This window comes from Limnobacter sp. 130, from assembly GCF_902506325.1.
Lineage (GTDB): Bacteria > Pseudomonadota > Gammaproteobacteria > Burkholderiales > Burkholderiaceae_B > Limnobacter.
The window spans coordinates 685659-743329 of sequence record NZ_LR732328.1 but is presented as its reverse complement, the minus strand read 5'-3'; the positions used below and the strand labels follow the sequence as shown (position 1 = coordinate 743329).

At 53.5% G+C, this 57671-nt stretch carries 50 protein-coding genes and 1 tRNA gene (2 of these 51 cut by a window edge); 26 read left to right on the top strand and 25 right to left on the bottom strand.

The window, feature by feature from the left end; genetic code table 11:
* The 3 genes from FRIGORI9N_RS03580 to FRIGORI9N_RS03570 form a co-directional block, all read left to right on the top strand.
* Nucleotides 1–127, top strand: the end of a protein-coding gene (locus FRIGORI9N_RS03580) for a hydroxymethylglutaryl-CoA reductase (RefSeq protein ID WP_159568509.1). 1043 nt of this gene lie to the left of the window's left edge; 127 of the gene's 1170 nt are visible here — the last part of the coding sequence; its start codon lies beyond the left edge, outside the window; it ends in the stop codon at nt 125–127.
* A 93-nt stretch (nt 128–220) separates the two neighbouring features.
* Complete coding sequence (locus FRIGORI9N_RS03575) at nt 221–1351, top strand: ferredoxin reductase (RefSeq protein ID WP_159568508.1); 1131 nt, start codon at nt 221–223, stop codon at nt 1349–1351.
* 13 nt (nt 1352–1364) lie between these two features.
* Nucleotides 1365–2519 carry an acyl-CoA desaturase gene (locus FRIGORI9N_RS03570; RefSeq protein WP_159568507.1) on the top strand — a complete coding sequence of 385 codons (1155 nt, stop codon included), beginning with the start codon at nt 1365–1367 and terminating at the stop codon, nt 2517–2519.
* Nucleotides 2520–2523: 4 nt separating this feature from the next.
* On the opposite strand, the gene FRIGORI9N_RS03565 is transcribed toward FRIGORI9N_RS03570, so the two are convergent.
* Entirely contained in the window at nt 2524–3126 is a 603-nt protein-coding gene (locus tag FRIGORI9N_RS03565) for a LysE family translocator (RefSeq protein ID WP_159568506.1), read from the bottom strand.
* Between the two features lie 156 nt (nt 3127–3282).
* Here FRIGORI9N_RS03565 and FRIGORI9N_RS03560 point away from each other — a divergent pair, with 156 nt between their 5' ends.
* Together FRIGORI9N_RS03560 and FRIGORI9N_RS03555 are read left to right on the top strand one after the other, a co-directional pair.
* Nucleotides 3283–4440, top strand: coding sequence for a YbfB/YjiJ family MFS transporter (locus FRIGORI9N_RS03560; RefSeq protein WP_159568505.1), 1158 nt, complete (start codon nt 3283–3285; stop codon nt 4438–4440).
* A gap of 3 nt (nt 4441–4443) precedes the next feature.
* Complete coding sequence (locus tag FRIGORI9N_RS03555; RefSeq protein WP_159568504.1) at nt 4444–5886, top strand: PLP-dependent aminotransferase family protein; 1443 nt, start codon at nt 4444–4446, stop codon at nt 5884–5886.
* Here FRIGORI9N_RS03555 and FRIGORI9N_RS03550 read toward each other — a convergent pair.
* A complete protein-coding gene (locus FRIGORI9N_RS03550; protein WP_159568503.1) occupies nt 5872–7431 on the bottom strand; it encodes a carbon-nitrogen hydrolase family protein in 1560 nt (519 codons plus the stop codon). The two genes, FRIGORI9N_RS03555 and FRIGORI9N_RS03550, sit on opposite strands and share 15 nt — an antisense overlap.
* 259 nt (nt 7432–7690) lie before the next feature.
* Between FRIGORI9N_RS03550 and FRIGORI9N_RS03545 the strand changes: the two genes are divergently transcribed.
* The 3 genes from FRIGORI9N_RS03545 (at nt 7691) to FRIGORI9N_RS03535 (ending at nt 11733) form a co-directional block, all read left to right on the top strand.
* Entirely contained in the window at nt 7691–9169 is a 1479-nt protein-coding gene (locus tag FRIGORI9N_RS03545) for a SulP family inorganic anion transporter (protein WP_201301401.1), read from the top strand.
* 11 nt (nt 9170–9180) lie between these two features.
* Nucleotides 9181–10041 (top strand): universal stress protein, encoded by an 861-nt coding sequence (locus FRIGORI9N_RS03540; protein WP_159568502.1) that lies wholly within the window; start codon nt 9181–9183, stop codon nt 10039–10041.
* A gap of 99 nt (nt 10042–10140) precedes the next feature.
* Nucleotides 10141–11733, top strand: coding sequence for a gamma-glutamyltransferase family protein (locus tag FRIGORI9N_RS03535; protein ID WP_159568501.1), 1593 nt, complete (start codon nt 10141–10143; stop codon nt 11731–11733).
* Between the two features lie 16 nt (nt 11734–11749).
* Here FRIGORI9N_RS03535 and FRIGORI9N_RS03530 read toward each other — a convergent pair whose 3' ends face one another.
* The 5 genes from FRIGORI9N_RS03530 to FRIGORI9N_RS03510 all read right to left on the bottom strand — a co-directional run bounded on the left by FRIGORI9N_RS03530 (nt 11750) and on the right by FRIGORI9N_RS03510 (nt 16204).
* Complete coding sequence (locus tag FRIGORI9N_RS03530) at nt 11750–12661, bottom strand: hypothetical protein (protein ID WP_159568500.1); 912 nt, start codon at nt 12659–12661, stop codon at nt 11750–11752.
* Between the two features lie 3 nt (nt 12662–12664).
* Nucleotides 12665–13402 carry a phosphonate ABC transporter ATP-binding protein gene (locus tag FRIGORI9N_RS03525; protein ID WP_159568499.1) on the bottom strand — a complete coding sequence of 246 codons (738 nt, stop codon included), beginning with the start codon at nt 13400–13402 and terminating at the stop codon, nt 12665–12667.
* Nucleotides 13399–14280 carry a phosphonate ABC transporter, permease protein PhnE gene (phnE, locus tag FRIGORI9N_RS03520; RefSeq protein WP_159568498.1) on the bottom strand — a complete coding sequence of 294 codons (882 nt, stop codon included), beginning with the start codon at nt 14278–14280 and terminating at the stop codon, nt 13399–13401. Before phnE ends, FRIGORI9N_RS03525 begins: the two co-directional genes overlap by 4 nt.
* A gap of 18 nt (nt 14281–14298) precedes the next feature.
* A complete protein-coding gene (locus tag FRIGORI9N_RS03515) occupies nt 14299–15165 on the bottom strand; it encodes a phosphate/phosphite/phosphonate ABC transporter substrate-binding protein (protein ID WP_159568497.1) in 867 nt (288 codons plus the stop codon).
* 136 nt (nt 15166–15301) lie between these two features.
* A complete protein-coding gene (locus tag FRIGORI9N_RS03510; protein ID WP_159568496.1) occupies nt 15302–16204 on the bottom strand; it encodes a VTT domain-containing protein in 903 nt (300 codons plus the stop codon).
* Between the two features lie 183 nt (nt 16205–16387).
* Between FRIGORI9N_RS03510 and FRIGORI9N_RS03505 the strand changes: the two genes are divergently transcribed.
* Nucleotides 16388–16672, top strand: a complete 285-nt coding sequence (locus tag FRIGORI9N_RS03505; RefSeq protein ID WP_159568495.1) for a coiled coil domain-containing protein — start codon at nt 16388–16390, stop codon at nt 16670–16672.
* A gap of 13 nt (nt 16673–16685) precedes the next feature.
* Here FRIGORI9N_RS03505 and FRIGORI9N_RS03500 read toward each other — a convergent pair whose 3' ends face one another.
* The gene (locus FRIGORI9N_RS03500) at nt 16686–18305 is read right to left on the bottom strand and encodes a neutral/alkaline non-lysosomal ceramidase N-terminal domain-containing protein (protein WP_159568494.1); all 1620 of its coding nucleotides are present in this window, start codon (nt 18303–18305) and stop codon (nt 16686–16688) included.
* A gap of 13 nt (nt 18306–18318) precedes the next feature.
* Entirely contained in the window at nt 18319–20778 is a 2460-nt protein-coding gene (locus tag FRIGORI9N_RS03495; RefSeq protein ID WP_159568493.1) for a hypothetical protein, read from the bottom strand.
* Between the two features lie 126 nt (nt 20779–20904).
* On the opposite strand from FRIGORI9N_RS03495, the gene FRIGORI9N_RS03490 reads away from it, so the two are divergent.
* On the top strand, nt 20905–21504 hold the full coding sequence (locus tag FRIGORI9N_RS03490) for a TetR/AcrR family transcriptional regulator (RefSeq protein WP_159568492.1): 600 nt from the start codon (nt 20905–20907) through the stop codon (nt 21502–21504).
* A gap of 4 nt (nt 21505–21508) precedes the next feature.
* On the opposite strand, the gene FRIGORI9N_RS03485 is transcribed toward FRIGORI9N_RS03490, so the two are convergent.
* Nucleotides 21509–22861 (bottom strand): DUF4382 domain-containing protein, encoded by a 1353-nt coding sequence (locus FRIGORI9N_RS03485; protein WP_159568491.1) that lies wholly within the window; start codon nt 22859–22861, stop codon nt 21509–21511.
* Nucleotides 22862–23256: 395 nt separating this feature from the next.
* Between FRIGORI9N_RS03485 and ahpC the strand changes: the two genes are divergently transcribed.
* A complete protein-coding gene (gene ahpC, locus FRIGORI9N_RS03480; protein ID WP_159568490.1) occupies nt 23257–23820 on the top strand; it encodes an alkyl hydroperoxide reductase subunit C in 564 nt (187 codons plus the stop codon).
* Between the two features lie 97 nt (nt 23821–23917).
* Nucleotides 23918–25489 (top strand): alkyl hydroperoxide reductase subunit F, encoded by a 1572-nt coding sequence (gene ahpF / locus FRIGORI9N_RS03475; RefSeq protein WP_159568489.1) that lies wholly within the window; start codon nt 23918–23920, stop codon nt 25487–25489.
* A gap of 47 nt (nt 25490–25536) precedes the next feature.
* Here the strand turns inward: ahpF and FRIGORI9N_RS03470 are convergent, their stop codons facing one another.
* The 3 genes from FRIGORI9N_RS03470 to FRIGORI9N_RS03460 are packed head-to-tail and all read right to left on the bottom strand — an operon-like array spanning nt 25537 to nt 27883.
* On the bottom strand, nt 25537–25860 hold the full coding sequence (locus FRIGORI9N_RS03470) for a DUF3325 family protein (RefSeq protein ID WP_159568488.1): 324 nt from the start codon (nt 25858–25860) through the stop codon (nt 25537–25539).
* Nucleotides 25853–27571: a PepSY domain-containing protein gene (locus tag FRIGORI9N_RS03465; protein ID WP_201301400.1), complete on the bottom strand. Its 1719-nt coding sequence runs from the start codon at nt 27569–27571 to the stop codon at nt 25853–25855. The genes FRIGORI9N_RS03470 and FRIGORI9N_RS03465 overlap by 8 nt, the downstream gene beginning before the upstream one ends.
* A gap of 12 nt (nt 27572–27583) precedes the next feature.
* Nucleotides 27584–27883, bottom strand: coding sequence for an iron uptake protein (locus FRIGORI9N_RS03460; protein WP_159568487.1), 300 nt, complete (start codon nt 27881–27883; stop codon nt 27584–27586).
* A gap of 167 nt (nt 27884–28050) precedes the next feature.
* On the opposite strand from FRIGORI9N_RS03460, the gene FRIGORI9N_RS03455 reads away from it, so the two are divergent.
* The 3 genes from FRIGORI9N_RS03455 (at nt 28051) to FRIGORI9N_RS03445 (ending at nt 31603) form a co-directional block, all read left to right on the top strand.
* The gene (locus FRIGORI9N_RS03455) at nt 28051–28626 is read left to right on the top strand and encodes a hypothetical protein (protein WP_159568486.1); all 576 of its coding nucleotides are present in this window, start codon (nt 28051–28053) and stop codon (nt 28624–28626) included.
* A gap of 56 nt (nt 28627–28682) precedes the next feature.
* Complete coding sequence (locus tag FRIGORI9N_RS03450; RefSeq protein WP_159568485.1) at nt 28683–30608, top strand: alkaline phosphatase D family protein; 1926 nt, start codon at nt 28683–28685, stop codon at nt 30606–30608.
* A 104-nt stretch (nt 30609–30712) separates the two neighbouring features.
* Nucleotides 30713–31603 carry a DMT family transporter gene (locus FRIGORI9N_RS03445; RefSeq protein ID WP_159568484.1) on the top strand — a complete coding sequence of 297 codons (891 nt, stop codon included), beginning with the start codon at nt 30713–30715 and terminating at the stop codon, nt 31601–31603.
* 23 nt (nt 31604–31626) lie between these two features.
* Here the strand turns inward: FRIGORI9N_RS03445 and FRIGORI9N_RS03440 are convergent, their stop codons facing one another.
* The 3 genes from FRIGORI9N_RS03440 to FRIGORI9N_RS03430 form a co-directional block, all read right to left on the bottom strand.
* Nucleotides 31627–33258, bottom strand: coding sequence for a hypothetical protein (locus FRIGORI9N_RS03440; protein ID WP_159568483.1), 1632 nt, complete (start codon nt 33256–33258; stop codon nt 31627–31629).
* A complete protein-coding gene (locus tag FRIGORI9N_RS03435) occupies nt 33248–33685 on the bottom strand; it encodes a TadE/TadG family type IV pilus assembly protein (protein WP_159568482.1) in 438 nt (145 codons plus the stop codon). The genes FRIGORI9N_RS03440 and FRIGORI9N_RS03435 overlap by 11 nt, the downstream gene beginning before the upstream one ends.
* Nucleotides 33686–34046: 361 nt before the next feature.
* Complete coding sequence (locus FRIGORI9N_RS03430) at nt 34047–34622, bottom strand: hypothetical protein (RefSeq protein WP_236550791.1); 576 nt, start codon at nt 34620–34622, stop codon at nt 34047–34049.
* Nucleotides 34623–34755: 133 nt separating this feature from the next.
* Between FRIGORI9N_RS03430 and FRIGORI9N_RS03425 the strand changes: the two genes are divergently transcribed.
* From FRIGORI9N_RS03425 to FRIGORI9N_RS03410, 4 genes are read left to right on the top strand one after another with little or no spacing between them, the layout of a single operon-like run.
* Entirely contained in the window at nt 34756–35139 is a 384-nt protein-coding gene (locus FRIGORI9N_RS03425; protein ID WP_236550790.1) for a PA2779 family protein, read from the top strand.
* The gene (locus FRIGORI9N_RS03420; RefSeq protein WP_159568481.1) at nt 35136–36089 is read left to right on the top strand and encodes a PA2778 family cysteine peptidase; all 954 of its coding nucleotides are present in this window, start codon (nt 35136–35138) and stop codon (nt 36087–36089) included. The genes FRIGORI9N_RS03425 and FRIGORI9N_RS03420 overlap by 4 nt, the downstream gene beginning before the upstream one ends.
* Nucleotides 36089–36352, top strand: coding sequence for a SemiSWEET transporter (locus FRIGORI9N_RS03415; RefSeq protein ID WP_159568480.1), 264 nt, complete (start codon nt 36089–36091; stop codon nt 36350–36352). The genes FRIGORI9N_RS03420 and FRIGORI9N_RS03415 overlap by 1 nt, the downstream gene beginning before the upstream one ends.
* Nucleotides 36349–37080 carry an SDR family oxidoreductase gene (locus tag FRIGORI9N_RS03410; protein ID WP_159568479.1) on the top strand — a complete coding sequence of 244 codons (732 nt, stop codon included), beginning with the start codon at nt 36349–36351 and terminating at the stop codon, nt 37078–37080. The genes FRIGORI9N_RS03415 and FRIGORI9N_RS03410 overlap by 4 nt, the downstream gene beginning before the upstream one ends.
* A gap of 7 nt (nt 37081–37087) precedes the next feature.
* On the opposite strand, the gene FRIGORI9N_RS03405 is transcribed toward FRIGORI9N_RS03410, so the two are convergent.
* Nucleotides 37088–38392: an NAD(P)/FAD-dependent oxidoreductase gene (locus FRIGORI9N_RS03405; protein ID WP_159568478.1), complete on the bottom strand. Its 1305-nt coding sequence runs from the start codon at nt 38390–38392 to the stop codon at nt 37088–37090.
* A gap of 185 nt (nt 38393–38577) precedes the next feature.
* On the opposite strand from FRIGORI9N_RS03405, the gene FRIGORI9N_RS03400 reads away from it, so the two are divergent.
* The 3 genes from FRIGORI9N_RS03400 to FRIGORI9N_RS03390 are packed head-to-tail and all read left to right on the top strand — an operon-like array spanning nt 38578 to nt 43516.
* Nucleotides 38578–39738: an efflux RND transporter periplasmic adaptor subunit gene (locus FRIGORI9N_RS03400; RefSeq protein WP_236550789.1), complete on the top strand. Its 1161-nt coding sequence runs from the start codon at nt 38578–38580 to the stop codon at nt 39736–39738.
* Between the two features lie 24 nt (nt 39739–39762).
* Nucleotides 39763–42933, top strand: coding sequence for an efflux RND transporter permease subunit (locus FRIGORI9N_RS03395; RefSeq protein ID WP_159568477.1), 3171 nt, complete (start codon nt 39763–39765; stop codon nt 42931–42933).
* Complete coding sequence (locus tag FRIGORI9N_RS03390; protein ID WP_159568476.1) at nt 42917–43516, top strand: TetR/AcrR family transcriptional regulator; 600 nt, start codon at nt 42917–42919, stop codon at nt 43514–43516. Before FRIGORI9N_RS03395 ends, FRIGORI9N_RS03390 begins: the two co-directional genes overlap by 17 nt.
* Before the next feature lie 34 nt (nt 43517–43550).
* Here the strand turns inward: FRIGORI9N_RS03390 and cueR are convergent, their stop codons facing one another.
* Nucleotides 43551–43970, bottom strand: coding sequence for a Cu(I)-responsive transcriptional regulator (gene cueR / locus FRIGORI9N_RS03385; RefSeq protein ID WP_159568475.1), 420 nt, complete (start codon nt 43968–43970; stop codon nt 43551–43553).
* A gap of 2 nt (nt 43971–43972) precedes the next feature.
* Nucleotides 43973–46204, bottom strand: a complete 2232-nt coding sequence (locus FRIGORI9N_RS03380; protein WP_201301399.1) for a cation-translocating P-type ATPase — start codon at nt 46202–46204, stop codon at nt 43973–43975.
* Between the two features lie 124 nt (nt 46205–46328).
* Here FRIGORI9N_RS03380 and FRIGORI9N_RS03375 point away from each other — a divergent pair, with 124 nt between their 5' ends.
* Entirely contained in the window at nt 46329–46529 is a 201-nt protein-coding gene (locus tag FRIGORI9N_RS03375) for a heavy-metal-associated domain-containing protein (RefSeq protein ID WP_159568474.1), read from the top strand.
* Here the strand turns inward: FRIGORI9N_RS03375 and FRIGORI9N_RS03370 are convergent.
* Nucleotides 46526–47161, bottom strand: coding sequence for a class I SAM-dependent methyltransferase (locus FRIGORI9N_RS03370; RefSeq protein ID WP_236550788.1), 636 nt, complete (start codon nt 47159–47161; stop codon nt 46526–46528). The two genes, FRIGORI9N_RS03375 and FRIGORI9N_RS03370, sit on opposite strands and share 4 nt — an antisense overlap.
* A gap of 36 nt (nt 47162–47197) precedes the next feature.
* Between FRIGORI9N_RS03370 and FRIGORI9N_RS03365 the strand changes: the two genes are divergently transcribed.
* The 3 genes from FRIGORI9N_RS03365 to FRIGORI9N_RS03355 all read left to right on the top strand — a co-directional run bounded on the left by FRIGORI9N_RS03365 (nt 47198) and on the right by FRIGORI9N_RS03355 (nt 51197).
* Entirely contained in the window at nt 47198–48595 is a 1398-nt protein-coding gene (locus FRIGORI9N_RS03365; RefSeq protein WP_159568473.1) for a sodium-dependent transporter, read from the top strand.
* Between the two features lie 80 nt (nt 48596–48675).
* Nucleotides 48676–50646 (top strand): alkyl/aryl-sulfatase, encoded by a 1971-nt coding sequence (locus tag FRIGORI9N_RS03360; RefSeq protein WP_159568472.1) that lies wholly within the window; start codon nt 48676–48678, stop codon nt 50644–50646.
* A gap of 107 nt (nt 50647–50753) precedes the next feature.
* The gene (locus FRIGORI9N_RS03355; protein WP_159568471.1) at nt 50754–51197 is read left to right on the top strand and encodes a VOC family protein; all 444 of its coding nucleotides are present in this window, start codon (nt 50754–50756) and stop codon (nt 51195–51197) included.
* Between the two features lie 16 nt (nt 51198–51213).
* Here the strand turns inward: FRIGORI9N_RS03355 and FRIGORI9N_RS03350 are convergent, their stop codons facing one another.
* From FRIGORI9N_RS03350 to acs, 5 genes are all read right to left on the bottom strand, one after another.
* A complete protein-coding gene (locus FRIGORI9N_RS03350; protein WP_159568470.1) occupies nt 51214–52548 on the bottom strand; it encodes an NAD(P)H-dependent oxidoreductase in 1335 nt (444 codons plus the stop codon).
* 77 nt (nt 52549–52625) lie between these two features.
* On the bottom strand, nt 52626–53234 hold the full coding sequence (locus FRIGORI9N_RS03345; protein ID WP_159568469.1) for a DsbA family protein: 609 nt from the start codon (nt 53232–53234) through the stop codon (nt 52626–52628).
* 231 nt (nt 53235–53465) lie between these two features.
* Nucleotides 53466–53556, bottom strand: a tRNA-Ser gene (locus tag FRIGORI9N_RS03340).
* Between the two features lie 69 nt (nt 53557–53625).
* A complete protein-coding gene (locus FRIGORI9N_RS03335) occupies nt 53626–55671 on the bottom strand; it encodes a VC_2705 family sodium/solute symporter (RefSeq protein WP_159568468.1) in 2046 nt (681 codons plus the stop codon).
* 112 nt (nt 55672–55783) lie between these two features.
* Nucleotides 55784–57671, bottom strand: partial view of an acetate--CoA ligase gene (gene acs, locus FRIGORI9N_RS03330; protein WP_159568467.1) — the 3' portion only. The gene runs 95 nt beyond the window's last position; only the last 1888 of its 1983 coding nucleotides appear in the window; its start codon lies beyond the right edge, outside the window; the stop codon is at nt 55784–55786.

Genomic DNA, 57671 nt, shown 5'->3' with positions numbered 1-57671 from the left:
AGGTAAAGCACGAAAACTGGCGGAGATCGTGGGTGCTACAGTGCTTGCGGGCGATTTGTCTTTGTTGTCGGCCATACTGGCCGATGAGTGGGTTTCGTCGCACGACGCTTACGGCAGAAATCGCTAGGTCAGAAAAACACCGACCGCTGGTGCAGTGCGGAATGACTTGCAATGTGTTTCAGTGCACACTCGTTTTACAATACAAAAACGAGGAGACAGAATGCAGGCTCAGGCAGGACCCACGTTATTCAAACAGATCACTGGCCTCGTGACGAAAGTCTCTGACGCCTTTGCATTCCCCCTTCGAACTTCCCATTACATTGAATTGGTCAACCCGCTGTGGAGCACACATGCTTTACAGGCCCGGGTTGAAGCGGTGTGGGACGAAACCTCCGATTCACGCACCATTACGCTGCGCCCCGGGCTGAACTGGCGAAGCCACCGCCCCGGCCAGCATTTGCGAATTGGCGTGCCCATTGGCGGCCAACACTTCACACGAACCTATTCCATCAGCTCCGCACCAGAGCGCAACGACGGCTGCTTCACGATCACCGTGAAAGCCATCGACAACGGCCGCATGTCGCACCACTTGGTGCGCAAACTGAAAGTGGGCGATTACGTGCCGATCGGCGTGCCGCAAGGCGACTTTTACCTGCCCGATGCGCAACCCGTGCTGCCATTATTCATTACTGCGGGCAGTGGCATTACGCCGATTATGAGCATGCTGCGCAGCCTGGTACTGCAAGAACGCATGCCCAACACCGTGCACATTCACTATGCGCCCCACACCTACGATGTGATTTTTGGGCGTGAACTGAAAGAAATTTCGGACAATCAGAAGCTGTATAAGCTGAACCTGGTGCACACCCGTGAACCGGGTCAAAAGCCAGAGGAAATCACTGGCAAGCGCCCGCACTTTTCGGAAGAACAACTGGAACAGCTTTGCCCGGACTGGCGCAAACGCGATGTGTACGCCTGCGGCCCGCAGACCATGCTGGATTCTATCGAGCAGCTGTACGAAGCCGAAGGGCTAAGCCGTCAGGTGCACACTGAGCGTTTTCGTGCGCAGTTGGCTGGTGTCCCAACCGAGGTAAAAACCGGGGTTGTGAAATTCCTGAACAGCAATGTGAACGCGAATTCAGACGGTGAAACCAACCTGCTTCGCCTGGCCGAAGATTCCGGCCTGAACCCGGAGCATGGTTGCCGGATGGGTATTTGCCATGGCTGCGACGTGAAACTGGCCAGTGGTTGTGTACGCGACTTGCGCACCAACGCACTGATTAACGAAACCGGGCAAGTGATTCAGATTTGCGTGTGCGCTGCCGTGGGCGACGCAGAAATCGAAGTGTAAGCAGGAGACACACATGGGCATGCCAAAACATTTGAGCGCCAGCGACATTGAAGAATTCGGTCGCGAAATGGACGCCATACGCAATGAAATTGCAGATTCACTGGGCAGCAAAGACCGCGCCTACATTCTTTCAGTGATCAAGTGGCAGCGCACACTGATGCTGACCGGGCGCATTGTTGTGTTTCTCAGCTTTTTCCTTCTGCCCATGAGCGACTGGACCTTCACGGGCTGGCCACAATTCTGGGCAGTGCTGCTGCTGGGTGCGATCATGCTGGGGGTTTCAAAAAGCATTGAGAACATGGAGCTGGGGCACAACATCATGCATGCCCAGTTTGACTGGATGCGCGACCCCAATATTCAATCCAACACCTGGGAATGGGACAACGTCTGCCCTTCTGACCAATGGAAACACAGCCACAATGTGGTGCACCACACGTGGACCAATGTACACGGCAAAGACCCCGACATTGGCTACGGCGTGCTGCGTGTAACCGATGACCAGCGCTGGCATGCCAAGTACCTGTTCAACCCGGTGATTAACTTCATTCTCATGATGATGTTCCAGTGGGGCGTGGCCTTGCACGATCTGGAAGCGGACAAGCTGCTGGCGGGCAAAAAAAGTTTCAGGGAAATTATTCCGATGCTCAAACGCATTGGCTGGAAGGTGCGCCACCAATTGCTCAAAGACTATGTGTGCTGGCCTTTGCTGGGTGCGGCCGTTACCCTGCCATTCACGATTTACTTTGGCTTTGACGTTGTGAACATTGCGCTGGCTGCAACAGGCTTCACCGTGATCGCCAACCTGATTGCCAATGGCATTCGCAATATTTGGTCGAATGTGATTATTTTCTGTGGCCACTTTCCAGCGGGTGTACACCACTTCACGAAGGAAGAAGTGGAAGGCGAAACGCGCGCGGCCTGGTATGTGCGCCAGTTGCTGGGCAGTTGCAACATCACGGGCGGCAAGCTATTCCATATTTTATCGGGCAACCTGAGCCATCAAATTGAGCACCACCTGTTCCCCGACATTCCCGCCAACCGCTATGCGGAAATGTCACCTCGGGTACAGGCCATGGCGGCGCGATACGGACTGCCCTACAACAAGGGCAGCTTCACGCGGCAGTTCGGCACCACCACATGGAACATTTGGCGTTTGTCTTTGCCTTGATCAATTACACGGCCTGCGCGGTGCTGTATGCAAAAAACAGCACCAAGCTGGCGGCCATGGCTCCATTGAACCACTTCAGGCGCGCAGGGCTGTTGATGAATGTCCGCAGGCGTGCACCCAATACAAGCCACAATCCCACACACAACAAACCCACACTGGCCATGATCAAGGCAACAGTGACCACATCCAGCAAGGGTGCGTTTGAACTGGCAGGGAACAAAGCCACAGCAGCGGTCGCCATGAACCAGGCCTTGGGATTCACCCACTGAAACAACACCGCATTTACAAAACTCAGGGGTTTCGATCCAGGCTTTAGGGCGTCAGCGGAAGGAGAAAAACTGGCAATTCGCCACGCCAAATACACCATCATCAACAGGCTAAACACCAACAGCACCGTGTGAAACCACGGCAGGCTTTCAAACACCGCATTCAAACCCAGGCCCATGGCCAGCAGCATCAAAGGGAAGCCCACGATGATGCCGAAGAAATGAGGCAGACTTTTTCGAACACCAAAATTCATGCTGCTTGTCATGATCATGAGGTTGTTGGGCCCGGGCGTAATGATGCTTAAAAACGCAAACAAGGCGATTGCTTGAAAGTGCTGCATGGCGAACTCCTCTCGTGGAGTAAAAATGGAACACTCACTGTAAGAACTTTTGCAATTTCAGTACAGATTCAGGATAATGAAATAATGTGCAGTACAGATTAAATTTAAAAAAATCTGTACTGCTTTTGAAACTAGAATTCTGTGCGGGTGGCCCCCATGAAATTAGAACGCTGGCAAGTCATTGCTGCAGGCATTTGCTCCCTTATTCTGACCGTGGGTTTGGCACGCTTTTCCTACACGCCCCTGCTTCCCATCATGCGGGAACAGGCGGGTTTAAGCGCCTTTGATGGCGGCTGGCTGGCCACGGTGAACTACATTGGCTACATCAGCGGCGCATTGTTGGCCTCCACCCTCAGCAACCTGACTTACAAATACCTGCTGTACCGCTTGGGCTTGATCGTGGCTGTGCTCAGCACCATTGCCATGGGCCTGACCACCGATGTGAACATGTGGATGTTTCTACGTTTTATTTCTGGCGTGTCCAGCACGGCAGGCATGTTGATCGCATCGGGTTTGATCATGAACTGGCTGGCCCGCCAGAACCTGAAAACCGAGTTGGGCCTGCACTTTGCCGGGGCGGGTATGGGCCTGGTGTTGTCTGGCCTGGCGGTGATGGCCATGGTCGACCACCTGGCCTGGGACCAACAGTGGTGGGTATTGGGTATGGTGGGCGTGCTGTTTTTTGTACCGGCATGGATCTGGATGCCCCAACCCGCCAAAGCCGGCAGCACTGAAACCCAAGTGGCTGACGTGCCACCGCCCAGCGCCAAGTGGATGCGGTTGATGTTGGGCGCCTACTTTTGCGCAGGGTTTGGCTATGTGATCAGCGCCACCTTCATTGTGGCCATTGCAGAAACCCTGCCCGAACTACAGGGCAAAGGTCCATGGGTTTGGGTTGTGGTGGGGCTGGCCGCAATTCCCTCCTCTTTCTTTTGGGATCGCGTTGCGCGTGTAACCGGCGTGTTCGAAGCGCTGGTACTTGCCTACATTCTGCAAATTATTTCAATTCTAATGGCTGGTTTTATCGACGGCTACTGGGCCAACATGGTCAGCGCCGTGCTGTTTGGCGGCACCTTTGCAGGCATCGTGAATTTGACCTTGAGCATTGCGGGCCGGCAATTTCCGGCCAACCCCAGCAAGGCCATGGCGCGCATGACATTGAGTTATGGCGTGTCGCAAATTGCCGCACCCGCTTTGGCCGGAATCATCGCCGAGCGCACCGGCACCTACCGGGGTTCGCTGTACCTGGCGGCGGCATTGATGGTGGCCGGTGTGTTCATGGTGTGGCAACTGAAAAAGCAAAGCGAGGTTTAAACCGTGGACACCACTTCTCGCAAATACGAAACCCTGGCCTTGAACCTGCAAGCCCTGATTGAAAACAATCACTTTGCAGCCGGGTACAAACTGCCCTCCATCCGGAAATTGTCTGAGCAATGGCACTACTCCATCGACACCGTACAAAAAGCATTGAACCTGCTTGAAGACCGCGGCTATGTTCAGCCAGTGGCAAAATCGGGTTATTACGTGCAGGCCCGCAATGCACCCACCGTTCAAAGCTGCACCCAGGCGCCCGACTCCATTGTGCTGGAACCGCCGGTTAACCTGGAAGTGGCGGATCAAATCGCCATGCTTTTGAAAAGCAGCACACGACACGATGTATCGCCACTTGGCGTGGCTTTCCCTGCACACGAGCTGTTACCCATTGCCACCCTGCGCCGAAGCTATGCCACGGTTAACCGCACTCGCCCCGACCTGCTAACCCTGGGCAGCCATGTGGAGCCCAACCAGCCGGAACTGGTGCAGCAGCTGCAACAACGGTTCGAGTTAATGGGCATGAAGTTAAAGCGCGATGAACTGGTGATCACCGATGGCTGCACAGAAGCCCTTAGCCTGGCCTTGCAAAGCGTGGCCAAGCACAACGACATTGTTGCAGTGGAATCGCCCGGTTATTACCTGCTCTTGCAAATGATCGAGTCGCTGGGTTTGCGTGCGCTGGAAATTCCGAGCAGCCCGGAGCATGGCATGTCGCTGGAAGCACTGGAAATTGCAGTGAAGCAAACCCGCATTGCGGCCTGCATTGTATGCCCCACGGCCAGCAACCCGATGGGCTCGGTGATGCCAGATTCAAACCGCAAAAAATTGCTGGAGTTGGCCGAGAAATACGACTTTCCGATTGTGGAAGACAATGTGTACGCCGACCTGTACTTCGAACGGTTTCGCCCACGCCCCTTGAAGGCTGGCAAACAAAGTGACCGTGTTTTAATGTGTGGCTCGTTCTCGAAATCGCTGAGCCCGTCGCTTCGTATTGGCTATGTAGCCGGTGGTAAATACGCCGCACAGGTGTTGTCGAAAAAACGAATACTCAGCGGTTCGACCAATCCGATTACCCAAGTGGCCGTGGCGCACTATCTTGAAAAAGGATCGTTTGAGCGGCACCTGCGAACACTGCGACAGCAGTTTGAAACACAGGTGCGCGCCATGGGTAGTTTGGTGCTGAAGTACTTCCCCAAGGGAACCCGAATTTCTGAGCCCAAAGGCGGCTTTGTGTTGTGGGTTGAACTGCCCGGCGACATTGACACCACCGCACTGTTCAACAAGGCCATTGCCCGCAAGGTAGCCTACATGCCAGGGGCGGTTTTTTCAGCCAGTGGATTGTACAAAAACTGCATTCGCCTGAACTGCGGCCACCCGGTGACAGACGACACCGCAGTGGCGATTGCAAAACTGGGGGCCTTGTTTGAGTCCTCAATTGTCGCCTAGCCAAACCACCTTGTACAAGTCGCGCCTGCGGTCCAGGTAGTTGCGCACTGAACCCTCATTCTTCAGCGTTTGAAGTTTGTCCAGATCCACATCCACAATCAGGGTCATCTCGGTGTTGGGTGTGGTTTCAGCCATGATGGCGTCGTGCGGGAATGCGAAATCAGAGGGTGAGAACACAGCGGTTTGACCATACTGAATGTCCACATTGTCCACCTTGGGCAGGTTACCAAAGCTGCCTGAAATGGCCACATAACATTCATTTTCAATGGCGCGTGCCTGCGCACAACGGCGCACACGCAAGTAACCGTTTTTGGTGTCGGTCCAGAAAGGCACCAGCAAAATTTGCATGTCTTTGTCGGCAAGCACGCGCGACAATTCAGGAAACTCGGAGTCGTAACAAATCAAAATACCGATCTTGCCGAAGTCGGTGTCGAAAACACTCAACTTGCTGCCGCCTTCCATCATCCACTCGCGCTTTTCATGCGGTGTGGGGTGAATTTTGTATTGGGCGTCCACCGTGCCATCGCGGCGGCACAAATAGGCCACGTTGTACAGCGCACCGTCTTCCATCACCGGCATGGACCCCGCCACCACATTGATGTTGTAGCTCACCGCCATGCGGCTCATTTCGTCGCGAATTTGATCCGTGTAGGTGGCCAGGTGGCGGATGGCCTCCAGTGAATTGCCGTTGCCAGCCAAGCCCATCAATGGTGCATTGAAAAATTCGGGAAACAAGGCCACATCGCAACGGTAATCAGACAAAGCATTGATAAAGTACTCGGCCTGCTTCACCACATCTTCAACATTGTGGAATTCGCGCATTTGCCACTGCACGCAACCAATTCTTGCAGTTGTTTTGGGAGCACCAAACAACATGGGCTTTTCTGGTTCGAAATACAAATTGAACCACTCAAGCAGCGTGGCATAACCCTGCGACTCTTTGTCCTCGGGCAGGTAGCCTTTCAACACCTGCTTCACTTCAAAATCGTTACTCAACTGAAAAGTCAAAATCGGGTCGTAAATGTCTTTGCGCTTCACCGCCGCAATGTACTGCTGGGGCGACATGTCTTTCATGTGTTCTTTGTAGCCGGGAATTCGACCACCCGCCATGATCGCGCGCAGGTTCAGGTTTTGGCACAGCTCTTTGCGCGCTTCATACAAACGGCGCCCCAGGCGCATGTTGCGGTAATCCGGATCCGCAAACACATCAATGCCGTACAACACATCGCCCTTGGGGTCGTGGGTGGTGGCGTAAATGTTGCCCGTAATTTCCATGTAGGTGTGCTTGTCACCAAACTTGTCGTAATCAACCACCACGGCAAAGGCGGCGGCAATCACTTTGCCATCGTCCTCAATACAGATTTGCCCTTCGGGAAATGTTTTCAGAATTGAACGAAACTTGGCCTCGGGCAATGCGCCACCGGCACTGTGATACACCGCCTCCATGATTCGCTTGATATCTGGGTAATCCGAGACCTGCAAATTGCGCAAGGTTAACTTGTGTTCGGTGTGTTCATACTCGGTATTTTCGGTTTCTGTCGACATGGTGACTGCTCCATTTGTTTACTTCGTGAACGGCTCTATTAGAACATATCTAAAAAGTTGATGAATTTTTAGTCAATTAACATGCCTGGGTCTGGTTTGACACACCCATTGGCTTACGGGTATCCTTCGCGCCTGCATTGTTAACAAATCCCGCGCCTACCCTTGTAAAAATTCAAGTTCATATTCGTAGTTTCTATTGGTCTGGCCTCCCCGAGTTGCCGGGCACCCACTGCTTTTCCAAAATATTGATTGATTAAAAATGATGAAGAACTTCCGTGCGGACTGGTTATCCAACGTCCGAAATGATCTTTTGGCTGGCCTTGTTGTTGCGCTGGCGCTTATTCCCGAGGCAATTGCCTTTTCCATCATTGCAGGCGTTGACCCCAAAGTGGGTCTGTACGCATCTTTCTGTATTGCCACTGTGATCGCCTTCACAGGCGGGCGCCCCGGCATGATTTCCGCCGCAACAGGCGCCATGGCCCTTGTTATGGTCACCTTGGTGAAAGATTACGGTCTGCAATACCTGCTGGTGGCTACCCTGCTTACAGGTGTGCTGCAAATTCTTGCGGGTGTGTTGCAACTGGGCAAGTTGATGCGATTTGTGTCGCGCTCTGTGATTACCGGCTTCGTCAACGCACTGGCCATTCTTATTTTCATGGCACAACTGCCCGAACTGATCAACGTGACTTGGCATGTGTACGCCATGGTGGCTGCGGGCCTGGGCATTATTTATTTGCTCCCCTACCTCACCAAAGCCGTGCCTTCTCCACTCGTGGCCATCGTGGTGCTGACCGCATTCAGCATTGCCGTGGGGCTGGACATTCGCACGGTGGGTGACATGGGTGAACTGCCTGACTCCTTGCCCGTGTTCCTTTTGCCCGACGTGCCCTGGACCCTTGAAACACTGAAAATCGTATTTCCGTTTTCACTGACCCTGGCTGTGGTGGGTTTGCTTGAATCCATGATGACCGCGCAAATTGTCGACGACCTCACCGACACGCCCAGCGACAAGAACCGCGAGTGCGTGGGCCAGGGTGTGTCCAATATTGCAGCAGGCTTTTTGGGCGGCATGGCCGGTTGCGCCATGATTGGCCAGTCGGTCATCAATGTGAAGTCGGGTGGGCGTGGGCGTTTGTCCACCTTGTGCGCCGGCGTATTCTTGCTGATCATGGTGGTATTCATCGGCGACTATGTGGCGCTGATACCAATGGCCGCCCTGGTGGCGGTCATGATCATGGTGTCGATTGGTACTTTCAATTGGGCCTCCATCCGGAACCTGCGCGAACACCCGAAAAGCTCCAGTGTCGTGATGCTGGCCACCGTCGCAGTGACCGTGGGCACCCACGACCTGGCGCAAGGCGTATTGGTGGGGGTATTGCTGTCGGGCTTTTTCTTTGCCAACAAGGTGGGCCGAATTCTGCGTGTGCAGTCCAGCACCCAGGATGAAGGACGCAACCGCACCTATATGATTGCCGGGCAGGTATTTTTCGCCTCAGCCGAAACTTTCATCAATTCATTCGACTACAAGGAAGTGATTGATGAGGTGACGATTGATGTCAGCCGCGCGCATTTCTGGGACATCACAGCGGTCAGTGCACTCGACAAAGTGGTGATCAAGTTCAAGCGTGAAGGCACCGAAGTGGAGGTCATCGGCATGAACGAAGCCAGCCGCACACTGGTGGACAAATTCGCCATTCACGACAAAGACGATGCGCTTGAGCGCATGGGCGCCCACTAAGGAGAAGAAACATGGAAGAACGTAAAATTGTTGCCTGTGTGGACCGCTCCAGATATGCAACTGCCGTGGCGGATTGCGCAAGTTGGGTTTCCAGGCAGATCAATGCGCCTGTCGAGTTTCTGCATGCCATCGACCGCCACCTGGAACAAGGTTCCGGCGAAGACCACAGCGGGGCGATCGGATTTGACGCACAGGAAACTTTGCTGAACAAACTTTTGAGCAGCGACAGTGAAAAAACCAAAAAGGCCCGAGACCAAGGCCGCCTGTTTCTCAATGAACTGCGAAAACGCGCACTTGATCACGGTGTAGTGCAGGCCGATTCCCGGCTTCGGCACGGCACGCTGGTGAACTGCCTGCTTGAGCTTCAGAACGAAACACGCATTGCAATCATTGGCAGGCGTGGTGAAACATCAGAGGCATCGAACCGCGACATTGGCCGCACTTTCGAAGCAGCGGTGCGTGCGTTGAACAAGCCGGTGCTTGGGGTTCACGACGAATTCAAAGTACCAGCACGCTTTCTGTTTGCATTCGATGGCAGCGCCGTGAGCAAACGCGGTGTTGAAACCGTGCTTCAAAGCCAACTGTTTAAAGGCATGAAAGGCACCTTGCTGATGTGTGGCGAGAAGAACAACAGCGGGATCAAACTGCTTGAGGAGGCCGCACAAACCTTGAGTGAGTCTGGCGTGCCGACCGAGTTCAGCCACGTGCAGGGCGATGTGGTAAGCCAAATGATTCAGGGTTTGGAAATTCACCAGGCCGATATGTTGGTGATGGGTGCTTACACGCACTCGCCTTTGCGTAAATTGTTCTTCGGCAGCAAAACTGAAGACATGCTGAGGGCCACAAAAGTGCCTGCATTGTTGTTACGCTAGACAAAAGCCCGCCTGGTTTGCGTCTGGAACAATTCTTGTAACACCATTCGCATGTTCTACGGCGTATTGGCCTGAGTAAAAGCAGGGAGTAAACACACAATGATCCACACCAAACACGCACTTGGCGGCGTATTCGTAGCACCACACCACTTGGCCGCGCAGGCCGGTCGGGATGTACTGAAAGAAGGTGGCAATGCAGCCGAGGCAATGATTGCCGCCGCTGCTGCCATTGCCGTGGTGTACCCACACATGAATTCAATTGGTGGCGATGGCTTCTGGTTGCTCAGCGAACCGGGCAAAGCACCAATGGGAATTGATGCCTGTGGCAAAGCCGCCGCAAAAGCCACACGCGCTTTTTACACCGAACAGGGCTTTGATGCCATTCCCAATCGTGGGCCGTTGGCTGCTCTCACTGCCGCTGGCACTGTGGGCGGATGGATCAAGGCACACGAAGTGGCCACACAGTGGGGTGGCAAATTGCCATTGAGCCGCTTGATGAGCGATGCGGTAACCCATGCACACCAGGGCGTTGCTGTCAGCAGCAGCCAGGCACGTTTAACCCGCGTGAAGTTTGATGAACTTTCAACGGCACCCGGCTTCGCTGAACATTTTTTGACCAATGGCCAAGTACCTGCAGAAGGCAGTGTGCTGAAACAAAAAACATTGGGCGACACTTTGGCACGCATGGGCCAGGTGGGGCTGGATGACTTTTATCGCGGTGAACTGGCCCAGGCCATGGCCGAAGATTTGGCCCGCGTAGGCAGCCCGATCAGCCTTGCAGATTTGAACAATCACCATGCGCAGTTTGTAACCCCACTGCAAACCGAGCTGAACAACAGCACCATTTACAACATGACGCCGCCCACGCAGGGCATGGCCTCGCTAATGATTCTGGGCATGTTCGACACGCTGGGTGTGCAGCAGGCCGACGGTTTTGATTATTTGCACGGCATGGTGGAAAGCACCAAGCAGGCCTTTCTTGTACGCGACCGCTATTGCACCGACCCGGCTTACATGACCGTGAACCCCAGCGATTTTCTGACCCGCGAGGCCTTGGCTGAACGCGCGAAGAAAATTGACATGCGACAAGCCCTGCCCTGGCCGCAAGACCCCTGGCAAGGCGACACCATCTGGATGGGTTGCATTGACAGCGAAGGCCGCACCGCCAGCTTTATTCAAAGTGTGTTCTGGGAATTTGGTTCAGGCGTGGTGTGCCCCTCTACCGGTGTGATGTGGCAAAACCGGGGCATCAGTTTTTCATTGAAAGAAAACGCACTGCACTGCCTTGAACCGGGCCGCAAACCTTTCCACACGCTGAACCCGGCCATGGCACGTTTTAAAGACGGCCGCAGCATGGTGTACGGCACCATGGGCGGTGAAGGTCAGCCGCAAACACAGGCCGCTGTGTTCAGCCGCTACGCCCTGTTCAATCAGGCATTGCAAACTGCTGTAACCGCCCCGCGCTGGTTGCTGGGCCGCACCTGGGGTGAACAAAGCACCACCTTGAAACTGGAAAACCGGTTTGATGAAAACCTGGTTCAGCAATTGCGAGATGCAGGCCATGTGCTGGAAGTATTGCCCGAGGCGTTTAGCGACACCATGGGCCATGCGGGTGCGGTGGTGCGCCACCCCAACGGCATGATGGAAGGCGCTGCTGACCCACGTTCAGATGGCTCAGTGGCGTGTGTTTAAACGCATTGAGTGCCGTTTAAACGCCCTCGCTGATTCGCTTGAAATAAGAGGTGTGCGCAGCAGTGCCTTCTGGCCATTGGCTTAGAAAGTGCTGCTGCCAGGCCGCCTGGTTGAACTGCACACGGATCTGTTCAATGTGCATGCCATGCAGCTGAATTGACTGAAATACAAGTGCCCTGTTTAAAAAAGGCTGGGCCGAAATGCGGGTAAACAGGCCGTCCATTTCAGCGCTGGGCATGCCCGCCGCACCGTTGTTACTAATCAAACCCGTTTGCCCGTTTTTCAAGGGCTCAATGTGAAAAGCTGCACTGCAAGTGTGGCTACTGGTGAACACATTCACCTGCGCTTTTTCAAACAAGCCTGCGCGCCACCCCGCTTCCTCTGCGCATTTCAAATGCACCGGATCAAAGTGCCAGCCTGCCAATGAATCGCCATCGCCGTGCACCACGGCCACCTGCAACCCACCCACGGCATAACGGGCAAAGAACGGTTTTTGCAACAAGGCATGCAGCAAGTCGGGCTGCTGTTGCGCAACCCGTTTTAATTCGGTGTGAATAAAATTGGATCGATCCACCACACCTTGATCCACATTCTCAGGGTAAGCACAGCCGCAATCGGCCACGTCCAAAGGCTCGCCCAACTCGGCTTCTACATTGCCCAGAATGCAATCGTGTTTCAACACGCGCTGGTTGATGTGAACAAAATCCTCAGGCGATTTGTTGAACCAGTTGAAGTCACCGTTGAAACAAATGCGAACCTGACCTTGTTCCTGTGCGGCCAGTTGCTCAATGGTGTCCAGCGCGTGCGCATTGCCATACACACCACCCACCACGTACAAGACATCGCAGGCAATCAAGGGGGCTTGCGCAATTTTTGCAGCACCGTATTGGTATCGAATGGGGCAACTGCGCCCGGCACTGTCGTTCATCTTTTACTCGTACAAACTGTTCAATTGTTCTTGCGTCAACTCATGGCTGGCGCAATCGAGAACCACCTCACCGGCCTTCAGGCCAATTACCCGGTGACTCAACAATGGCACCAAACTCACATTGTGTACCACGGTAATCAAAGTGGCCTTTTCACTGGCTTTCACCAGCAATTCACACACTTCATCGGCAGCGGTTGGGTCCAGCGCAGCAGTGGGTTCATCAGCCAACACCAATTGCGGCTGTTGCATCAGCATGCGGGCAATGGCCACTTTTTGCCGCTCGCCACCGGAAAGTTTGTCAGCCCGCTTGTCAGCCAAATGCGCCATGCCCACAGCCTTCAATGCCGCTTGCGCACGCTGTGTTTCCTCGGTGGTAAAAATTCGGGCCCAACTGCGCAACCGTGGCATGCGGGCCAAACCACCGACCAGCACGTTTTCCATCGCGCTCAAACGCGCAACCAAATGCAAGCCTTGCAGTACTTGCCCCACTTCGGCCCGCACTGCACGCAAATCGCGCTCGCGCTTGAACGGATACACAGCACGTTGATTGACAACAATTTGACCGGCTGTGGGCTTCACGAATCCGTTCAAACAACGCAGCAAAGTGGATTTTCCTGCACCATTGCGTCCAAGAATGGCCACCTTCTCGCCATGCGCAATTTGAAGTGAGTCCACTTTCAAAATACGCCGCCCGGCAATCACCATTTCAAGACCCTGAATTTCAATGATGTTGCTGCTCATAGCAAGGCCGTCCGAATTCTGCGGCTGATGGCATCAAATGCAGTCACCATGAGCACCACCACGATCAGGATGGTAGAAAGCCTGCCCCATTGAAACAGCGACACCGCTTCGGAAATCAACAGGCCCAAACCACCGGCACCGATGATGCCCAGAATGGTGGAATCGCGAATATTGTATTCCCACAGGTACAGGTGGCTGCTGACCCATTGCGGCAACACACTGGGCCACACCGACCAGAAAAAGGTTTGAGAAGGGCTGGCGCCCACACCCTTTACCGCTTCAATGGAAGCCATGTCGAGTGTTTCAATGGATTCAGCGAACAGCTTGCCGTAAGTGCCCAGGCTGTGAAAGGCGATTGCCAAAATACCCGCCGTGGGGCCAAGGCCAACAATGCCCACCAACACCAAACCGAATACCAAAGTGTGAATGGATCGGGACGTGTCCAGCACCAGCCGTGACAATGCCGTGAGCAAACGGGGGGCCTTGATGTTCTTTGCGCTGAGCACACCAAAAGGCAAGGCTAAAATAGCGCCCAACAAAGAGCCCAGCGTGGCAATTTTGAAGGTAGTCCAGGTGGCAAAGCCCAGTTGCACCAACCACCGTTGTTCAACTTCTTGCCGGTTCTCGGTGCGCAGTACGGTGCCATCGTCGCTTGTGTATTCATAGGCGGGGTCACCCAGCCACACATCCACAAAACTGGGGCGTGCAAACTCCGTGGCAGTTTTAATGAAGTTGGCGACAGGATTACGGCCCATGGTCAAATCACCCGCCGTGGCCAGGCTGTACACGCAGGCAAAAACAATGAGCGCATACAAAAAAACCAGCCCGAAAAAACCGAGCCGGCCTCGCAAGTGAAGCTTGAACTGCATCCAATTCATGGTGTGAAAGCGCTTCCCTTATTTGGGCTGCAGGCGGCCGGTGGCCAAGCCTGCATCACGAATGGGCTTGTAATAGCTGTTGTCTTTTTTCGCAAATCCTGTGTAGCGCGGGGGCAGCAGGTTGGGCTGGTTTTTCAGCTCGGCACCAATGCCCACCAAAGCCTCTTGCAACTTGGCCACAAAAGCTTTGTCCTCGAACAACTTGCCGCTCACGGCAAATGCATCGTTGGGCAAAGGGTCGGAAGTCCAGATGATTTTTGAATCTTCGGCCTTGATCAGACCGTCGGCAATCATGGCATCGCGGTTGCGGTTGTAATCGGCACCTGCATCAATCGCACCCTGGGTGACCTGGGTTTGAATGGCCTGGTGGCTGGTGTTGATCACTTTCGAGAAATAGGTGTCAGGATTAATGCCCTGCTTTTGAAAGTAATGGAAGGGAATCAGGTAACCCGATGTAGAACCTTTGTCGCCGAACGCAAATGTTTTGCCTTTCAAATCAGCCACACTTTTAATGCCGCTTTTCGGATTCGTGATCATGATGCCAAAGTATTCTGGCTTGCCTTCGTATTCAATGGTGGCCACAGCCTGTGCCTTGGCTTCGTTGTTGGCCAGCACATAGCCCCATGGGCCCATTAGCGCAATGTCGGTTTCACCGTTGGCCAATGATTTCGCCAACCCTTCCCAGCTGCTCACGGTGCGCAATTTCACGGGTTTGCCCAACTTCTTTTCCAGGTATTGGGCCAATGGGGTGTAAGTTGCGTCGTTTTTGTCTTTGTCGGGTTGATACAGACCCACGCCAAATTGAATGACCTCTTGGGCAATAACGGGGGTTGAAACAAGGGCAAAGCTGAAAGCGCCGAGCAGGGCTTTGGTCAACAAACGCATGGTCAGGTTCCGTAATGAAATGAATAGTTGGAATAAAACAAAAGTCACAAGGCTTATTACGCTAAGCAAGCAACAAAGGTTACAGGAATTTGAATTGAATTCGGCGGCGATTATTGCGGCTGTGGAGCCCAAACGCTTAATTCGATTGCTTGCTGGCCAGCCAGGCCTCGTATCCGCCCTGCATGGCCTTGGCTCGCTTGTAGCCTTGCTTGCGCAACAGCCCAGCCACATGTGCTGCGCTGACATCGTCGGGGCAGGCACACATGGTCACAATCAAATCAGATTTTGGCCAGGCGCGTGCGGCAGCCAGTGCACTTTCGGCGTTGGCGGGCAACCAGCCTGCCATGGGTTCAGCTTCCTGAACAATGGCTGGGCGAAGATCGATTAAACGCAGGTTGGATTGCCCAGCTTTGACCCAGGCCAGCACTTCCACAGCAGGCACCTTCGGCATTTTCAGGCGAGATTGAAAAGCGTCCCTTCGAGCCAGCTTCCACATCAGCCAAAAACTGCAAATCAGGGCAGCTACCACGCCCACAATAAACAGATTGTCTTGCAATGCGGCATAGATCGAATTGACCTGCTCCTTGAAAAGCCAGCCCGCCAACAAGGCAGCCATGGCCCACAAGAATGCGCCCAAGGCCGAGGCCAGCGTGAAGCTGAGAATTGGCATTTTCACGGCACCGGCAATGGGGGGCGCTACGGTCGAAAAACCGGGAATGAATTTGGCCACCACCAGTGACCAAGGCCCCCACACGCGAAACCTGGACTCGGTTTGACTGACACACGATTCAGGATTGATCGACAATTTGCACAGCACCGCCAAGACCCGGTAACCGTAATAGCGCCCTGCGAGGTACCACACCCAGTCGGCAATCAGCGAAGCAGACGTGGCCACGAAAGCCAGCAAAAAAATGCCAGACCACTGCCCCGACAAACTGGCCGACAGAATCATCGTGGGAACTGCAGGCACAGGAGCACCCAACTGCTGCAACAGCACGTTGAAAAAAACCAATACTTCAGTGGTTTCGAACAAAGACATGGAAGATACAGCCCTTCACTGCATTGCGGTTGTTGAGCCGCCCACTATAGATAGCAACATCATAAGCAATTTCAACAGCCGCGATTCATGATTAGAGTAAGCGCTCTTCGAATGAGCGTACTTTCAGTCACAAAGTGTTGTTACCCTGATACTTCCAGTTTTAAACATGAAGGAGTACACACCATGGCAGACCTCGAACACTACAAGGCAAAACTGAATGCCCAGTTGGACGAATGGAAAGCAGACCTGGACAAACTCAAGGCCAAGGCCGACGGTAAGTCAGCTGATGCCAAGCAAGAGTTGAATGAATCAATCGACGCACTGGAAGCCAAACTGGCCCAAGGTCGTTCGAAACTTGAAGAATTGAAAGGTGCCAGCGCTGAAGCCTTCGAAAGTTTGAAGGATGGTGCAAACAGCGCCTGGGACAACATCAAAGAGGCCTTTGACAAGGCCAAGTCCAAGTTCTGAATACCAAGCCGGCTTACGGCGCAAACAGCGGATCGTAAGCCTGCAAGTTCAACGCTGGGGTTGTAAAAGGCCCCAGCGACACCGTTTCCTCGTAGAAAGACTGGCATTCAAAAAGGCCATTTCCAAACTCGTTTTCCGTCAGGATATAACCCAGCGAATTGTGGGTCAGGCCCATTAACATCATCGGGTTGCTGCTTCGTGCGCGAATGGAATCTGCCATGCCTTTGGAACCCTCGCCGGGAATCGTTACAAGTTCCAGCACTTTGCCTTCGCCCTGCCCCAGCCGAATTCTGCTGACAGGTGTTTCAGCGTACAAAGCCGCTTGCGGAAGATTTTCATAACCAGGAATGTTGGCGGCCAACTGTTCGCCCAGCGGCGTGAAGTTGTAATAACCATTGAAACTGCGCAAGCCACCTGCACCCACGAATAGCGGATTGGTCACGGGCAAAAAGGCTGTGGCGTGGTTCACCAACAAACCACCCTCCACCTTCTTGCGCGTCGGCAAGGTATTCATGGCCGCCTGTGCCACAGCCACCCCCATGGCGTTGGCTTTCTCATAAGGGTCATTCGCCGCTGGCGCACGCGGTGAGGAATCCGCAATTGCTCCGTTGTAATACAGCACAGTGGAATTGAAATTGCGCTCCAGTGTGCGCAAGGCACCGCCCACCCAGTCGGTGTGAACCAAGCGGTTGCTGGAATTCAAGACAGTGGGGTGTGCCGAGTAGTTCAACACCGACCCCAACACATCACCACGTGCCGTGCGGGCTTGCAGCAGGGTCAGCGTGGGGTCAGGCGTTCTTGAGTCATCGGGATCGCAGCGCCTGAAGTTGTTCAATCGGGCCTCACCTTCGAGCACTGTTTGCGCAAAATCTAGGTAAGCCGGTTTCAAATTGGCCACTGCCTCGGCAGCTGCTTCTGCAGCCAATTGATACAGGCCACCTTTCAAGGCCGGGTCGCAGGCTTGTGCCGGGTCGGCCTGCTCGCAACTCAACCAGCTTGCCGGCACACCGCCCCAAAGCCCCTGCAAATCGGCACCGGAATGCGAATGCGTTTGGGCAAACAACACATTGTTGGGCGGCACATTTGCAGCTTGCGCAACCGCTGCTTTCAATTTGTTTTGAATCACATTGCCTGCACCAATTGCATCAATGGTGACAAACACCACACGGTTGGCTGGTTCGGTCTGCCCTTCAAGCACAAATACGCGTACGAAGGTGCCATCACCGATGCCGTTGGCAGGTGGACCACCAATGTCAAAATTCACAAAATCTTCAGGGCCATTGAACTCAAAACCACCATAACCACCCAGATTGAATTGCTGCAACTTGCCAACAATGGGCGTGCTGCTGGTGACCACACCCTGAATTTGCGCGGGTGTTGGGTCAATGTTGCGCTTGGCCGATGCGGCACGAAACTGGGAAGTGTCGAGTAAATTGGGATTACCGCCACCGCCATTGCCGCCACCGTTACCACCGCCATTGCCGCCACCGTTACCAGGCGGCGGGTCCACAATCACCGGCGAGGAATTTTCATTGGTGTCGGTTCTCGATGCGGTCACCGGGTCGTTGTTCGAACCCAAACATGCTGACAACAGCAGGCAGAGCCCCATCACATTCCATTGAATTGTTTTCATTGCCACATCCCCACTATTTCAATGACGGGTTGAACCCGCGAGAGCTGCAAGGCATGCCGTTGCACACATCAATCAATGCACCCTGCTTTTTCAGGAAAGCAGCCTTCATGTCCATGTTTTTTTGTTCATTTCTCGGATGCCCGTGCGGATCGGCACCGTAACCACTGGCCATTGGCTGGTTGTCCAGTGGTGGGGGCGCACTGCCATTGGGGTTGGCCGAGCCATCGGCGTTGGTCATGGGGCCGCTGTCCCAAACGGTCAGCGCATTGCCCACATGGGGATACTTTTTGATGCAGGGCAAACCAAAATAAGGATGATCATCGGGGTGCCTGCGACCAAACGACACATTCGGGAACTGCTCCTGTTCAGCACGCACTGCGGGGTGCACTTGCTTGAGCACCGCTGGCCCGCGCTGGGCGGAAGGCCCACCCACCACCGCCGGGCATTGCAAGGGCGCTTCAATGGTGCGTGCCATGACCTCGGCAGTGTTCATGTACACCTGATGATCTGCAAACGCCGGGATCAGCAACACGCGCTTGTTCGGGCGGGTTCCGGGCAACTCCCGGCCTGGCACCAAACTCCAGGCGTAACCATTGTTCTCGCCCCGGTCCCACAGCATTTGAATCAGCGAAAGAATGAATTGTTGATCCAGCGAGGCCGGATAAGCCTCGTAAAAAGCAGGGGCATACGGTGCAAAATCAACAGACCGCTGCAACAAGGTAGAATACGCCATGCCCGGCACACCCAGTGTCGCGGCTTGAATATCCGGTGAAATGGCAGTGACGGGTCCACCGTTGATGCCGCCTTGCGAATTGCCATCGTAAAAAAGTTCGCTGCGGTCAATCAGGCATTTGCCGTCTTTCTGAAAAGCAGGATGCGTGCAAAAACCATTCACGGAAATCATGGCACGCCCAAGCATTGTGAAGTTCAGGAACCCTTGCTGCAGGCGATCGGTTAAACGGTTAAAACCACTGAAATCGGCCAACATCGCTACAGTGCTGGCCAGGTCACCACCAGCTGCATCCCAGAATGGATCGTACTTGCGGTTGTCATCCGGGTCGTCAGGCTGGTTGCCCGTGGCCAAGCCTGCCCAGTCCACCATGCAGAACAAAAAGTTGTGGCGTTCGGCCATGGCCCGCACATTCAAATCATAGGTGTTGCCTTCATCGCGCGAGCCCAACAAACCGTGGCCGTACAACGAGGCACGCGCTGGCTCGCCGGTATCCAGATTCTTGCGGGCGATTGAACAAATGAAAGGCACGCTGGCATTCGGTGTCAACGGGTTGCGTTGGGGCAATGCGGTGGCCGGGCTGCCCGTGGGCACCAGTGGGTAGTTGTAAGTGCCGCCCGACAAACAATTGGGGCTGGTGAGAAAACACGGCACATCAATATGCCCCCGAATTCGACGGGCGGTAATTTCACTGGCGGATCCGTTTTCAGGGTTTTCAATAACGGCATCAATGGTGAAGTTGGGCGATTGTTGTGCAGTGGCTTCAATGGATACATCGCGCGCATGAATTAAGCGCTCCGTGAGATTGCGACCCGAGGCCACTGTGAAATCCCAGGCCAGGTAAAGGTTGTCCCGTTCAACCCCGGCCATGCTCAACACACTGAATATATTTTCCATCAGCGGCTTGCGCGCATTTTGTGCCGCGTTGGCCAAGGGCAAACCATCTCGATAGGCTTTGAACACTGAACCGGGCTCGATGTTGTCGCCCGCACTGTTTTTCAGGTTGCGCAGGGCCACAATGTAACGGCGACCCGGTTCCAGGTTTTTCGCGACCCGAATAAGCAAGGCAGGGCCAGGCTCTGCATTGGGCAAATTCAATTGACCTTGCGTAATGTTGGCATCGAGCTCGGCCCAAATCAGCTGCTTTTTCAAAGTCAGCGTGTCGATCAATACGATCGGCTGATTGCGCTGCAAACTTGCTTCGATATGGGTAATGGGTACAGCACCCGTTTTTTGTAAATCCAGACCAGGCACGCGCGCCAAGATGGGCTGTCCTGGAGAAAATCCGTCGTTGCGGTTCCAGTCTGTGGGGTCAATTGGTTTGCCCACAATATTTTTAGGCATGGCCAACACATTCAAATTCACCCGCATTTTGGTGTCAGTTTGGGTGTCGGCTGTCGTGAAGTAATTGTTTGGAAACGGGAACAGGCAATAAGCTGGGTCCAGTGGATCACAACGCTCGGCACCCGCTGGTGCTGCACCTGTTCCTGCTGGCTCGGCTCGAACAACCGGGTCTTTGGGAAACAGGGGTGGCGAACCCCCACCACTGTTACTCCCGTCACCCTCGCCATCATCGTCCGAATCACCAGGATTGTCTGAATCCACAGGCGTATCAGATTCTTCCTCGTTGGGATTGGTCATTGTGGGGCTGTCGGTTTGCGGCGAACCAGAATCACCCATGCACCCGCCCAATAGCACAGCCCAAACCAATACAATGGCCCCACCCCAGTTTGTCGTCCTCATGTCTCTCTCTTTTAGCGTGGGGTCTTGTGTTCGACCCTTAAGTTACATTACTGTAACCAAAGATTAATTTAAGAAGCTGTAATATGTCTAGTGTAGTTTTTCCACTGTAAATTCAACGAGTTAAACATGTTAAAACAAGCGCAAACCCGCATGAAACCTGAGGATCGAGAGCGTCAATTGCTCGAGGTTGCGCAACGCATGTTTGTGGAAAGCGGCTACCAAGGCGCGGCCATGGAAGACATTGCCAAGGCTGCAGGTGTGACCCGGCCAGTGGTGTACAAACTGTTTGGCAACAAAGACGGCGTGTACCTGGCATGCCTGAAGAAAGCCCGCGACGTGCTCAATGCTTACATTGTTGATCACGCCTTGAAAGGCGAAGGTTTGCAAGGTCGCTTGCGTGGAGGTATCGAGGGCTATTTTGCCTTTGTTGAATGCGAGCGCGATGCGTTTCGTTTTCTCTACGACAGTGGTGCCGCAGTGGCAGGACCCGCCTCGGTTGCAGCCAGTCAACTGCGTTTTGACACAGTCAATCGCATTGCAACGTTGCTGAGTGATCTGAAAGGTGTGGTGTCTGACGAAGAAATTGTAGCCACAGCCCACGCCTTGTCGGGCGCGGGTGAACAACTGGCGAAGTGGTGGTTAACGCAGCCCCTGGTGCCCAAAGCCACGGTGATCAACACCATGTTTAATCTGCTTTGGGCGGGGCTGGCTCAACACCAGGGTTGAATAATCAAGGTGCTGGTGCGCTTGAGAAATCGAAGTCATTGGTGATGACTTCACGAGGCGCATCTACGGTGCCCACAAATCCGGGATCAAAACTGGCTGCTGCAGTTTGTACCACCGGTGTTAAATCCACGGGCTCGGCAATGGCCATGACCATGTAATCCCCTTCCACTGCGGTGTCGATGGTGAAGTTGAACGTGCCAGTTGATGTGTACGGCGCTACCTCAGGCGCATCCACCGGCAAGGTGAATGAGTAGCCAGCCGTGTCTCCCATGCCGGTCACCATGCCAGCCGAGTCAAAGGTTTCATACGACAGCTGAGCCGAATTGATCAGCACAGTGGCACCCACAGACAAGGTTTGCGTAATGTCCACAAAAGTGGCGGGCTTCATATCGTCGGTGTTGGTCACTGTACCAACCGCATCACCTTCAACAGTTGCTGGCAGCAACACAATTTCATTCTCGTCAACCGCGGTAGTTGAATCTGGATCCAGGTTCACCAATTCGCCCTCGGGTACCACCACATCGGTGACCACTTTGGTGACGAAACCAGGCGCTGTGAACACCAAATCATAGGTGCCGGGCGTAACCTGCGCCAGAATGAAGTTGCCGTTCTCATCAAGGTCTGTTGACTCGATTGGCGCAGTGGCACGAACCACTTCACCATCTTGCTGAAGAGAAACACTCACACCCTCGGGCACCAGGGCATCGGCCACAGAACCACGCACGCCCGACGACAAACGGGGAATCGCTGTGAGCACCGGTTTCAGCAAAAAGTTGCCTGAGCCACCGGCCTCTACCACCGACTGACATGCATCAAAATCAATCAGCAAATCGGCCACCTGCCCCTCGGCCACATCAATGCCCACATTGATCTTCACACCGCTTTGCTGGCCACTCGGTGTTTTCAAATCTTCGAAACCACCGGCGCTAAATACCACATGGTTGGGTGCGCGGCTTGGGTCTGCGTCGGGATCAAATTCAATGTCGGCAGGATCGGCAGTCGCATTGTCCACCAATACCAAACGAACCTGCTGCACCCGACCAACAGGCAAGGTGACCTCGCCAAGTTCCTCGATCACGCCATTCTGTAAATCAAGCAAATCAATTTGACGCGGCTGTTCCAGCACCACTTCCGACCAGCCCGCACCATCGGGTTCTGCGTTGGCGCTGTTGTTCACCCGAATGCGATCAACGGTCACAAAGACATTGTCGTAACCACAAGACGGTGCATCGGTCATTGCGGTACGCAATGTACCTGTTCCGGCAGAATCATCGCCACCGCCTCCACACGCTGCAACGAACAGTGCCGCACAGGTAACCGCCAATGTGGATTGAATGAATGTTTTTCTCTTGTGCATCGCTATCTCCTTGAATGCCCGTTGAAATTGGAATTAACTGATTTCGGGCGATCCATAACTAACGCGCTCAAAGATACTCACGTTTACCAGTTCAAGATTCGAAAATATTGCAACGCAACAGAAAAAATTCCTTTTGGCATTTAACTCGATCAATCAATCAAATTTTTAGAGTTATTCTTCAAAACAATTCTCAATTTCATTTTTTCAATAAATTGCTGAAACCCTTTTCCCTTTTGAACTAGAGACTTATTTCCACATACAGTGAGAAACATCATTCAATAGCTTTTATGAATCAATACAATTAATCCATTAAATTTTGCAATCGCACAATATTTTGGTTAAAATGGCATGGAATTAAATTACTAACTGTTCATTAACTTTTTGGAGGACTGCAAATGTCTCTGATCAACACCACAATCAAGCCGTTCAAAGCCACTGCGTACTGGAATGGCAAAGAAATCAACCTGACCGAAGCCGACGTGCTGGGCAAGTGGTCCGTTTTCTTCTTCTACCCTGCCGACTTCACATTCGTATGCCCCACTGAATTGGGCGACCTGGCTGACCAGTACGAAGAATTGAAAGCCATGGGCGTGGAAGTGTTCTCTGTGTCCACCGACACCCACTACACCCACAAAGCCTGGGCTGACGCCACAGAAACAATCGGTAAAATCCGCTTCCCAATGATCGGTGACCCCACCGGCCAGATCACACGTAACTTCGACGTGATGATTGAAGAAGAAGGTTTGGCACTGCGCGGTACATTCGTACTCGACCCACAGGGCGTGATCAAGGTCATGGAAGTGCACGACCTGGGCATTGGCCGTGACGCATCTGAACTGAAGCGCAAAATTCAAGCCGCCCAGTACATCGCCAAGAACCCAGGCCAGGCTTGCCCAGCCAAGTGGAAAGAAGGCGACGCCGCTTTGACTCCATCACTGGACCTGGTTGGCAAGATCTAAATTCAAATCACCTTTGAATTGGTAGTAGTAAACCGCTCCCCACAAGGGAGCGGCCCCATGTTCAAAAACACATGAAGAACATCCCCCGGAGTACCCCATGCTCGACGCAAACATCAAACAACAACTGAAGACCTATCTGCAGATGCTGCGGCACCCCATTGAATTGGTGGCCTCGCTCGACAACAGCGACAAAGCGCGCGATATGGAACAGCTTGTACAAGAAATCGCAGAGTGTTCAAACCAGGTTTCCGTGCGCCTGGACGGCGACTACAACCTGCGCCCCTCCTTCTCGATTGCCAAGCAAGGCGAAGAAGGCCGCGTGCGTTTCGCCGGTTTGCCCATGGGCCATGAATTTACATCGCTGCTACTGGGCTTGCTGCACGTGGGTGGACACCCACCCAAGGTGGAAGCAGACGTGATTGAACAAATCAAGGGTTTGCAGGCACCCGCAAATGGCGCTCACTTTGAAACCGTGATTTCGTTGAGCTGCCACAACTGCCCGGATGTTGTTCAGGCATTGAACACCATTGCCGCGCTGAACCCGGCTTTCAGCCACACCATGATTGATGGTGGCATGTTCCAGCCACTGGTGGAGCAGCGCAAGGTGATGGCCGTGCCCACCGTGTTTCAGGGCACCCAAGGTGACAGCAACGAAAGTTTTGGCTCAGGTCGCATGACGCTGGAAGAAATTATCGCCAAGCTGGACACTGGCGCTGCTGAAAAAGACGCAGCCAAACTGAACGCCAAAGGCGAGTTTGATGTGTTGATTGTAGGCGGTGGTCCAGCAGGTGCTGCCGCTGCAATTTACGCCGCGCGCAAAGGCGTGAAAACCGGTGTGCTTACCGAGAAATTTGGTGGCCAGGTATTGGATACGCTCGGCATTGAAAACTTCATTTCCGTGAAAGAAACAGAAGGCCCAAAACTGGTGGCTGCACTGGAACAACACGTGAAGGAATACGACATTGACGTGATGAGTTTGCAACGCGCCAAAGCCTTGCAAAAACTTGCGGATGGCAAGGTTGAAGTGGAGCTGGAAAATGGCGCCAAGCTGACCAGCAAAACCATTATTCTAAGCACCGGCGCACGCTGGCGCGAAATGAATGTGCCCGGCGAAGCCGAATACCGCAACAAAGGCGTGGCGTATTGCCCCCACTGCGATGGCCCCCTGTACAAGGGCAAGCGCGTGGCGGTGATTGGTGGTGGCAACAGCGGTGTTGAAGCCGCTATTGATTTGGCCGGCATTGTGAAAGAAGTAACCCTGTTTGAATTTGACACCAAGTTGAAAGCCGACGCGGTGCTGCAGAAAAAACTGAACAGCTTGCCAAATGTGCGGGTGATTTTGAATGCGCTGACCACCGAGGTGAACGGCGACGGCAGTAAGGTGTATGGCCTAAGCTACAAAGACCGCACCACTGATGAAGTAAAGCAGGTTGAACTGGAAGGCATTTTTGTTCAAATCGGTTTGCTGCCCAACACCGACTGGTTGAAAGGCACGCTGGAATTGAGCAAACACGGTGAAATCGTGGTGGACCACAAAGGCCACACCAGCATGGAAGGCGTGTTTGCCGCAGGCGACTGCACCACAGCGCCTTACAAGCAGATCATCATCGCCATGGGCGAAGGTGCCAATGCCTCCCTGGCGGCATTTGATCATTTGATTCGTCAGTAAACTGGCGACTTGAAAAAAGCCCGCTGGCAACAATCAGCGGGCTTTTTTTATATCTTCTGGTTAAGTGGACAAACCACTTTCAACACACCAGGCCTGTTGGCAAGCGCAAAGGCCACCGCCACAGCCGCCCCAACCATCAACATAATCCACACCAGCGCGGCAATCGAAGGCCTGTCAGCCACCAAACACACCACCAGTGATACCAACAAAGCGGTGTAACCCAACACCTTCAGTGCCACTCGGGGTGGGCGACTTTCGGCCAATGGAATCTGCTTCACTTGAGCCCAATGCACGTCCATGGACAATGCCAGCCAAGCCATGCCCACCATGCTGAGCAAGGCAGCGGCAGTTAGGTAAAGTGCTTCAGGCATGGGCCACCTCGCCCGCTTTGGATTCAGTCTGCTTCTCGCCTTTTGAAGTCAATGCAGGTATGCCACGCTCGCGCCGCGCAAGTTTCAACGCCGCCCAGCCACCAATGAAGGCACACGCCAACAGGCTTAAATCAACACCAGCCACAGGCCAATAAGTGTCGGTGAAAATTGTTTTAAACAAGTGATCTCCGGTGGTGGCCCAATTCAACGCCACTGCTGAAATACTGAGTGCCACAACTCCCCAGCATTGCTCGCGCCAGGCCGGGTTGAACAAGCCGAGCGCTACGGGTGCGCTGCGAACATAAGCGTGCAGAAAGCTCAAAGCCCAAACAGTCCAGAAAGCTGCTTTTTCCCAATCGGCTTTGCCCAACATGTCTGGTGGCAAAATGCGATTCATCACCAACATGCCCACTGCGGCCATCACCATACCGGTTACGGTGGTTACTGCCAGTGAGTCGACCACTCGGCTGGCATTGCTGCCACTTTTTGCGTGCTGAGTCTTGCGTTTTTCAACAAAGAAAACAAAGCCGGTTGCGATACACACAGCACCCAATAAACCACCCAACACATACAGCCAGCGAAGAAACCAGTGTTCAAAGTGCTGCAAATGCAGACCTGTCAAAAATTCATTCACCTCCGAAACAGACGTGCGTGGCGGGTCTTCACTAAGCACTTCCCCGGTGCTGGTTTTAAAATGAATACCCTCTCCCACCAAGGCAACCCGGTCGCTGCCTGCGCGGTAAATGCTCACATAACTGTTGGCATCGCCCACATGGTGCATCACCAGGAATCCCACTTCCCCGGCCATGTCGCGGTCTGCCCAATGGCGCTTGGCCTCTTCCACCATGGCATCCACACTGCTCATTGTGCCGGGAACACCCGCAGCATCATGTGGCAACCCAGTGGAGGCAGCCTCGTGAATTTCATGCTGTTTGTGAAGCGGATCGAGCATGGTGCTGGTCACGGGCAAGAAATAAAAGCTGGCGAAAATGACCAAACCCGTGAATGCAAAAAAGAAATGAAATGGCAAAGCCACCACACCGGTGAGGTTGTGTAAATCGAGGCTTGCGCGCTGAGTTCGCTTCCAGGGGCGAAAAGTGAAAAACTCGCGGAACACCTTGCGGTGCATGATGACCCCCGTGACCAGCGCCGCAAGCATCATCAAAGCGGCCAAGCCCACAATCCAGATACCCAAATTTTTCCACTTCAACTGCAGGCTGTAGTGCATGGGGTAAAACCAGTGGCTGCCAATTTTCAGTTTGTCGTCTGGCAACACTGCGCCCGTGCGCGGATCAAGCGTCACATTTTTGTGAATGTGATTGTGATCCTCGGGGTTTTTGGCCAGTGGCACACCGTAACCCACGCCCGCCGCCAAAACAGGGTCGCGGTGGGTCACATAGGCCCAGTATTCGTCTACAGGCAATTCAGTGCGCGGAGTCATTTCGCCTTTGGCTGGGTCGTGCAGCCTTGGCATGTTCGTGGCGTAATCCACCTCATCGGGTTCAAGCTGTTGCAAGGCGGGCAACAATATATTGTCAAACGAGGGCATGGGCTGGGCTTCAAAGCGTGTTTCGGGAATGGCCCAACGGTCTATTTCACGGTCGAACACCGACAGTGATCCGAAGAAAAAACAGACCATCAACACAAAACCCAACACCAAACCAAACCAGGTGTGCACCCAAGTCATGGACAAACGGAAATTACTTAACACCCCACTACCCCTTCAAGACAACATGGTTTGTTGAATCAACCAGGCCGACAGAGTCATCACAGCCCCACCCCCAGCCAATACAGCCCATACACGGGCCACACTGCGGCAGGCAAATGCCCACAGAAACACGCCAAGAAACACCAAAAATGCCAGCATGAGTATTCCGGTTTCAGCCTCGTGAAAATCGACCCCCAATGCCGCCAGCCCGGCGATACCCAAGGAAGCAAAGCCCCAGGTAAATGCATAGCCGCCAAGCAGTGCGCTCAAAATTCGATTAGTTACCCAAAGATTCACGCCGCCAGCCTTGTTCATTCACAAAACACTCGTAATTTTTAATGAACAGTAATGATAATTATTCCCACTTATTAAATCAATTGATCAAGTGATTTAATTTGCCTATTGTTGTCTTCAAGAAAGCGAGGCCGGGGTCATCTGCTAGCATCAAACAGTTGTAACCTGATTCGCCAAAACCAATGTCCATGCTGAAACTCAATATCGGGGCAATGCTGATCCTGTTGGCAAGCCACACGGTACACGCCCAAACCCCCACCCCGCCCCTGGTTGACGAAAGTGAATTGCGCACCTGCCTGCAGCTTGAACAACAAGGCCTGAAACGATTCAACACCCTTGAACAACGCGCCAGCGACCTGCGTGGCAGCGAAAAACTACTGAACGAACGACGTGTTGCCCTGCGGAATCAGCAAACAAATCTGAACACAGGCAAACCGGACAAGAACGAGGTGGATGGTTTTAACGAGGATGTGAACACCTTCAATTTGCAAGCCGACCAACTGAATGCTGACAAGGCGGTCTTCGAAAATGATTCCCGCAGCTACGACGACTGGATCAACAACACCCTGAAGCCGGCCTGCAACAAGGTCAGCAACAAAGCAGTCAACCCGGTGACCTCCTATTACGCCTGCGGCTTTGATGGCACACAAGCACTCAGCGAAACCCCACACTGCAAAACTTTGCCCAACCTTGATCAATTGAAAGCGTGTATTCAAAAGGCGGGCAGCAAGGCCAAAGCGCAGGAAAGCTGTCCACCAAATTAATAGTAAAACGTTGATAGGGATTGTGTATTTTTACCCCACCTCACCCCAGTCGCAGTATGAGCATCAACACCCTTCTGGCCGGCCCTGTATTGCGCCGCATGCAAAGCGAGCGAATTACACTGTGGTTGGCAACCTCCAAGCCCGTGCAATGGCGGCTTGCCCTGTTTCCAGACAAACACGATTCGCAAGTGCATGAAATTCGCGGGCATTGCCGTGAACTGAAGGTGGCAGAACATTTCTACGTTCATTTGATCGATCTGCCCCTGAGTATGCCCTTGCCCACTGACAGCTGGGTGGGCTATGAACTCAGCTACAAAAACGACACAGACGGTGAGTGGATCAACCTGACCCAGGAATCCCCCCACTTGCTTTATCCCGGTAAAAGCACGCTGGGCTTTGTCATTCACAGCCGGGTTCAAAGTGTTTTGCACGGCTCGTGTCGAAAGCCCCATTACGCACGCCAGGAAGGCACATCCGCAGGCGACGGACTGGTTCGGGCCGACCAGCATTTGCTTGAACTGGCTGACACACCCACCGAGTGGCCGGCACTATTGATGATGGGCGGCGATCAAATTTACACCGACGATGTGGCTGGCCCCATGCTGGTGGCCATACACCGCTTGCTTGATGAATTGAATTCACCCGCAGAGCACCTGCCCGGCACACAGTTGGAGACCAGCCACACCCTTCACCGTGAGCAGCCGCATTACTACACACGCGACCAGTTGCTGCCCAAAACAAAAGCCAACAAAGACATTCGCGCGGTGCTGTTTACAGGTGTAAAAAAACCGGTATTCACCACAGACAATGCACGCAATCACCTTATTTCGCTGGCCGAGGTCATGGCCATGTACCTGCTGGTGTGGTCGCCCATTCCATGGCGCTACACAGAAATGACCATTCCTGTGGACGTGCCCACCGAGTTCGCTGAACGCTATGAAGCGCAACTTGAGGCCATGGAAGAATTTGTTGCCGAACTCGATTGCGTACACCGCCTGATGGCCCACATCCCTGTGGCCATGATGTTCGACGACCATGACATTACTGATGACTGGAACCTGAGTGCAGAATGGGAAGCCACTGCCTACAGTGAACCATTTTCACGCCGGATTGTTGGCAATGCTCTGGTGGCCTATCTTGTTTGCCAGGCCTGGGGCAATGCGCCGGAAAACTTTTCCGATGACATGATGAGTCGCTGCGACGAAGCACTTCAATTGCCCGGCGAAGAAGCGCATGAAGAACTGATCACTGAACTGATTGCCTTCCGCAGTTGGCAATACAAGTGGGACACCGAGCCAGCACTGATGGTGGTCGACACGCGAACCAATCGCTGGCGCTCAGAATTCAACCCTGCTCACCCCTCGGGCTTGATGGACTGGGAAGCCCTGTCGGAGTTACAGCAAAGGTTGCTGGGCCATGATGCAGTGTTGCTGGTTTCACCTGCACCGATATTCGGGGTCAAGTTGATTGAAACCATCCAGAAAGTATTCACCTGGTTTGGCAAACCGCTCATGGTCGACGCCGAGAACTGGATGGCTCACCGAGGTGCTGCCAGCACCTTGTTGAACCTGTTTCGGCATGGAAAAACACCACAAAACTTTGTGATTTTGTCGGGCGACGTGCACTACTCATTTGCTTACGAGGTCGAGCTTCGGAGCAAGAAAAACAGCCCCAATATTTGGCAAATTACCAGCAGCGGATTTCGAAACGAATTTCCGCGCAAACTGCTCGACATTCTCGATCGTTTGAACCGCTGGCTGTACGCGCCCTGGTCACCGCTGAACTGGTTCACCAAACGCCGCAAAATGCGGATAGTGCCGCGCAAACCTGAGCACGGCAGCCGTGGAGAACGGCTGGTCAATGGCAGCGGCGTTGGCTTGCTTACGCTTGACGCCAACGGTGCACCGCTAAAAATTACTCAGCTACTGGCCGATGGCGACTCGATCGACTTCCGAAAACGAATGGAAGACGAGGCACATTAGTCGCAATAAATTGTTCAATTGTTTCGGGAATTGCTCTCGGGTCGCCTCACGAACATTGAATACTTCAGCATACTTGCGCATTCACTCACTACCTGCTGAAAACCATGAGTCAAGCCAGTGCGCTACGATTGTTGTTGCTGTCCATGATCTGGGGCTCGTCATTTGTATTTTACAAAATTGCGGCGGCCGACATGGCACCCGCTTTCATGGCGGCGCTTCGGGTTGCCTTTGGTGCCGTATTTCTTGGGGGGTTGTTCGCAATCACCCGAAAACAAACCCAGGTCGCAAAACGCTGGAAGCTGATTGCTGCAATTGCCGTGTTCGCTTCTGCCCTGCCTTTCACCTTGGTGGCTTATGCCTCATTGACCGTAACAGCATCGGTGTTGGTAATTATCAACGCCACAGCCCCAATATGGGCCGCACTAGTGGCACTGGTGTGGACCCGCGCTGTGCCTGCCCCCATGGCCTTGCTTGGGCTTGTTTTGGGCCTGGTGGGCGTTGCAATTATCGTAGGCTTTGATGCAACCACATTGAATACCGAAGGCGCAGAACTTGGCGTGGCGGCTGCACTGGGGGCCGCAGCCTGCTACGGCATTGCGACAAACATGGCAAAGTATTTGGGCAACGACATTGATCCCCTGACCAATGCATTTGGCTGCCTGCTTTTGGGTTCATTCATTTTGCTGCCTTTTGTGCCATTCAACCTGCCCGAACAAATACCGGCAGTCAGTAGCTGGCTTGCCATTCTGGGTGTGGGTATTCTTTGTAGTGGTGTGGCCTACTTGCTGTACTTCAGGTTGGTGATGGACATTGGCCCCACATCAGCGCTGACCGTGACGTTTTTGACACCCGTATTTGGCGTGTTGTGGGGCAATCTGTTTCTGGACGAAACTGTGGGTTGGCACACTTTCATCGGGGGGCTGGTCGTGCTGGCAGGTACCGGCCTGGCTGCAGTGTACGGTCTGCAAAAAATCGAAGCTGTGCCCGTGGATTAACGCCGTCCCGTTGCAACCTTCTTTTATCGGGTCAACACCACGCTTTGACAATCCATGGAATCTACATTGACCACCACATTGTTCAAATCAATACCAAGAACTTGAAGCAATCCATCCAGTATGTCCCCAACGGCACCGAGAATCGGTCTCAAAACTGGCCTTAAAGCAACCAGCAGCGTATTGACCAATCCATTCACAGTCGCTTGTATCAATGGCCCAACAAGAGGAAGGTTAACCCCTAAGTTTAGTTGGGTATTTGACAACAAATTGCCGAGGGTTTGACCCAAATCAAGATCCACTGTTTCCTGGAAAGGAGCCACACCGTCGAAACTCAAGTTGACGGGATCAGCCCTAAGGCTGGTGCTTGCACCAGCGGTGACCCCCGCATTCACCAAGCCCAAGAAGGTGACATTCAAAATGTTCGCTGGTGCACCGCAGGTCAGCGCGCCAACGGTGGTATTCAAGTTTGCAGCGCTTTGCGCAATGCAGACATCTGCCACGGAGGGAACCACGGTCATCTGAACATTGTTTTCAGCCCGTGGATACCGGCATGTCAATTGGTTAACCTCAGCCAAACCACCCGCCACGCGCATCTGCAAGCGCATGTCCAATGCACTGAGACTAATCAGCGCCAAATTCAGGTTCAAAGGCTGTCGAATACGAACACTCAAGGCAACTTGCGCGGTTTTTGCACTTGCTATTGGGTCCTTGAAGGGCATTTTTCGACCCACAAACACTTGGGGCGCCTCGAGAATGTTCACTCCGACATCCAGGTTGAGAAGCCCTGAGGAAATAGGCAGAACGTAGCCCACCCCCTGCACTGAGTTCAGCACCGTCACTTGGATAAGTTCACCCAAATTGACTTCCAGCGGCGTGTTGGTTCGACCCGACAAGTCCAGCGCCAACAAATCGCCCACCGACAAATTGACCCGGTTCAATGGGCCACTCAGTGCACTCAGCAATCCTTCAACCGGCATTTTTTCGGCGTCAGTCGCATTGCCCACCAACAACGAATCCTGGAGTAGTCCAAGCGCCGATACGTTCAGCGAGAGCAGGTCATTCACATTGCCAACGCCCAACTCAGTGGCCAGTGCCAGCAAATCAACACGAATATTGCTATTTAGCAGGCTGCCCCATTGGGCCACATTCAAATTGATCGCACCCCCACCCAATGCAGTCAACAAGCCATTCAATAAAGCGGACTGGCTGGTGCTAACCGACGCCAGGGATGACGCAACCGTCCCCACTATTGTCGGAGCCACTGTCGCCTCTGCAAGAACAGTGACCTCACGGTTAGGCAAAAACGCCAGCAGCCCGTTGACCGGGCGAACAATAGTGACCCTGCTGGTGATGGAATTGTCACAATCGTTGGTGGGTGCGTTGTTGATAATGCACTCAATGGTCAAATCGTCGTCTTGGCTTACGCCGTTGGCCAGGGCAATGGCCTGTGCCTCGGGAAACTCAGGACCATTGGCCATTTGGCGCGCCGCAGTCAAAGCCACCATGTCGGCGACTCCCTGCAAACGGTTTTTTTGCCAGGCCGTGTGGCCCACGGCAAGAACGCCCAAGGCACCCACACTCATGATCAGCACAAACACGGTCAGAATTGAATAGGCGCCGCGTTGTGATTGGTGTGAATTTGGCTTAACCATCATTTGGCTCCACACGTGTTGTGGACTGGGCGGACAAGTTCTCGGGCAAAGGAATAAAGAAGGAATTGCCCACCAAAGGGTTGCGGCTGTAATTGGGATAATCGAGGCGAACTCGAAGGCAGGTGGAATCGCCGCAGGCAAAAGAATTCACAGAAGGCACAACACTTTCACGAAAAGGCCCCACATACGCGGGCAACAAATCTGCAAGTGCATCTCGTGCAAGGGTCTCGTAATCACCGACCGAGAAGCCGCTTCGATACACAGTGGCTTGGCGTGCTGCCTCACTGGTGGTGTTGTTCATGATCAACATGGCACCCAACAGCACCGAGTACTCCACAATCGCGAAAACAACAGCCAATAAAATGGGCAGTGTCAACACCAGCTCAATCATGAGCGCGCCCCGCTGACGTAGATTGGACTTGCTCTTCATGATTGAATGGTCTTTGTCGAAGGGGTTAATCAAAAAGGGTTAACAACACTACCTAAGCACTTTGCCATTCGACACTAAAAATAATAGGAATGAACAGACTGGATTTTATCCTTTTATTTGAACAAAAGAAAAATATTTTATTTACATTTCAGGTACATAAAGATTATCGCAACAACAATTCAAGGAAACATTTAACATTTGTTGATTTAAATCATCAGCGACACGATGTCAGGTCTTTACCTACAAATAACTAATCCTTTTTATAATTTTTTGTCATATCAACCAATTCGGTGAACTGAAAAAAACAAAGCCGGCTATACAGCCGGCTTTAAAAGGCAAAACAAAACTTAAAACTTACAGATTAATCATCCCGGCCTCGGCCATGTTTTCCGTGCCCATGACCGCGGTTGTCATTTTTCCAGTGTTTACCGCCATGCCCACGGTGATCATGTCGATCGTCGTTGCGACGGTATTCACGGCGGTCATAATCTCTGCGGTCATGATCCCGGCGGTCGTAGTGGTCACGGCGATCATAACCGCCACGGTCTACGTAGGTGATGCGGTCCCGATACACATATCGCTGCTCAATGTAGCGGGGGCTGAAGTCGTAGTAGTCGCGAGACCTCACAAAATACACAGGACGTGAACAGGCGTCATAACGACCGCAGTAACGGCCCCACTTTTTGAGGTGTCCGGGTGGCACGTGCAAGTAGACTGGCGCCAGGATCCGCGAAGGGCGAGTCACAATCAAAGGCTGGCCGTACACCAATGCCGGGTAGCGCCCATTGTCAATATTGACAGACCCATACACGCCGGGAAGCACTTCCCCGCCCACGCCAATTGATATATTGACGGCATGAGCCTGCATGGGAGCCAGAGCAAGACCAGTCAAAACAGCAAAACTGGCCGAAAAAATTCTGAATAATCGAGTTTTCATCACAAATCCTCCTTGCGGTGATGTCAACTAAAACGCTTCGGCCATCGTTTGGTTGACTCGGAATAAACGAGCAATAAAGCTTGTTTAACTCTATGATGGTCTTTCCCACACACAAGAATGATGGAGTAATAAAATGACTAAAACTATGCGCGCAACGGCAATGGCAGTTTTGTTGAGCTTTTCAAGCAGCTTTATCGTGGCACCTGCCCACGCAGCGATCGTGAGCACTGAAGAAGCAGTGGCCATGCACCAGCAAGACCGCTCTGAACTCAAGCAATTCTTTGATCGTGAAGACATCGCCAAAGCCCTGCAATCTCATGGCGTAAGCCCAGAGGTAGCCAAGGCCCGTGTTGATTCAATGACCGAAGAAGAAGCACAGAAACTGGCAGCTCACATTGAAAACGCACCTGCAGGTGCCGGCATTGTTGGTGTACTATTTACCGTGTTCATTATTTTGTTGGTAACCGACATTCTTGGCCTCACCAAGGTATTTCCGTTTACCCGATCAGCTCGATGAAATTAAGTTTTTCTAGTACCGCCTGGACCCGCTTGGCGGGTTCAGCAGTACTTGTAGGGCTGTTGGCCTCTTGTTCAATTTTGCCAACAGTCCCGCAAGACCTTCAAAATACCGTCCAGACTCAAGCCCCTGTTGAACTCAAAAATGTGCCGTTTTTCGCGCAGGAAGAGTTTTATTGTGGCCCATCCACACTGGCCATGGTGCTTAACCACGCAGGTGAAAACACTGAACCCAACAAACTGGCTGAACTGGTTTATCTGCCGGGTCGCCAAGGCAGCTTGCAACTTGAAATGCTGGCCGCACCACGCCGCTTGGGCTACTTGAGCTACCAGATAGAACCCAAACTACCCGCGCTGTTTAACGCCCTGAATGCTGGCGCGCCAGTGGTGGTTTTGCTGAATCTGTCATTGCCCATTGCACCACAGTGGCATTACGCCGTGGTAATCGGTTACGAGCCTGGCAGCAACAACATGATTTTACGATCCGGCCCCAAAGAACGTGAACTGATCCCTGTGGCGACTTTCCTGAAACTTTGGGAACGTTCCGAGAACTGGGGCTTCACGGTGATTAAAACCACCGTTGAGCCACCCGCCTACGTGAATGCGCAAGGCTACTTGAATTCGGCCGTTGCACTCGAGCGCTCCAGCCCTGAAAAAGCCGGCCAAGCCTACCAGCAAGGTGCAAGAGCATGGCCCACCGAACCGTGGTTTCACTTTGGCTTGGGCAACCTGGCCTACAGCGCCAAAAATTATGTTGAAGCCGAACAACACTACCGCAAGGCAGTGGGCGTATACCCCGACATGGCGGACGCCTGGAACAACCTGGCCGAAACATTGATCAAGCTCGACCGCAAAAACGAAGCGCGTGCAGCAATCAATAAGGCCATCGCCATTGGTGGTGGGCGCCTGGCTGCCTACAAGGAAACAGCCCAGAAAATCCAGGCTGACTGATGCAAATTGATTGGGCCCAAACACTGGGCTTTCTGGCAGCAGCACTGACCACCTTTTCATTCATTCCACAGGTGGTGTATTGCTGGAAAACACGCGACACCCGAAGCATTTCTTTGGGCATGTACGCGTGTTTTTGTTTGGGTGTGCTGTTTTGGCTGGTATACGGCTTGTTGGTGCAACAATGGCCTGTCGTGGTCGCCAATGCGGTCACTTTGCTACTGGCCAGCTCTATCCTGTTTCTGAAACTGAATCAAAAACCATGATCAAAGCCATCTTGACGGGTCACAGCAAAGGGTTGGGATTGGGTATTGCACGTGCATTGCTGGAACGGGGGCATGCGGTTTTGGGCATTTCCCGCTCACAATGCGATGCGCTTGAACTGCAATACCCCACGCTTTTGCAGCAAATAAGCCTTGATTTGGCCAATTCAGCCTCTCTTGATTGGCTGGAATCCAGCCGTGATCTGAATGATTTCATTGCAAATACAACACAACTGCTGTTGATCAACAATGCCGGACTGGTGTCTCCGATCGGCCCCCTGGGTTCACAGGCAACGCTGGATATTTCTCGCAGCGTACAACTCAATGTCACCGTGCCTTTGGCCATGAGCGCCTTGCTCACCCAAAAAATGCAAAGCCATCAAAAACTACGAATACTGCATGTATCCAGTGGGGCCGCGCAAAGCGCTTACCCTGGCTGGTCGGTGTATTGCGCCACCAAGGCAGCACTCGACATGCATGCAAAGGCGGTTCAACAAGACCAAAGCCCAAATGTGACCATTTGCAGCCTGGCACCCGGCGTCATCGACACTGGCATGCAAACACAAATTCGGGAAACGGATGAATTGCTGTTTCCCAACAAACAACGTTTCATCGAGCTAAAAAACACCAACTCGCTGAGCAGCCCGGAAACAACAGGTGTGCAGTTGGTGCACTACCTGTTGAGCCCGAACTTCGGCAAACTTGCCGTTGATGATCTGCGCGCCCACTGATTCAGTTTTAATGCAGCTTCACCAACGGTGTGGCACGCTTCAACAGAAAACGAGCCATGGCCAACAAGAATGTTTTCAGGCCGCCAAGCACCGCGTAATGGTGCATCAGGTGCAAGCTTGCGTACATGCTGCGCGCAAAGAAACCGTCCACAAACATGCTGCTGGCCTTGAACAAGCCACCCATCAAGCTACCCACTGAACTGCGCGAACCCAGCGACACCAGCGAACCATGGTCTTTGTACAAATAGGGTTTCCCGGGCGCGGCTTTGCCACGTTCTGCATTCAAAATTGTTTTGTAAATGTAGTCGGCCTGCTGGTGCGCCGATTGAGCGCGTGGTGGCACCATGCTGCCGTCGGGTTGCACACAGGCTGCGCAATCGCCGAGCGAAAAAATGTGATGCTCGCCTTTCACCCGCAAATCGCCCTCCACTTCCAGCTGGTTGTTGCGGTTCACTGGCAAACCCAAATTGGCCAGCCACGCGGGTGCTTTAATACCGGCGGCCCACACACACAAATCGGCCTTGTAACGATTGCCACTGGCGTCCTCTACCTGTTTGGATGAAATTTCAACCACCCTGCAGTTGTTGACTACCGTAATGTGTCGTTGCTCCAAAAGGCGCAAGGCTGCGCTGGACACGCTCTCGGGTAGCACGGGCAAAATACTGGGCGCACCTTCCAGAATGGTAATGGTCACATCGCGTGCAGCATCAATCCGGCTAAATCCATAACGGCTATGCACATGGCTGGCCTCGCGCAACTCAGCGGCCAGCTCAACGCCTGTGGCACCGGCACCAATAATGACAATGTCCAGGCTTGCAGACGGATCGAGTTTTTTACGCAAATCAAGTGTCGCCAAGTGTTTGAGCATTTTCAGGCGAAAACTCTCGGCCTGTTGCGGCCCATCCAGAGAAATGGTGAAGTCTTGCGCGCCTTTCACGCCGAAATAATTCGATTGACTGCCCACAGAAATCACAAGCGTTCCAAACTGCAACACGCGCCTGGGCAATACTTCATCGCCCACATCGTCCCGAACCGCTGCAATTTCAACCTGTCTGTCACGACCATTCAAACCTTCCATGGCACCCAGTACAAAATTAAAACCATTGTTGTGGGCCAACATTGGATAGGACAAACCCTCCTGATGAATGTCCAGCGTACCGGCTGCAACCTCGTGCAGCGAGGGCTTCCAGATGTGGTACATCTTGGCATCGACCAAGGTAACGCGGTCTGGACCAAGCTTTCGCCCCAACTTGCAGGCCAGCTCCAGGCCGCCTGCACCACCACCCACAATCACGATTGACGAAAGGTCCAAAAAGTTCTCCCTGAAATAGAAGGCTGTTGTCACATTAGAAACCCAACATGGCTTTGGAGCAAATCCCGTTCCTGCTCAGGTGTTTACCCTGAATTGACATACAATTTCTTCAATGAAAAAATGAACGTTCATTCAGCTATCTTGTCTACACACCGTTTCCGCATTGCTTATATCGAGGTAGTACCATGATTATTAAAAGAAAAATGGCGCTAGCCACCAGCGCTTTATTGACTGTTGGCACGTTAACCCTGGCTGGCTGCGGCAGTCAAGAAGGCGGTGCAAATGCTGCGGCCACGCCGGCATTGCCCAAAGTTCGAATTTTTGAAGTAGCGGCCAAGCCCGTGTCGCTGTACACCCAATTACCAGGCAGAACCAGCCCGTACCTGATCGCCGAAGTTCGCCCACAGGTCAACGGCATCATCAAGGCGCGTCAGTTTCAGGAAGGTGGCGATGTAAAAGCCGGTACCTCCCTGTATCAAATTGATGCCTCCACCTACCAAGCCGAATACGCCAGCGCCAAAGCCATGCTTGAAAAAGCAGAGGCCAACCGGACCAGTGCAAAAATTCGCAATGACCGCTTTCAAGAGCTGGCAAAACTCAATGCAGTCAGCCAGCAAGAACGTGACGATGCGTTTGCCGCACTGAAGCAGGCTGAAGCCGATGTGGCCTCAGCCAAAGCTGCGGTTCAGTCTGCTCAAATCAACCTGAGCTACACGAAGGTAACCGCACCCATCAGTGGCCGAATTGGCCGGTCAAGCATTACCCCCGGTGCGCTTGTGCAGCAGGGGCAAGCCAATGCCATGGCCACCATTCAACAGCTCGACCCAATTTATGTTGACTTGACGCAATCGACCAGTGAATTACTGCAGCTAAAACGTGACCTGGAAAGTGGTGTGCTGAAAAGCGCCGGAAAAGACGCTGCCAAAGTGACATTGAAACTGGAGGACGGATCGAGCTATGCCCAAGAGGGCAAGCTGCAATTCAGCGATGTGACTGTGGACCAGAACACCGGCACCGTGACCTTGCGCGCCGTATTCCCCAACCCGAAACTGCAATTGTTACCCGGCATGTATGTGCGGGCCTCGCTTGAGGAAGGCGTCCGCGAAAACGGCATTCTGGTTCCGCAAAAAGGAATCATGCGCGATGCAACCGGTGCGCCATCGGCGTTTGTTATTGGTCAGAACAACAAAGTCGAAAAACGAAGTGTAGAAACCGCCAGAGCCATTGGCGACCAATGGCTGATCGCCGAGGGCCTTCAGGCAGGTGATCGCCTGATTGTTGAAGGTATCCAGAAAGTTCGCGCCGGTCAGGAAGTTGAAGTCCTTTCCGACTCCGAGAACAAGTAAACAACGCCTGGCAGGAGTAGTAGCATGTCCCGATTTTTTATTGATCGCCCCATTTTTGCGTGGGTGATCGCCATTGTCATCATGCTGGCCGGTGCGCTGGCCATTTTCAGTTTGCCTGTTGCGCAGTACCCCGCCATTGCGCCGCCTGCAGTAACCATTCAAGCCACCTACCCCGGTGCCTCTGCTGAAACCCTGCAAGACTCGGTCACCCAGGTGATTGAGCAACGCATGACCGGTCTGGATGGATTCCGCTACATGAAGTCCACCAGCGACTCGACTGGCCGACTGCGAATTGAGCTCACATTCGAGCCCGGCACCAACCCGGACATTGCGCAGGTTCAAGTTCAAAACAAATTGAGTTTGGCGGTTCCCTTGTTGCCCGATGCCGTGCAACGCCAGGGTATTCAGGTCACCAAAAGTGCAGCGGGCTACCTGCTGGTGATTGCCTTTACCGCTGTCGATGGTGCCTACACTTCAACGGAACTGGCCGACTTCATTACCACCAACGTACAAGACACCATCAGCCGGGTCAGCGGCGTGGGTGAAGTACAAGTATTTGGAAGTCCTTATGCCATGCGCATTTGGTTGAACCCAGACAAGATGAACCAGTTCAAGGTAACGCCAGGCGATATTCGCAACGCAGTGCGGGCCCAGAATGCACAGGTTTCAGCCGGTGAGCTGGGGGGAGCCCCTGCGGTGAAAGGCCAATCATTGACGGCCACAATTACCGCACAGACCTTGCTGGAAACACCAAAAGACTTCGAGCAGATTATTTTACGAACCACTGAAGATGGTGCAACCGTGCGCCTGAAAGACGTGGCACGAATTGACTACGGCAGCGAAAACTACAATATTTTGCCGCGCTGGAATGGTCGAAACGCCTCGGGCATCGGTATTCGCCTGGCTTCTGGTGCCAACGCGCTGGACACGGCCGAAGCCGTGGTGGCCGGGATGAAACGGATTACGCCACTAATTCCGGAGGGCATGGAATGGGACGTCGCCTATGACACCACGCCATTCGTGAAGATCTCGATTGAAGGCGTGGTTAAAACACTGATTGAGGCGATCATTCTGGTTTTCCTGGTGATGTACCTGTTCCTTCAGAATTTCCGAGCCACCCTGATTCCAACCATTGCGGTGCCTGTTGTGTTGCTGGGCACTTTTGCAGTGTTGTCCGCATTCGGATTTTCAATCAATACCCTGACCATGTTCGCCATGGTACTGGCCATTGGCCTGCTGGTAGACGACGCCATTGTGGTGGTTGAGAACGTGGAACGTGTAATGGCAGAAGAAGGCCTGTCGCCTGTGGAGGCCACACGAAAATCCATGGATCAAATCACCGGCGCCCTGGTGGGTATTGGTTTGGTGCTATCGGCTGTATTCGTACCCATGGCGTTTTTCCCGGGCTCAGCCGGTGTTATCTACAAGCAGTTTTCAATCACGATTGTATCGGCCATGGCCTTGTCAGTCATTGTTGCGCTGGTACTGACACCTGCACTGTGTGCCACCATGCTCAAGCCGATTGAGAAGGGTCATGCTCACGAGAAAAAAGGATTTTTCGGCTGGTTCAACCGCAAATTTGATTCCAGCAATGCGCGCTATCAAGGCATGGTGGGCCGCATGTTGCACAAGTCAGGGCGCTACCTGATTATTTACGGTGGTTTGCTGGCGGTTGCGGCCTTCATGTTCACCCGCCTGCCCACTTCGTTCCTGCCCGACGAAGACCAAGGCGTGTTTTTCACGCAGGTGCAATTACCCGCAGGTGCTACCCAAGAACAAACCCTGCAAGTGCTCGCCAAGATGGAAGATTACTTCCTCAAAAAAGAAGGCAAGAACGTACAGTCGCTATTCACCGTGGCTGGTTTCAGTTTCTCGGGTACAGGTCAAAACTCGGGTATCGGCTTTGTGCGCCTGCGTGACTGGAGCGAGCGTCCCGGCAAAGAAAATTCTGCGGCAGGCATCGTTCAACGCGCATCCAAAGAATTTGCAAGCTGGCCTGAAGCACAAGCTTTTGCCTTTGCACCACCGGCCATTCGGGAATTGGGCAATGCATCTGGCTTCAATTTGTTCATTCAAGACCGCACAGGGCTGGGGCGTGATGCCTTGCTGCAGGCCAGAAACAGCATGATCGGCGAAGCCGCGAAAAACCCTGTGCTGGCTGGCGTTCGACCCAACGCCACCGCCGACACACCGCAGTACCAACTCGATATTGACAATGCCAAGGCGGGTGCACTCGGTGTAAGTGTTGCGGAAATTAGCGACACACTCACCTCGGCCTGGGGTGGCAGTTTTATCAATGACTTCCTTGACAGGGGGCGGGTGAAACGCGTGTACATGCAGGCCGACGCACCTTTCCGCATGTTGCCCGAGGACTTGAACAGATTCTACGTGCGCAACAACGATGGCGAGATGGTGCCCTTCTCCAATTTCTCATCGGCTCAATGGTCAATGGCATCGCCACGCCTTGAGCGTTACAACGGTTTGCCTGCGGTTGAAATTCAAGGGCAGGCGGCACCAGGCATGAGCTCGGGCGACGCCATGGATGCAATGGAAGCGATTGCTGAAAACCTGCCAGAGGGCATGGGCATTGAGTGGACAGGTTTGTCATACGAAGAGCGGCAATCCGGTTCGCAAGCCCCCCTGCTCTACGCATTGTCATTGTTGATTGTGTTCTTGTGTTTGGCTGCGCTGTACGAAAGCTGGTCCATCCCATTTGCAGTCATGCTGATTGTGCCCTTGGGCGTGGTGGGTGCCCTACTGGCGGCCAGCGGCCGCGGCTTGGCCAACGATGTTTACTTCCAGGTCGCCTTGCTGACCACGGTGGGTTTGTCCGCCAAAAACGCAATTCTGATTGTTGAATTTGCCAAGGAGCAATTCGACCAAGGCCGTGATTTGCTGGAGGCCACACTCGACGCGGTGCGCATGCGCTTGCGCCCCATCATTATGACCTCACTGGCCTTTGGCCTGGGTGTAGTGCCCTTGGCCATTTCGACAGGTGCAGGTTCAGGCAGCCAGAATGCGATTGGTACCGGTGTATTGGGTGGCACCATTTCTGCAACCGTGTTGGGTATTTTCTTTGTGCCCATGTTCTTCGTGATAGTGACTCGCCTGTTTGGCAAAAAGCGGGCTGAAGAAAATGTCGACCTGGCAAGCGGCGACCAAACGGGAGGAATCAGCAATGATCAACGAGGCTAAAACCACAACCAGCAAGGCGGAACTACGCCGCCAACAAATTCTGGATGCTGCTGCCGAATGTTTCAGAAAAAGTGGTTTTCACGGCGCCAGCATGTCGGAAATTGCCAAGTCCTTCGGCATGAGTGCGGGCCACATCTACAATTACTTTCAGAGCAAGGAAGCCATTATTGAAGCCATGGTCAAGCGCGACCTTGACCAGGCGCTTGAGCGGATTGCAAAAATTCAGGGTGAAAAAGACATTCTGAAAGCCATGCTTGGCACGGTGGACGAAGGTGTACAACGGCGCATTGACCGCAGTGAACTGGACACGGAAATTTTGGCCGAGGCGGCACGAAATCCAAAAATTGCCGCGACAGTGCAATGCACCGACGCGGTAATTCGTGAAAAGGTAACCCACCTGATCAAAGGCATTCAGCCATTGAAAGATTCGCCACCCTGCGAATTCAGCCTTGCTGCGAAATCAACCATCTTGATGGCCTTGTTTGATGGTCTGCAAATTCGGGCCATTCGCGATCCGCACATGAAAGCCGACGACATTGCCCGCGTATTGAAAAGTGTCATTCAACAGATGCTTCAAAACTGATTTTGGTGCAGTAAGCCCCGGAGGCACTCAAGCGCTACCCAGCTGCCAAGCCCTCGAGTATTGGGCAATCCGGGCGGGAATCACCCTTGCAGCAATGCACCAAGCGCTCCAGCTCGGCCTTCATTGCATTCAATTCCCGAATTTTCGACTCCAGCGCATTCAGATGCGACTGCGCCAATTTTTTCACTTCCCGGCTTGGGCGCGATTTGTCCTGCCACAGGCCGAGTAGTTCTTCGATTTGCTTGATTGAAAAACCAAGGTCTCGGGAATGCCGTATAAAACGCAACAGATGCAAATCTCGATCGTTGTAAAGTCGATAACCCGCATCAGTGCGATTGGCCTCGGGCAGTAAACCCACCTGCTCATAGTGACGAATCATTTTGGCGGTGATACCCGACTCCATGGCTGCCTCACCAATGGTGAACCATTCCTTGCGTGTCCATTCAGCGTACATATTCACGACTCCACCGTTTCAGGTTTTGACAATTTGGGTTTCCAGCGTGTCAGCAACAAGGCATTGCTGACCACACTGACTGAACTCAGCGCCATGGCAGCACCCGCGACCACCGGGTTCAGTAAACCCATGGCCGCAAGGGGAATGCCCACCGCGTTGTAAACAAATGCCCAGAAAAGATTCTGCTTGATCTTGTTGTAAGTGCGCCGAGAGATGTCAATGGTTTGAGCCACCAATGCCGGGTCAGGCCGCATCAGCGTAATGTCAGCTGCGTGCACGGCCACTTCGGTGCCACTGGACATGGCAAAACTCACATCGGCGGCAGCAAGCGCTGGTGCATCGTTGATGCCATCGCCCACCATGGCAACCACCTGGCCTTGTTGACGATAGTGCGCCACTGCCTCGCTCTTGTTGTGGGGCAACTGTTCGGCCTGAACCTCTGAGATACCGAGCGCCTGCGCAACACGTTGCGCACTGGCCCTTGAATCGCCAGTCAGCAGCACCGACTTCACCTGCAAGATATTCAAATTTTTCACAGCGGCATGGGCGCCCGGCTTCAATGCATCCCCAAACCCAAGGGCACCGAGCAATGCCACACGACCGTTGTCTTCTTCAGCCACCCAGGCGTGGGTGGGCGCATTGTCGGGCAGACCCGTTGCAACCGTATTCAAAGCCGAATCAGTGACCCCCAATTCACGCATCCAGCGCGCCGTGCCCACATACACACGTGTGCCGTTCACAATACCGCTGACACCACGCCCAGGTTTGTCTTGCAACTGCATGGCCACTTGCCATGCAATACCTTGATCCTTCGCATGGTTCAACACGGCCGATGCCAAGGGGTGAGCACTGCCCGCCTCCACGGCGGCGGCCTTGCCCAGCAAATCATTCAAGCCATTGGTGTTAAGTGGCACCACGGCGCCCACAGAAGGCTTGCCTTCGGTCAGTGTGCCGGTTTTGTCAAACACCACGGTGTTAATGCGGTGGGCCAACTCCAGTGCCTGTGCATCTTTAATCAAAATACCATGCCGTGCTGCCACGCCAGTGCCCGCCATAATTGCAGTGGGTGTTGCCAAACCCAACGCACATGGGCAGGCAATGACCAACACCGCCACGGCATTCAAAATTGCCAATTCAAGATTGCCGCCCTCGGCGAGGAACACCCAGTAAAGCAATGTAAGCGCTGCAATCACCAACACCACGGGTACAAACACGGCACTGACTTTGTCCACCAATTTTTGAATATCGGGCTTGGCAGCTTGGGCGTCTTCAACCAAACGAATAATTTTGGCCAATGTGGTTTCAGCGCCTACCGCGCTTACTTCTATCAACAAGCGTCCATCCAGATTCACTGCACCGCCGGTCACTTTACTACCTGGCGATTTCTCAACAGCCTGGCTTTCTCCGGTAATCAAGGCCTCATCCACATGACCCTCGCCTTCCAGTACATGGCCATCAAGCGGAATCCGCTCACCGGGTTTCACGACCACCCGCATTCCCACCGCCACACTGGCAATTGGCAAGACTTCTTCCTGCCCGTTCTGAAGCACCGTGGCGGTGTCGGGCCGCAATGCTTGCAAGGCTGCGATGGCTGCGGTGGTTTGTCGCTTGGCGCGCGCTTCAAGCCATTTGCCCAACATCACCAAGGTGATTACGGCTGACGAGGCCTCAAAGTACAAGTGCGGGTTGCCCTCTCCCATCATGTAAGCCGACAATCCAAACGCCGCCGATGTACCAATGGCCACCAGCAAGTCCATATTGCCGGTTCGGTTCTGAATGGCTTTTAAGGCGCCGCGATAAAACCGCGCACCCAGCCAAAACTGCACCGGGCTGGCCAACAGCAATTGAACCCAGCCAGGCAACATGAGGTGCTTGTCAAATAACATGCCCACCATGGGCAACACCAGCGGAAGCGTCAGCAAGGCACCCCAAAGCACCATCAGCCCCTCTTTGTCGGTTTGCCTGGCTTGTGGTGCACCCGCAGCAAGTTGAGGCAACTGCTGCGTATCCTGAATTGGCTTGGCCTCATAACCGGCCTTCTCGACTGCAGCCAACGCTGCGGATAGCAATTCTGGTTTGCTTAGTTGAACGCGTGCTTTCTCGGTGGCCAGGTTCACGGTGGCGCTGATCACACCGGGTGTGGCCAGCAGGGCTTTTTCAACTGCGCCAGAACAGGAAGCGCAGCTCATTCCGCCTACAGCGATGTCAATGGTATTGGATGATTTATTATTCATGCTTGCTCTCTGCGATTTGATTGAAGCATTGTCAACCTTGCCACGATGTCAAGGTCAATGCCTTGACCTTACCATGATTGGAAGGTTCAGACTACAGTTGTATTGAACTAACCGGAGACTTGAAATGATTGAACTTACAGTTGAAAAAATGAAATGTGGCGGTTGCGCCGCCAATGTGGAACGCGCAGTAAAAGCGCAAGACGTGGCCGCAACAGTGCAAATTGACCTGGCGCAAAAGCTGGTTCAGATTCAGAGCAATTTGCCTGCAGCGACTTTGGTCAAAACAATCAGCGATGCTGGCTACCCGGCACAAATAAAAGTCTAACTGGCTTCAGAATAGGCCGCGCCCCAATAGTTGTAGGTGAATGCTTTGGGGCCTGGCACATACATGGTTTCAATTTCACTGACTTGAAAGCCACCAGCTTTCAACAAAGCTGGAATATCGCGGTTTAAGTGACAACCACCAGCCAACTTGCCCCACACCGGTTGCAAACGGTTTTGCGTATTGCGCACGGCTTCATCCGGGGCCACTCCGTGCTCACAAAACAGCAATTTACCGCCAGGCTTTAACACCCTGCGCATTTCCTTCAAAGCCTGTACCGGTTCGGGAATGGTGCACAGGGTGTAAGTCATCACAATGGTGTCAATGCTGGCATCGGGCAAAGGAATTGTCTCGGCTGGCAAGCCCATCAGCTCAACACTCAAATCGGTATGCGCAATGCGCTTTTTGGCCAACCGATGCATTTGCATCGCGGGATCCAGGCCAATGATTTTTTCAACCTTTGTTGCATCGTAATGGCGCATGTTCAGGCCGGTGCCAATGCCGATTTCAAGCACCTTGCCCGTGGCCTTGGGCACCACTTTTTGGCGTTGCCTGTTAATGGCTTTCATGCCGCAAGCGAAATCGAGCAAGGTCGGCAACACATGACGGTCGTATAATTCGGCAATCAGTCCCAATTTTTGTCCTTTTTATATTGAGGAAAACAGGCCACCATGCAAAACAACCCGGATCAGTTCAGTTCCAAAATCGGCTTTGTACTGGCGGCCGCCGGCTCAGCCGTGGGTATCGGAAACCTGGTTGGTTTTCCCGTAGCCGCTGCAAAAAATGGTGGCGGCGCGTTCCTGTTACTTTACATTTTTTTCGTGGTGGCCATTTGCCTTCCGCTCATACTCGCTGAACTCAGCATGGGACGCGCCACGGGGAAAAGCCCTTTGGGTGCATTCCGGGAAATTTCCAAAGGGCACAAGGGCTGGGTGTTGGCAGGTGCGCTGTCACTGATCACGCCCTTCATGATCGCAGTCTTTTACACCGTGCTCACTGTGTGGTTACTGGGATATTTTTTGGTGGTGCTTTCCGGTCGCTTGGACCAACTGGCCACACCGGTATATTTCGGCGGTTTTATTACCAGCCCATGGATATTTGCCTACCTGGCAGCAGTCATTGGCATGGTGGTTCTGGTGCTGAAAGGTGGTGTACGCGACGGGATTGAAAAAGCCTCGCGGCTGCTAATGCCCATGTTGTTCATCATGCTGATCGGTTTGGCCGTGTTTGTACTCACGCTGCCCAACGCCAGCGCCGGCTTGAAGTTCTACTTCACCCCGCAACTGGACCGAATTACCTGGAGCGTGGTCAACGGTGCCTTGTCGCAGGCCTTCTTTTCCCTGTCGCTTGGCATGGGCATTTTGATCACCTATGGTTCGTATTTGCGCAAACAAGACAACCTGGTTCAATCTGCAAAAATGCTGGCCTGCACCGACACAGGTGTGGCGCTGGTGGCGGGCCTCATGACCTTGCCTGCAATTTTCGCCATTTACCCCAACACCAACCCCAGCGAACTCAGCGATTCCTCTGTGGGTTTGATCTTCTCGTTCTTCCCCAATATTTTCATGGCCATGGTGCCCAAGTTTGGTTATGCCATGGCCAGCTTTATTGCAGCAACATTCTTTTTGCTGGCCTTCGTGGCGGCCATCACTTCGCTGGTATCCATCATTGAAGTACCCGTGGCCGCATTGAAAGCCGAGAGCAGGCAGACTCGCAACAAGGCTTTGGCATTGGTGATCACGGGGGTGTTGGTGGGTGCCGTATTCAGCGCATTGTCTTTTGGGCAGGTGAAATGGCTTACTGAATTTGCGTTTTACGCTGGGGCCAACAAATCGCTTTTCGATGCGTTGGTGGATGTGTTTTACGACACCATACTGCCCTTCAACGGCCTGCTCATTTGTCTGCTCGTGACATGGCAATGGAAGCGCCACAATATGGCAGCGGAGATGGCCAGTGGCGGCTCAGGCGGCTGGCTTGAACGGTACACCCATGCGGCCATTGCATTCTGGATCCCTGCCATTCTGGCCACCGTGTTTGTCATCACAGCGACCAACAAATTCTTCAGTTGATGAGCGACTAGATTACTGACACGCACAGTGCCACTTTTTATGCTGTAATAGGAAGAGTCAAAAAATATTCCGGAGACAGCATGAAATCACCTACAGCATGGTTCACCCCTGCTTTGGTCGCGCTCGCCCTGTTGGCAGCCTGTTCCAAGGCACCCACCCCCATTGACCCCAACAGTGCAGCCAGCGAATACACGCAGGCATTTCATGCCCAAGTTGCCGAGAACACAGATTTGGTGGACACCGCCAACAATGCCGATGCCCGCAAGGGTTTGATCGCCAAACCCACTGGCAAAGTCTTGAACGACGCAGGTGAGGTTATCTGGGATTACGACGAATTCAATTTCATTGAAGGCAAGGCCCCCGGCACAGTGAACCCCAGCCTGTGGCGGCAAGCCAGCCTGAACAACCAGATTGGCTTGTACAAAGTGGCCGATCGCATTTACCAGTTGCGCGGCTTCGATTTATCGAACATGACGCTGATTGAAGGCGAGAAAGGCTGGATTGTAGTTGACGTGCTGACCAGCGAGGAAACTGCGCGCGCAGCCATGGCCTTTGCGCGCAAGCACTTGGGCGATAAACCGGTGACTGCCATTGTGTTTACCCACAGCCATGTGGACCACTTTGGCGGTGCACTGGGTGTACTCAGCGCTGAAGAAGTGGCGGCAAGCAACATTCCCGTGGTGGCACCCATCGGCTTCATGGAAGAGGCCACCAGCGAAAACCTGCTGGTGGGCATGGCCATGGCACGCCGATCCATTTACATGTACGGCAAGCGCCTGCCACGCAGCCCTGAAGGCTTGATCGACAACGGTTTGGGCAAAGCCGTGGCCTATGGCAAGGTGGGCATATTGCCGCCCACACTGGTGGTGAAAGAAGCCAAGGAAACCCATGTACTCGATGGTCTTGAATTCATGTTCCACAACGTGCCGGGTAGCGAGGCCCCTTCAGAATTTGTATTTTATCTGCCCACATTAAAGGCATTCGGCAGTGCTGAACTGTTTGGTCACACGCTGCACAACCTGTACACCCCTCGCGGCGCCAAAGTGCGCGACGCCCTGAAGTGGGCTGCTTACATGGACGAGGCCATTGCCTATGCAGGCGATGCCGAGGTGATGTTTCACCAGCACAACTGGCCCGTGTGGGGCGCTGAAAACGTGCGCAGCTTCATGGAAAAACAGCGCGATGTGTACCGCTTCATTCACGACCAAACTGTGCGCCACATGAATGCGGGCTACACCTCCACGGAAATCGCAGAAAAAGTGGCCATGCCACCCGCCCTGAACAGCTTCCTGAGCGGGCGCGGTTACTACGGCACCGTGTCGCACAACGTCAAAGCGGTGTACCAGTTTTACATGGGCTGGTTCGATGCCAACCCTGCCAACTTGAACCCCCTGCCCCCGGTTGAAGCCGCAAAAAGGTATGTCGATGTAGCGGGTGGTATGGATGCACTGCTGAACAAGGCTGAAGATGCCGTGAACAAAGGGGAGTACCGTTGGGCAGCCGAGTTGTTGAAACATGCCGTGTACGCAGAACCCGAGAACGCACGCGCCAAGGGCTTGTTGGCCAAGAGTTTCGACCAGATGGGCTACATGGCCGAGTCTGCGCCCTGGCGCAATTTTTACCTGACGGGTGCACTTGAATTGCGCGAAGGCGGTTACACAGAAGGCTTCAAACGCACGGCCTTTCTCGACATGCTGAAACACACACCCACTGAGCGCTTTCTGGAAGCCATGGCTGCTTCACTGAACAGCGAGAAAGCCGAGGATGAAGATATTCAAATTAATTTAGTGTTTTCAGACACGCAGGAAAGCTACGTACTGCGTATCAACAACAGTGTGTTGCACCACCGCGCAGGCAAACCAGAGAACAACTCTGCGGCCACGCTCACCTTGAGCAAGCCATTCTTTTTGAACATGATGACCGGTGAAGCTGGCGCCACCGACTTGCTGTTTTCGGATCAAACCAAAATCGATGGCAGCACGATCAAACTGGGTCAGTTCTTCGGCATGCTCGAAAAAGCCACAGGCAATTTCAACATTGTGACGCCGTAATTCATTCTGAGCTGTGTCAGTAATATTCGGGTTTCCACGATTGGCCGGGAAACCCGAACAACCCTATAGTGTGCGAATGACCAACCACTCATTTCCCGGTAATTCACATGTCCTCAGCCCAAGCCAAACACGCCACACTTCAACCCTTTCACCTTGCTTTCCCGGTCACCGACATTGCTGTGGCCCGCAAATTTTATGGAGAAGTCATTGGCTGTGAGGAAGGGCGAAGCGCACCACACTGGGTGGATTTCAACTTTTATGGCCACCAATTGGTGGCACACCTGGCACCCGAAGAAGTGGGGTGCAAAGCCAACAGCAGCGTAGACGGCCATGCCGTGCCAGCCAAGCATTTTGGTGTCATTTTGACCATGGAACAGTGGAATGAACTGGCGGATCGCCTGAAAGCGGCAGGCACCAAGTTTGTAATTGAGCCTTACATTCGATTCAAAGGCCAGGTGGGTGAACAAGCCACCATGTTCTTCATGGACCCATGCGGCAATGCACTTGAGTTCAAGGCCTTTGCCAACATGGACCAGATTTTCGCAAAATGAGTTTTGCCAAAGAAGCTTAACTAAAGCTTTGCTCCATTTCACGGCGGAATTTCACCGCTGTGGAATTGGCATCAAACGCCACATCATTCCAGCTAACCGGCTGCCCCGCCTTCACGGGTTTCAGCAACTTCACACCATGGGCCAAGCCCAATGGCAAACCGCCCAAGGCCAACGATTCCTGCGCAGGCAACAGCTTGCCGTACACGGTGTAACCACCTTCGCCATCCAGCATTTCACCCGCCTGTAAATCCCGTTTGGCTGTGGCCACCACATCGCCATGCCAGCAAATGGGCGCGCCGGTTGCCTCGCCCCGAACACCGATGGATGCCACTGAAATGCCAAGTTCCAACCCGATCAAGTGGAAGGGTTTGTACATGCTGGAATACTGCCCACTGGGGTCGGTGATCAAACCATATTCCTTGAAGCAACGGGCCACGTATTCACTGTCGGCCGCGAAGGTGACATACACCCCCCAACGCAAATCCCGAAACACTGGGCGCGTGTCGCGTTCCACACTGGAAATCACTTCCACCTGGCCGCGCTGATCCAGAATGCCACCGTGTTCACGTGGCTTCAGGATTCGCGCCAAGTCGTCGACACCTACAGCGGGAAACTTCAGGCCGCTGGGCGCGGCCAAACCCGTGGCATTGGCCACCGCTGCCATTTCAATCGCACTTTTGGTGCCATCCAGAAAGCTGTTGAACATTTGCGCATTCATGCCACCCTTGGCTGCATCCTCGGCCGTTAAACCATAGTGGTTCCACACGGTGTCGGGCGTGCTTTCATGGTACGTGGGCAAGTACTTCGTGCCTTTGCCTGCGGCCATCACTGAAAAACCGGCCGCCCTCGCCCAGTCCACCATCTCGAAAATCAGCGCAGGCTGATCGCCGTAGGCCAGTGAATACACGATTCCTGCTTCGTCGGCCTTGCGTTTCAGCAAGGGACCCGCCAACGCGTCGGCCTCGACATTCACCATCACAATGTGTTTTTTGAACTCGCAACAGGCCAGCACATGGGCAATTCCCACGGCCGGGTTACCGGTTGAATCAATAATAATGTCCACGAAAGGCGACTCAATCAGCTTCATGCCGTCGTCAATAATCGCGGTGTTGCCCTGCTTGGCGGCCTGTTCCAATGTGGCCGCGTTGTAGGCCTCTTCTTTCCAGCCCACGTTTTTAAGCGCAGCACGTGCTCGATCTGGTGACAAATCGGCAATGCCCACCATGTGAATGCCAGGTGTTCGCGGTACTTGAGAAAGATACATGGAGCCAAATTTGCCGGCACCGATCATGCCAACGCGCAGGGGCTTGCCTTCAGCGGCACGCTGCTGAAGCTTGGAAAATAAATTCATGGTGACCTTTTGTGGTGGGTGCAGATTTGGCGTACAGAATAACCCGCACACACCATGCCGGAAAACCCGAAGTATCCCTACCCTTGCGCGCGCTGAATTGCCTCACGCAACATTTGAACATTGGGTACGCCCGAGAAAAACTGATTTCCAACCAAAAGTGAAGGCACCGCCTGAATGCCCATTTGTTGGGTGTGTTGAAGATCGGCATCGTGCTGCGCATTGGATTGGGGAGAATTCACAAACTCGTCCAGACCAGAGGGATCAAGGTTGATATCCTGAAGAATGCTTTTAAGGATTTGGGTATCGCCAATGTCCTTGTTCTGCTGAAAAAACGCTTTCATCACCGCAGTGGTGTATTCATTGCCCTTGCCCTGCTGCTTGGCATATTGCAAACCCAAAAACGCCTTGCGCGTGTATGGCTGTGGTGACACGGTAGGCAATTTGATCGGTACACCCAAACGCTCAGCCATGGGATAAACAGATGCCTTCCACACACGCGGCAAATATTCATCTTCGGGTTTCAACGTGGGTGTTGGGTAGGGGCGCAGCTCGAAGGGCATCCACTCCAGTTCCACATTCAAACCTTCGACAGCCTGCTCGATAATCGATTCGCCAAGTAAACAGAATGGACACACAAAATCGGTCCAAACCTGGATTTTGACGGGGGTGTTGTTGGGGCTCGGCATGGGGTGCTCCTGAATTGAATGCTGCTAGCGATGACCGTTAGTTTGCCACTTTAACGCGCCCCTGCCGCGAGCCTCACTCACGTTCGTCTCTTGCACGGTCGATTCTCCCGGCTTTTCGCTCGTAGGCGAAAAGCTTCGACTCCCCCACGCAAAGTCCGCAGGGACTTTGCTTCTCTGCCGCCCTGAAATGAAAAAAGCCCTGAACTTGGTTCAGGGCTTTTTTGTAATTTCTGGCGGAGAGAGGGGGATTCGAACCCCCGATAGGCTATTAACCTATACACGCTTTCCAGGCGTGCGACTTAAACCACTCATCCATCTCTCCGCGGTAAGCGCGAGAGTATAACAAAGAATCCCCTTGGGTATCCAGTGCATTCTCATCGCATTAAACATTTCATTCAGATTCAGGCACGCGCAGCACACGCATTACACCGGGCGCTTCGTCTTTGCGCCCACCAGCCAGCGAGGCCACCACCATGGCCAAAGCGCTCAGCGGAATCGTAAACACGCCACTGGCCACACCGCTTAAGCCAACAATTTGCACCGCATCCAGGTTAAACAAAGCCATGAACGACGCATTGGTCAATGCCAAACACAGGCTGGAACTGACAAACCCGGTGCCCATGGCCCACAGGGCTCCCCTGCGCGTGGCACCACTCCAGAAAATACCCGCTACCAAAGGCACAAACAGACTTGAAGCCGCCAAGGCAAAAGCCGAGCCCACAAGCACAACAATGTTGCCGGGTTGCAGGCTGGTGATCCACGCGGCCATCAACGCAGCACTCAACAGCGCAATTTTTGACATGGTTACACGGCGTTGTGCGGTCGCCTCAGGGTCAAGCACGCGGTAGTACAAGTCGTGCGACAGGCTGCCCGCAATGGCCAGCAGCAAGCCATCGGCCGTCGACAATGCCGCAGCCAAACCACCTGCCGCAATCAGCCCCGAGAGAAAAAATGGCATGCCAGCAATTTCGGGCGTAATCAACACCAAAATATCCGGGCTCAGGCCAATTTCCGCAAACTGAACCACCCCATCCTGATTCACATCCTGCAAAGTAGCCAGGCCCGGCATTACCCTTGACCATGCCGCAATCCAGTTGGGAATTTCGTTGTAACTCAAACCCACCAGGTTTTCATAGACCACCACTTTGGCGATCACGCTTAACCAGGGCGAAGCCAGGTAAATCACCAAAATGCAGCCCAAAGCAACCACCACCGACCAACGGGTTTGCGATGCATTTGGCGTGGTGTAAAAACGCATGATGATGTGAGGCAAGGCCACTGTGCCGCACATCAAGGTAAAAGCCACCGCCAGAAAACTGACCAAAGCCTTGGTATTAGACAAGCCGGAATCATCGTTCACTGAACCAAAATGCGGCACGCTCGCCTTCACTTTGTCCAGGTAACGCTGCTTTTCCTGACTCCATTTGAGCTTGGCAGCTTGAGGATTCCTGGGAAAACCGCTCAATACCCTTTCAGCAGCTTTGATTTCCTGAAACGTCGATCCATCGTAGCGGGCCAATTCCAGGTTCTTGCGGCGTGCCTCATACCCCTCTGCCCACGACGAAGGCAAGGTGTCGATCAACAACTGATAACGATCCGCTTCCCGCAAATAAACACTGCGCACTTCCGCTTCTGCCGGGTCGGCAAAAAACTTGCGTTCCTGAGCGCGCACATACTCCGGAAAACTGGTGGGTCCGCCGTCTACAAATCGCTCGCTACTGCCCTGACCGGTGAACCCGATCAAGGCGACCACACTCACCATCATCGCAACAATCATGACAATGTATTGCGCAACCGCTGTCCAGGTTACTGCACGCATTCCGCCTAAAAATGAACACACCAAAATACCGGCAAGTCCGAAGAAAACACCAATGCCAAATTCAACGCCAGCGAAACGCGATGTGATCAATCCCACAGCATAGATTTGCGCAATCACATACACAAAAGAAATACTGACAGTCACCAGCACGCAGATCAACCTGACTGCCCTGCCCTTGTCGGCCCCTGCATAGCGCGCTGCCAAAAAATCGCCCACCGAGAAAAATGCAAACTTGCGCAGGTAGGGCGCAATCAGCAAGGCGATCAACACAAAGCCACCAGTCCACCCAACCAGCAAAGCCAAGGCTTCAAATCCACTGTAAAAAAGGGTACCGGCAACGCCAAGAAAAGACGCAGCACTCATCCAGTCAGCTGCGGTGGCCATGCCGTTGTACACGGCAGGCACCGTGCGCGAGGCCACAAAGTATTCATGCATGTCCGAGGTTCGGCTAAGCAAGCCGATGACCGCATAGGCACCCAAGGTAATGAAGATGAAAAAGTAACCAATCCACTGGCGACCAATTCCATAGTCTTCCATGATGGCGGCACCCGCAATGCACACCAAAAAGCCGAAGGTAAGCACTGAGAAAAACCGGGTCAGGCTGAGCGTAAAACTCATGAATGCACTCCTGGCGCCTCGATTCCTTCAAACGAAAAAAACCAGCCCACCGAAGTGGAACTGGTTTTGATGAAAGCCCACAATTCCCCGTTCACGGAGAGAGCCGGGCCGATCAGTTGGGTTTGCCCAGTTGATCCAGAATGGCAGGGTTTTCCAAAGTGGAGGTATCTTGCGTAATTTGCTCGCCTTTGGCCAAACTACGCAACAAGCGACGCATGATCTTGCCTGAACGTGTTTTCGGCAGATTGTCGCCAAAACGGATTTCCTTGGGCTTGGCAATTGGACCAATGTCTTTGCCCACCCAGTTGCGCAGGTCCATGGCCAGTTTCTGCCCGGCCTCACCCGTTGGCCGATCGCCTTTCAACACCACAAAGGCCACAATCGCTTCACCGGTCAAATCATCGGGGCGGCCCACCACTGCGGCCTCCGCCACCAATTCATTGGCGACCAGTGAACTTTCAATTTCCATGGTGCCCATGCGGTGGCCCGATACGTTCAACACGTCGTCAATACGACCCATGATCGTGAAGTTGCCGCTGGTTTTGTCGCGTACGGCGCCATCACCTGCCAGGTACAATTTCCCACCCAGCTCTTCAGGGAAATAGCTTTTCTTGAATCGCTCAGGGTCGCCCCAAATGGTACGAATCATGGCAGGCCACGGGCGTTTCACCACCAAAATACCACCTTGCCCATTGGGCAAATCGCCACCCACTTCATCCACCACAGCGGCCATAATACCGGGCAGCGGCAAGGTGCACGAACCGGGCACCAGCGGTGTGGCGCCTGGCAATGGTGTAATCATGTGGCCACCGGTTTCTGTTTGCCAGAAGGTGTCCACAATTGGGCACTTCTCGCCACCCACATTTTTGTAGTACCACATCCAGGCTTCCGGGTTGATCGGCTCGCCCACCGAACCCATCAAGCGCAGGCTTGAAAGATCATAGCTCTTGGGATGCACTTTCTCATCGGCCTCACACGCCTTGATCAGCGAACGAATCGCGGTGGGTGCAGTGTAGAAAATTGTCGCGCTGTGGCGCTGAATCATTTCCCAGAATCGACCAGCATTGGGGTAAGTGGGCACACCTTCAAACACAATTTGCGTGGCGCCCACAGCCAAGGGGCCATAAGTAATGTAAGTGTGGCCGGTAATCCAGCCGATGTCGGCCGTGCACCAGAACACATCGTTGGGCTTGATATCGAACGTCCACTTCATGGTCAATGCAGCCCACAGCAGGTAACCTGCCGAACTGTGCTGCACGCCCTTTGGCTTGCCTGTTGAACCAGACGTATAAAGAATGAACAGCGGGTGCTCGGAATCGACCATTTCAGGCGCGCACACATCGCTTTGCTTGTCTGCCAAATCGTGCAGGTAAACATCACGGCCGCCCTGCATGCCCACATCAGCACCAGTGCGCTTGTACACAATCACATTCTTCACAGCCTCGCAGCCACCCAGGCTCAAGGCTTCATCAACAATCGCCTTCAGTGGCAACTGTTTGCCACCGCGCACTTGCTGGTCCGCAGTGAACACAGCCACAGCGCCAGTATCCACAATGCGATCTTGCAAGGCTTTGGCTGAAAAACCGCCAAACACCACCGAATGCGTGGCACCAATTCGCGCACAAGCCTGCATGGCAGCCACACCTTCAACACTCATGGGCATGTAGATAACAACGCGGTCACCTTTTTTCACGCCCAGGCCTTTCAGGCCATTGGCAATGCGGCTTACCTTGCCCAGCAGTTCTTTGTAGGTCACCTTGGTGACTTCGCCACCATCGGCTTCGAAAATCAAGGCCACTTTGTCGCCCAGGCCAGCTTCGATGTTTTTGTCCAGGCAGTTGGCCGACACATTCAATTCGCCGCCGGTGAACCACTTGTAAAACGGGGGCGTGGATTCATCCAGCACCTTGTCATAGGCCTTGGAAAATTGTAGGTTCTCTTTGGCCAAACGCGCCCAAAAACCTTCGAAATCCGTTTCAGCTTCCTTGCACAAGGCGTTG

Excerpts from the sequence above, each read along its gene's own strand:
- FRIGORI9N_RS03575 (WP_159568508.1), top strand. The coding sequence starts at position 221 with ATGCAGGCTCAGGCAGGACCCACGTTATTCAAACAGATCACTGGCCTC.
- FRIGORI9N_RS03570 (WP_159568507.1), top strand. The coding sequence starts at position 1,365 with ATGGGCATGCCAAAACATTTGAGCGCCAGCGACATTGAAGAATTCGGT.
- FRIGORI9N_RS03565 (WP_159568506.1), bottom strand. The coding sequence starts at position 3,126 with ATGCAGCACTTTCAAGCAATCGCCTTGTTTGCGTTTTTAAGCATCATT.
- FRIGORI9N_RS03560 (WP_159568505.1), top strand. The coding sequence starts at position 3,283 with ATGAAATTAGAACGCTGGCAAGTCATTGCTGCAGGCATTTGCTCCCTT.
- FRIGORI9N_RS03550 (WP_159568503.1), bottom strand. The coding sequence starts at position 7,431 with ATGTCGACAGAAACCGAAAATACCGAGTATGAACACACCGAACACAAG.
- FRIGORI9N_RS03545 (WP_201301401.1), top strand. The coding sequence starts at position 7,691 with ATGATGAAGAACTTCCGTGCGGACTGGTTATCCAACGTCCGAAATGAT.
- FRIGORI9N_RS03540 (WP_159568502.1), top strand. The coding sequence starts at position 9,181 with ATGGAAGAACGTAAAATTGTTGCCTGTGTGGACCGCTCCAGATATGCA.
- FRIGORI9N_RS03535 (WP_159568501.1), top strand. The coding sequence starts at position 10,141 with ATGATCCACACCAAACACGCACTTGGCGGCGTATTCGTAGCACCACAC.
- FRIGORI9N_RS03530 (WP_159568500.1), bottom strand. The coding sequence starts at position 12,661 with ATGAACGACAGTGCCGGGCGCAGTTGCCCCATTCGATACCAATACGGT.
- FRIGORI9N_RS03525 (WP_159568499.1), bottom strand. The coding sequence starts at position 13,402 with ATGAGCAGCAACATCATTGAAATTCAGGGTCTTGAAATGGTGATTGCC.
- phnE (WP_159568498.1), bottom strand. The coding sequence starts at position 14,280 with ATGAATTGGATGCAGTTCAAGCTTCACTTGCGAGGCCGGCTCGGTTTT.
- FRIGORI9N_RS03515 (WP_159568497.1), bottom strand. The coding sequence starts at position 15,165 with ATGCGTTTGTTGACCAAAGCCCTGCTCGGCGCTTTCAGCTTTGCCCTT.
- FRIGORI9N_RS03510 (WP_159568496.1), bottom strand. The coding sequence starts at position 16,204 with ATGTCTTTGTTCGAAACCACTGAAGTATTGGTTTTTTTCAACGTGCTG.
- FRIGORI9N_RS03505 (WP_159568495.1), top strand. The coding sequence starts at position 16,388 with ATGGCAGACCTCGAACACTACAAGGCAAAACTGAATGCCCAGTTGGAC.
- FRIGORI9N_RS03500 (WP_159568494.1), bottom strand. The coding sequence starts at position 18,305 with ATGAAAACAATTCAATGGAATGTGATGGGGCTCTGCCTGCTGTTGTCA.
- FRIGORI9N_RS03495 (WP_159568493.1), bottom strand. The coding sequence starts at position 20,778 with ATGAGGACGACAAACTGGGGTGGGGCCATTGTATTGGTTTGGGCTGTG.
- FRIGORI9N_RS03490 (WP_159568492.1), top strand. The coding sequence starts at position 20,905 with ATGTTAAAACAAGCGCAAACCCGCATGAAACCTGAGGATCGAGAGCGT.
- FRIGORI9N_RS03485 (WP_159568491.1), bottom strand. The coding sequence starts at position 22,861 with ATGCACAAGAGAAAAACATTCATTCAATCCACATTGGCGGTTACCTGT.
- ahpC (WP_159568490.1), top strand. The coding sequence starts at position 23,257 with ATGTCTCTGATCAACACCACAATCAAGCCGTTCAAAGCCACTGCGTAC.
- ahpF (WP_159568489.1), top strand. The coding sequence starts at position 23,918 with ATGCTCGACGCAAACATCAAACAACAACTGAAGACCTATCTGCAGATG.
- FRIGORI9N_RS03470 (WP_159568488.1), bottom strand. The coding sequence starts at position 25,860 with ATGCCTGAAGCACTTTACCTAACTGCCGCTGCCTTGCTCAGCATGGTG.
- FRIGORI9N_RS03460 (WP_159568487.1), bottom strand. The coding sequence starts at position 27,883 with ATGAACAAGGCTGGCGGCGTGAATCTTTGGGTAACTAATCGAATTTTG.
- FRIGORI9N_RS03455 (WP_159568486.1), top strand. The coding sequence starts at position 28,051 with ATGCTGAAACTCAATATCGGGGCAATGCTGATCCTGTTGGCAAGCCAC.
- FRIGORI9N_RS03450 (WP_159568485.1), top strand. The coding sequence starts at position 28,683 with ATGAGCATCAACACCCTTCTGGCCGGCCCTGTATTGCGCCGCATGCAA.
- FRIGORI9N_RS03445 (WP_159568484.1), top strand. The coding sequence starts at position 30,713 with ATGAGTCAAGCCAGTGCGCTACGATTGTTGTTGCTGTCCATGATCTGG.
- FRIGORI9N_RS03440 (WP_159568483.1), bottom strand. The coding sequence starts at position 33,258 with ATGATGGTTAAGCCAAATTCACACCAATCACAACGCGGCGCCTATTCA.
- FRIGORI9N_RS03435 (WP_159568482.1), bottom strand. The coding sequence starts at position 33,685 with ATGAAGAGCAAGTCCAATCTACGTCAGCGGGGCGCGCTCATGATTGAG.
- FRIGORI9N_RS03430 (WP_236550791.1), bottom strand. The coding sequence starts at position 34,622 with ATGAAAACTCGATTATTCAGAATTTTTTCGGCCAGTTTTGCTGTTTTG.
- FRIGORI9N_RS03425 (WP_236550790.1), top strand. The coding sequence starts at position 34,756 with ATGACTAAAACTATGCGCGCAACGGCAATGGCAGTTTTGTTGAGCTTT.
- FRIGORI9N_RS03420 (WP_159568481.1), top strand. The coding sequence starts at position 35,136 with ATGAAATTAAGTTTTTCTAGTACCGCCTGGACCCGCTTGGCGGGTTCA.
- FRIGORI9N_RS03415 (WP_159568480.1), top strand. The coding sequence starts at position 36,089 with ATGCAAATTGATTGGGCCCAAACACTGGGCTTTCTGGCAGCAGCACTG.
- FRIGORI9N_RS03410 (WP_159568479.1), top strand. The coding sequence starts at position 36,349 with ATGATCAAAGCCATCTTGACGGGTCACAGCAAAGGGTTGGGATTGGGT.
- FRIGORI9N_RS03400 (WP_236550789.1), top strand. The coding sequence starts at position 38,578 with ATGATTATTAAAAGAAAAATGGCGCTAGCCACCAGCGCTTTATTGACT.
- FRIGORI9N_RS03395 (WP_159568477.1), top strand. The coding sequence starts at position 39,763 with ATGTCCCGATTTTTTATTGATCGCCCCATTTTTGCGTGGGTGATCGCC.
- FRIGORI9N_RS03390 (WP_159568476.1), top strand. The coding sequence starts at position 42,917 with ATGATCAACGAGGCTAAAACCACAACCAGCAAGGCGGAACTACGCCGC.
- cueR (WP_159568475.1), bottom strand. The coding sequence starts at position 43,970 with ATGTACGCTGAATGGACACGCAAGGAATGGTTCACCATTGGTGAGGCA.
- FRIGORI9N_RS03380 (WP_201301399.1), bottom strand. The coding sequence starts at position 46,204 with ATGAATAATAAATCATCCAATACCATTGACATCGCTGTAGGCGGAATG.
- FRIGORI9N_RS03375 (WP_159568474.1), top strand. The coding sequence starts at position 46,329 with ATGATTGAACTTACAGTTGAAAAAATGAAATGTGGCGGTTGCGCCGCC.
- FRIGORI9N_RS03365 (WP_159568473.1), top strand. The coding sequence starts at position 47,198 with ATGCAAAACAACCCGGATCAGTTCAGTTCCAAAATCGGCTTTGTACTG.
- FRIGORI9N_RS03360 (WP_159568472.1), top strand. The coding sequence starts at position 48,676 with ATGAAATCACCTACAGCATGGTTCACCCCTGCTTTGGTCGCGCTCGCC.
- FRIGORI9N_RS03355 (WP_159568471.1), top strand. The coding sequence starts at position 50,754 with ATGTCCTCAGCCCAAGCCAAACACGCCACACTTCAACCCTTTCACCTT.
- FRIGORI9N_RS03350 (WP_159568470.1), bottom strand. The coding sequence starts at position 52,548 with ATGAATTTATTTTCCAAGCTTCAGCAGCGTGCCGCTGAAGGCAAGCCC.
- FRIGORI9N_RS03345 (WP_159568469.1), bottom strand. The coding sequence starts at position 53,234 with ATGCCGAGCCCCAACAACACCCCCGTCAAAATCCAGGTTTGGACCGAT.
- FRIGORI9N_RS03335 (WP_159568468.1), bottom strand. The coding sequence starts at position 55,671 with ATGAGTTTTACGCTCAGCCTGACCCGGTTTTTCTCAGTGCTTACCTTC.